This is a genomic window from Micromonospora sp. WMMD961 (assembly GCF_029626145.1).
Classification (GTDB): Bacteria; Actinomycetota; Actinomycetes; order Mycobacteriales; family Micromonosporaceae; genus Micromonospora.
On the sequence record NZ_JARUBJ010000002.1, the window covers coordinates 6,931,751 to 6,989,421 of the forward strand.

A 57,671-nucleotide genomic window follows, 5' to 3' on the forward strand; every position below is an offset into this window, starting at 1 on the left:
GTAGGGTCGGCACGGTGACGCACCTACGCGGAGTGAACTGATGCCGGTCCTGTGGCGGGACGCGATGAGTCACGCGCTCTACGGGCCGGGCGGCTTCTTCGTCGCCGGCACCGGGCCGGCCGACCACTTCCGAACCAGCGTGCACGCGTCCCCAGCGTTCGCCACCGCACTGCTGCGCCTTCTCACGCAGGTCGACGCAGTCCTCGGCCACCCTGCCCGCCTCGATGTCGTGGACGTGGGCGCGGGGCGGGGGGAGCTGCTGCGGGCTCTCGTCGGGCTTGCGGTGGGGGGCGCCGTCGGGGGCGCGGTGGGGGTTTCCGGGGAGCCCGCCCGCTCCGGGCGGTCAGGCTTGATCCCTGCGCGGGCGGGCTCCCCGGAAACCCTGACTCCCACGGCCTCCGCCCGCCGGTCGCCCGACGATCCGTCGCCCGTCGCCGCCCGTCCGTCGCTCGCGGAACGAATCCACTTCACAGCAGTCGAGTACGCGGACCGCCCCGAGAACCTGCCCGAAGAGATCACCTGGACCGCAGAGATCCCCAACGAGATCAACGGGCTGTTGCTGGCGACCGAGTGGCTGGACAACGTCCCGCTGGACGTGGCGGTGCACACCACCGAGGGCTGGCGATATGTGCTCGTCGACCCCGACAGCGGCGTGGAGACGATCGGCGAACCGGTCACCCCCGACGACCTCGACTGGCTGACGACCTGGTGGCCCAGTCCAGCGAGCCCGGCCAGCGTGGACAGCCCGGGGTTGGGGGTGACCTGGGCGGGCACGACAAGCGGAAGCGAGTCGGGTTTCCGGGCAGCCCGGCCGGCGCAGGGATCAAGCCTGACCGCCCGGAGCCGGCCGGGCTGCCCGGAAACCCCCCACGGTGACTACCTACGGGCCGAGATCGGGCGGACGAGAGACGAAGCCTGGGCACATGCGATAACAAAGATCAGCCGAGGTCTCGCGGTAGCCGTCGACTATGGGCACCTGAAGGAGGGCCGGCCCGTCGACGGGACGTTGACCGGGTACCGGGGTGGGCGGCAGGTGCCTCCGGTTCCGGACGGGTCGAGTGACGTGACCGCGCACGTGGCCATGGACTCGGTCGCCTCCGCCGGTGCGGCGGTCGCCCGGTGTGCGTACTCCCTGGTCTCGCAGCGGGAGGCGCTGCGGGCGCTCGGGGCCGACGGCGGCCGACCGCCGCTCAGCCTGGCCGGCACCGACCCGGCCGGCTACGTGCGGGCGTTGGCCGCCGCGTCGGCGGTGGCCGAGCTGACCGACCCGGCCGGGCTCGGCGGGCACTGGTGGTTGCGCCAACCGGTCGGCATCCCACTCGGGCCGGCCGTGGCACGATGACGGGCATGACCACCGACGCCGGGGACCTTCGTGAACTGACCGTCGGCACCGGGGCCGGCCTGGTCGCCGGGACCGGCGGTGAGCAGCTCGGCACCGACATGGTGCTGAACATCGGCCCGCAGCACCCCTCCACGCACGGTGTGCTGCGGCTGAAGCTGGTGCTGGACGGCGAGCGGGTGGTCGCCTGCGAACCGATCGTCGGCTACATGCACCGGGGCGCGGAGAAGCTGTTCGAGGTGCGCGACTACCGGCAGATCATCGTGCTGGCCAACCGGCACGACTGGCTCTCGGCGTTCTCCAACGAGCTGGGCGTGGTGCTCGCCGTGGAACGCCTGATGGGCATGGAGGTGCCGGAGCGGGCCACCTGGCTGCGGATGGCCCTCGCGGAGCTGAACCGGGTGCTCAACCACCTGATGTTCCTCGGCTCCTACCCGTTGGAGATCGGGGCGATCACGCCGATCTTCTACGCCTTCCGGGAACGGGAGACCATCCAGGCGGTGATGGAGGAGGTCTCCGGCGGCCGGATCCACTACATGTTCAACCGGGTGGGTGGCCTCAAGGAGGAGGTGCCGTACGGCTGGACCGGCCGGGCCCGCGCGGCGATCGGTGAGGTACGTCGGCGGCTACCCGACCTGGACCACCTGATCCGGCGCAACGAGATCTTCCTGGCCCGGACGGTGGGCGTGGGCGTGCTCACCGCCGCGGACGCCGCCGCGTTCGGGGCGTCCGGGCCGGTGGCCCGCGCCTCCGGGCTCGACCTGGACCTGCGCCGCGATGACCCCTACCTGGCCTACGACGAGCTGGACGTGCCGGTGGTCACCAAGACCGCCGGGGACTGCCATGCCCGATTCGAGGTGTTGCTGGACCAGGTGTACGCGTCGCTGGACCTCGCCGAGCAGTGCCTCGACCGGGTGGACCAGCTGACCGGGCCGATCAACACCCGACTGCCGAAGGTGCTGAAGGCGCCGGAGGGGCACACCTACGCTTGGACGGAGAACCCGCTCGGCATCAACGGCTACTACCTGGTGTCCCGGGGTGAGAAGACGCCGTGGCGGTTGAAGTTGCGCACCGCCTCGTACGCGAACGTGCAGGCGTTGGCCACCCTGCTCCCCGGCTGCCTGGTCCCGGATCTGATCGCGATTCTCGGCTCGATGTTCTTCGTCGTCGGCGACATCGACAAGTGACCCGAACCGCGTGACCGGTCAGCGCCAGCGATCACCGGGCGGGGTGCCGCCGGCACGCGGTACGTCGTCCTGCGGCGGGTAGCCGTAGCGCTCGTCGACCCGGCGACGACCGGGCCGCTCCGGGGCGGGTTCCGCCTGGTGGCCGCGCTGGCGCGGTGGGCGCCACTCGTCCGGCACCGGGACGCCACCCTCGGGCAGCGCGGGCCGGCCCGCCGACTCGCCCCGCCAGCCACCGTCGCGGTCGTGCCGGCGCGCCGGCTCGTCCCAGTGGTACGCCTCGGGCTCCTCGTGACGGCGGGGCTCCTCGTGACGGACGGCCGCCCAGCGGTCGGCCATCCGGTACTCGGTGCCGCTGGCGTCAGCGTGCACCTCGGCTCTGCGTTCGCCGACCCGCAGCTCACGGCCGTTCTCGTCGTCGCGGACGGCGGCCCACCGGTCACCGGCCCGCAACTGCGACCAGTACTCACCGGTGTCGTCGGCCCGCAGCGGTGGTCCGGGTTGCGGCGCGGCGGCGTTCGTCCGGTCACGCTGCTCCGACCAACCGCGATCGTCCGGGTCGTCCCAGGAGCGCGAGGCGGGCCTCTCCGGCGTGCGGTGCGAGCGGGCCGGGCCGGGCTCGTCGGCATGGGCGTACGCGTCGCGCGGATCGGTCCACTCCGGCTCGTCCGGGCGGCCTGTCCAGCCCGACTCGTCCGCCTCGAAGTCCGGCGTGTGCCGCTCGGCACCCCTGCTCCACTCCTGCGCCGGCGGGGTCCACTGGCTGCCGTACCCGCCGCCGAAGCGCCCGGCTGGCTCAGGGTGCCCGCCGTCCACCACCGTGTGCCGGGTGGTGACGTGCACGGTCTCGGTGTGCCGGACGACACCGGCCGGGCGGTGTGCGGGCTCGGGACGGTCGTGCTCTCGGGGACGGGCTGAGCCGTACGCGGTGCCGGCCGACCGTTCCGCGCCGTACATCCCGGCGGCGGCCGGCGGTTCGGCGGCCTCCCGGGGGTACGCCGACTCGTCGTCGACCATCCGCTCGGAACGACCCCGTCGGGGCGCGTCGCCCGGGCCCGCGACCCGGGCGCGGCCGGCCGGCGCGTCGCCCGGCGCCTGGACCCGGCTGCGGGCCACCGGAACGTCGTCCATGGGGGGCTCAGCGGCCGGCACCCGCGCTCGCCCGGCGCCTGCCGGCTCGCCGGCGGGGACGGCACCGGCGAGGGCGGCACCGCTGGCGTCGAGACGGCGGCGGACCGCGGCGATCCCCTCCTGAGCGCGTTGCGCCTGGTCGAGCGCCTGGTTACCACGTTGCGCGGCGGCCACGATCTCGGCGCGCAACTCCCGGCGGAGTTCCTCCATCTCGTCCAGCAGCTCGTCGGCCCGCGCCGAGGCGCCCTCCGCGTCAGGGCGCAGCGCGATGGAGAGGCCGATCAGCACCACCGCGACGATGGCGAGCACAGCGGCGAAGCGCAGCGGGCCGTTGCCGTCGGCGACCAGCAGGATCAGTGCCGCCACCGGTGCCAGGGCCACGCCCGCCCAGAAGAGCATGGTCAGCAGCGGTGGTTGACGCCGGGCGTCAGAGGTGACCGGGGCTGGCATGGATGTGCAGCCTACCGAGGAGAGCTGCCGGAGGGAACGGGGTCCCCGGACGCGCGGACGCCCCCGCCCGGTCGGGGCGGGGGCGTCCGCAACGCCTCGGGAGAGGGCTCAACTGGTGGCGAACGCACCGTCCGAGGAGAAGATCAGGCCCACGCTGATCGAGCCGTCGCGCAGACCGCTCTTGGTCAGCGGCCCGCCCTGGTCCAGCGAGGAGAACCTGCCCACCGAGAGCCCGTACGTCTTCTCGAGACCCGGCTTGCAGAACGGACGCTGCTCGCACTCCGGCGGACCACCCAGCACGGTGGCGCTGCCAGAGCACTTCGCGGCGAACTCCGACAGGGTGCGCACGCCGTACTTGTCGGCGAAGGCCTGGGTCACCGCGAAGGCGTTCTGGTCCTGCGCGGCAGCCGGGGCACCGAAGGTGATGCCCACCTTGTCGCCCTCGGCCTTGAGCGCGGTCACCGTCGTGTTGATGTCCGGCGAGGAGATCGGCTGGGCGTTGGGCCCGTTGGCCTTGGTGTTGAGGAACTCGGCCATGGTCGCCGCGTACTCCGGGACGACCTGGATCTCACCCTTCTCCAGCGCCGGCTCGTAGAGCTCCCGGTTGCCGATCTGCTGCACCTTGACCTGGTAGCCGGCGGCGGTGAGCGCGATCCGGTACAGCTCCCCCAACGTCTGGCTCTCGGCGAAGTTGCCGGCGCCCACAGTGATGTCGCCACCGGGGCCCTTGGCGATGCCCGCGGTGAGGTTGTTGGCGCTGGCGAACTCCTCGGCCGCCACCTTGGGGGTCTTGCGGTCGTCGTTGACGGCCTTGTTGAGCTGGATCAGCTTCGGGGTGTCGAGCGCCGCGGAGACCTTGTCCAGTGCGGCGATCAGCTGCGGGTTGGCGGCCTTGCTGTTGACCGCCGGGATGATGTTGTCGGAGTTCTGGAGCTTCTTGTCGTCCTGCAGAGCGATGAGCTGCTGGCCGGCGACCGGGGCGCATCCTGCGCCGGAGGCGCTGGTTGCGGGTGCGTCGGTGCCGGACGAGCCGGCGTCACCGCAGCCGGTGAGAAGTGCCGCCCCGGCGACGGCGCTGACCGCGCCGATAGCCAGACGTGTACGTGCGCGCATGTGCCCGCCTTCCGTGTCCCGGCGCGACCCCTTCCGGGCCGGCCGCGTGTCCGACGGGCGATCCTGACTGTCGGTCGCCCGCGAATATCCACCCAACATGGTCCGGAAGCGACCGACAACCTGAGGTGGACTTCGTCACCGCATCGTCACCGATGTGCCCACCGCCGGCGGCCAGCTCGACGCAGGGCTCACCCGGACGAGTCGGCGGGTCAGGCGCTCCCGGTGGCGTCGGCGGGCCGGTGCCGGGCCGTGGCCTGCCGCCCGCGCCGCAACGGCCGGGGAGTGACCAGCCGTTCGACGCCGCCGAGGATCACCTCGGCCAACAGCGCCAACCCGGCCACCAGGACACCGCCGGCCACGATCTGACCACCGCCGGCGGCGATACCGATGCCGAACCCGGTCCGGATGATCTGGCCGAGGCCACCACCGTTGACGAACGACGCCAGCGCTGCGGTCGCGATCACCTGGACCGCGGCGGTCCGGAACCCGGCCGCCAGGTAGGGCACCGCGAGCGGCAGCTCGACGCGACGCAGCAACTGCCCGCCGGACAGGCCCATCCCCCGGGCCGCGTCGCGGGCCTCCGGGTCCACCTGCCGCACCCCGGTGTACGCGTTGGCGAGCAGCGGCGGGACGGCGAACACGGCCAGAGCCACCACGACCGGCGTACGTCCGAAGCCGCTGGCGAAGACCACCGGCAGGATGGTCAGCAGCGCCAGGGTGGGGATCGCCAGGGTGGCGTTGGACACCAACACCACCAGGCCACCGCCTCGGCCGAGGTGGCCGAGCCAGAGCCCGAGCGGCCAGGCCACCAGGCAGCCGAGCGTCACCGCGAGCGCCGAGATGGTCAGGTGCTCACCGAGGCGGTCCAGCATCCCACCGGGGTTGGTCCAGTTCAGTGGATCGTTCATCCAGACGATCGCCTGGCCGATCGGGTTCGCCGCGACGGTCACCGTGCCCTCCGGGTGGACCAGGGGGTCACCAGCCGGGCGACCAGGACGAGCAGCAGGTCGAGCAGGACCGCGAGCGCCACGCAGAGCAGCGCGGCGGTCATGATCTCGGCCTTGTAGAGGTTGTTCTGGAACCCCGCGAAGATCAACTGCCCGAGACCGCCATGCCCCACCAGCACCCCGACCGTGACCAACGCCACCGTCGAGACGGTGGCCAGCCGGACGCCGGTCACGATGCCCGGCAGGGCCAGCGGTAGGTCGATCCGGAACAACCGCCCCCACCGGCCGTACCCCATGCCCTCGGCAGCCTCGCCGACCTCCGGAGGCACCTGGTTGAGCCCGGCCACCGCGTTGCGCACGATCAGCAGCAACGCGTAGAGGACCAGCCCGACCAACACCGTGGTCGCACCGGTGCCCAGGTAGGGGGCGATGAACGCGAAGAGCGCCAACGACGGGATGGTGTACACCACCCCGCTGACGGCGAGGATCGGACCGGCGAGCGGACGGAACCAGTACGCCAGAACGGACAACGGCAGGGCGATCAGCACCGCGATCAACACCGCGCGCCCGGTGAGGGAGGCGTGTTCGCGCACCGCGGCGAGGATCGTGTCAGAGTTGTCCCGCACGTACTGCCAGGAGAACCAGGGGTTACCCGGGTCGGCCCGGTAGCTCAGGCGGAAGGACATACGTGGACGTTACCCCGGAGGCCGCCGACGTGGCCGAATCCCCTCGTGCGGCGTCGATCTCCCTGCAGGGCATCCAGAAGAGCTATCCGAACGGCACCGACGCCGTCCGGGATCTCAGCCTGGACGTCCGCGCCGGCGAGTTGGTGGTGCTGATCGGCCCGTCCGGCTGCGGCAAGTCGACGGTGCTCCGCATGATCAATCGGTTGATCGAGCCGACCGCCGGCCGGATCATGCTCGGCGACGAGGACGTCACCGACGTCGACCCGGTGCGGCTCCGCCGCCGGATCGGGTACGTGATCCAGAACGTCGGCCTCTTTCCACACCAGACGGTCCGGGCCAACGTGGCCACCGTGCCGGGTCTGCTCCGCTGGCCCAAGGACCGGACCCGGGCCCGGGTCGACGAACTGCTCGACCTGGTCGGGCTGGACCCGGCCCAGTTCGGCGGTCGCTACCCGAACGAGCTGTCCGGCGGCCAGCGACAGCGAGTCGGGGTGGCGCGTGCGCTCGCCGCCGACCCGGTGGTGCTGCTGATGGACGAGCCGTTCTCGGCCGTCGACCCGATCGCGCGGGCCCGCCTGCAGGAGGAGTTCCTCCGCCTGCAGGCCGAGGTCCGCAAGACGATCGTGCTGGTCACCCACGACCTCGACGAGGCCGTCCGGCTCGGCGACCGGATCGCGGTGCTCTCCGGGGGCGGGCACCTGGAGCAGTACGACACGCCGGCCGCCTTGCTCGGCGCGCCCGCCACCCCGTTCGTACGCGAGTTCGTCGGCGCCGACCGGGGCATTCGCCGGTTGGCGGTCACCCCCCTGGACCGGGAGTCACTGGAGCCGGTGCCCGGCGACGCCGCCGCGGACCTGCCCACCGTCGCACTGGACGGCTCCGCGTACGACGCGCTGGCGGTGCTGCTCACCTCCGGGCGGGACCAGCTCGTGGTGACCGACGCGGGCCGACCGGTGGGCACGCTCACCCGTCAGCGCCTGCTCGACCTCGGCCGCCCGACGAGCTGACCCGTCCCGGGCTTCGGAACGGCCGGCGTCGGCTTCGGGCCAGGCGCGGCCCGCTTCGGGCTAGGCGCGGCCGCCGAGGCTGGCGGTGCCGATGATCCACCCGGTGAGGAAGCCGTAGCCGGCGCCGGTGCTGGCATCCTGCAGGGCACCCAGCAGCGACGGGCTCGGGCCGAGCAGCGCCGCGAGCACGGCGGCGAGCCCGGCGGCCAGCACGTACGCGGCCCAGCCGGAGAAGAACTGGCTGACCGAGCCGGGCACCCGGGCCACCTGGGCAGCGGGCAACAGGTAGAGCAGGCCCACCGCGAAGATCACCAGCAGCACGGCTCGCAGGTCGGCGGCGAACAAACCGCCGGCCTCCCCGTCCGCGTCGAGTCGCCAGGCCGGCCAGGCGAGCAGGCGCATGTAGAACGCGGCGGCCGACTCCGGATCGGTCTGGGTGGCGGCCCATCCGGTGAACGCCGGGCTGCCAGCGATGCCGACCAGCAGCAACACGGCGAGCGCGCCGGTGCCGGCCGCCGTGCCGTACCGGCCGACCGGGCCGGTACGGTGCAGGAGCGACGCGATACGCCCAGACCCCGAACCGGTCGCTCGGGCCGACCTGGGCTGCCCCGAGCGGCTCAGTGCTTCATCAGGTAGTCGATGAAGGCGGCCCGCAGCAGCGGCGCCGACTCCTCGTAACCGTGACCGGTCAGCTCCCGCCACAACGCGTTGGCCTCGTCGATGGTCGGGCCGATCGAGTTCGGCGCGCCGTCCAGGACCGTGGCCTCGTCCGCGTTCGGCAGATGGCGGATCACCGACCAGTAGAACTTCACGTCGCGACGCTCCCGGGCCAGGGCGAACGCCCGCTCCCGCAGCTCCTCGGTGGGCAACGCGTCAAGCTCCTCGAACGAGGTTCCGCCGGGGGTGGCGGCAGGTGTGTCGGTCATGCCGCCGAGCCTAACGGTCGAGATCAGCCCCGGCTCGGCGGACGCGACGCGACGCCTGTCACCGCTCGTCGGTGTCCCAGCGGCGCGGGCCGTCTTCCCAACGCGGATCCCGCCACGGGTCCACGGGTTGGGGCGCGGCGGGAGTCGGCAACGTCGGGGGCCAGTTGTCGACCGGCTGGGACTGCGGCATGGTCCAGCCGGTGCTGATCGTGCCGTCGCTCACCGGCTCGGGCTTGTCGATGCTGCCCGACCGTGGTCGCCCGAGCGTCTCGACCAGCCGGGTGACCAGCAGCCCGATGCCGAGCACGGCCCCACCGACCGCCCAGTTGCTCAGCGTCCAACCGCGCTCCGGCGCGTACGTCTGGAAGAGGGTCACCACACCGACCGCCAGCAGCGTGCCGAACACGCCGCCTCGACGGCCGTACGCGCTGGTGCCCGCGAGGAGGGTCACCCCCACCGCCAGTACCGTCCAGTCCAGCCCCGAGGTGGGCGCGACAAGTTCGGGGCCGTTGGCGGCGAGCAGCACGCCGGCGAGGGCCGCCAGCACGCTGGAACCAACCAACGCGACAGCGGTGACCACGGCGGCCACCGTGCCCCGCCGACGGGCCGGGTCGGCGATCGGGCGGTACCTGCCGACCAGCCGCCGGATGGCCCGGATGGCACCGAACAACCCGCCGAGGACGGCCACCGCGGCGAACCCGGCGAAGAGGTACCCGGCGCTGCGCCCAGGGTCGTAGTCGCCCTGCACCAGCACCGGTGCCGAACGCTGCTCGATGTACACCACCACCCCGGCCGCGCCGCCCAGACTGGCGGCCCAGCCCGGTACGTGCAGCACCACCACGACCAGCGCCAGCGCGAGCCCGCCCAGCGCGGCGACCGCCACGGCCGGGCCGACCGATGCCGGCAGACCCCGATCGCCCTGCTCGGCGTAGTGCAGGGCGGCGGCGACCGCGATCGGCCCCACGGCCAGGTTCGGCGCCGCCGTGCGCAGGCTCAGCCCGGCAGCCAGGGCGAGCAACCCCAACCCGACCGCGGCCACCAACAACGTGCGCAGGTTGCCGCCGCGCAGGGCGGCCGGATCGTCCTGCCAGAGCAGCCAGCCCAGGGTCGCCAGCCCGGCCAGCAGCAGGAACTCCCACCCCAGATGGACGCCGATCCGGTCCCGGCCGGGCTCACCATGGGTGGGGTCGTCGAAGACGTTCTCCAGCACGGCGACGGGCACCCCGGACGAGGGTTCCGCCGACCGTTCCCGGCCCACTTCTTCGTACCCCATGACGCGCCTCCCCAGTGGCCGGCCGTCCCGGTCCGGCGCGCGGACGAACCGTGGGTGGCCCTTGCTCCCCGATCGCAGGCACCGTACCCGCGCCCGCAGCCGGGCGTAACCCCCTGCTCAGCGCTGACCGGGGCGGCTGTCCCGTGGGTCCTGCTCGCGGTCGTCGTCCGGGCGCTCCGGCACCCGGCAGGCGCGCTCCAACCACAGCGCGGCACCGACCAGGGCCAGCGAGGCGAGCAGGCCACCGCCCGCAGCCGGGCGGTCGTCCAGCGCGGCGCGGGTGGTCTCCACGAAGAGCCATCCGGTGAGCCCCGCGTAGAAACCGGCGAAGATGGCCGCAGCCAGTGCCGACGCCTTGGCCAGCACCACGAAACGGGCGACCAGCAGCGGGTTCACCGGGTCCCGGCCGGGCTTGCGCTCGATCCGGCCCCGGGTGTTGATCGCGGCGTACGCCTCGAGCACGGCCAACCCGGCCAGCGTCACCACCGGCAGCCAGGGCAGCCGGGGAATGCCGCTGTAGTAGAGGGTGCTGATCAGCAGCCAGGCCACCGCCGCCGCGCCCAGGGCGGCCACGACGAGAGTCGAGATCCGGGTGGGGCCCATTCGGGACCGATCCGGGCCCGATCCGCCCGGTGGTGGGGACTTCGCCTGCGTCATGCCGGACGGCTCCGCTCGGTCATGCCGTCGACTCTAACGCCAACTCCGGCCGCGGACGCAGTTCCAGCGCCTCCTCCGCCGCCGGACCGGTGGTCAACAGGTCGGTCAGCCAGCCGTGGCCGGGCAGCCGACCGTACGGCTGGATGTCGATCCACGGTCGCAACACGAAGGCGCGCAGGTGCGCTCGCGGATGCGGCAGGGTCAGCTCCGGGTCGTCGCTGAGCACGGGCTCGTCGTCGTCACCCCAGACGGCGATCACGTCCACGTCGAGGGTGCGCGGCCCGAACCGCCGCTGCGGGTCACGCACGCGCCCGGCCGCGCGCTCCGCGTCGCGGGCCCGCTCCAGCCAGTCGCGGGGGGTCGCCGTCGTGTCCTGGACCAGCACCACCGCGTTGAGGTACGCGGGCTGGTCGGCATCGCCCCACGGTGGAGTCTCGTACACCCCGGAGAGCACGAGTACGGCGTCGCCGAGCGTGGCGACAGCCGTGCGCAGGTGCTCCAGACGGTCGCCCAGGTTGCTGCCCAGCGACAAGACTGCCCTGGTCACCGGGCACGCGTCCGGGTCATGGTGACGGCCACGTCGGTGAAGGTGTGCGGCACCGGGGCCTCCGGTTTGTGCACGGTGATCGTGGCGACGGCGACCCGCTCGTCGGCCAGGCAGACGGTGAGGAGCCGGTCCGCGAGAGTCTCGATCAGGTTGACCGGTTCACCGGTCACCACCGCGACCAGGCGTTCGGCCAACTCACCGTAGTGGACGGTGTCGCTGACGTCATCGCTGGCGGCGGCCGGTGCCAGGTCCAACTCCAGGACGGCGTCGACCACGAAGTCCTGCCCCTGCGCCCGCTCGAAGTCGTACACCCCGTGCCGGCCACGGGCCCGCAGGCCGGTCAGCTGGATCCGGTCCGTGGTCATCGCCGCACCTTCTGCCCCTGGGTCTCTTGCCCCTCGATCTCTCGCGCCTGGACCTCTCGCGCTCGGGCCGCGCGCTCCTGGCCGGCTTTGTCCTGGCCGGCTTTGTCCTGGCCCGCTTCGTCCTGGCCGGCTTCGTCCTGGCCGGCTTTGTCCTGGCCGTGACGCGTGGGGGTGAGGCGTGGGCTGCCGGTCGCGGCCCAGACGGCGAGCGCGTCGGTGGTGGCCCGCACGTCGTGCACGCGTACGCCCCAGGCGCCGGCGGCGACCGCCAGGACACTGGTGGCCACGGTGGCCGCCTCCCGCTGGGCGGTCGGCCGTGGCGTGCCGTCCGGGGCGGCGAGCAGTCCGCCGAGGTACGACTTGCGGCTGGCGCCGAAGAGCAGCGGGTAGCCGAGGTCCAGCAGCTCCGGCAGTCGGGCGCTGAGCTCCCAGTTGTGCGCGGCCGTCTTGGCGAAGCCGAGGCCGGGGTCGACGACGAGGCGTTCGGCGGCCACCCCGGCGGCCAGCGCCGCGTCGACGCGTTGGGCCAACTCGGCTCGCACGTCGGCCACCACGTCGGAGTAGGTGGCCAGCTCACGCATCTGACGGGAGTGGCCCCGCCAGTGCATCAACACCCAGGGACAGTCGGCGTCCCGGACCACGTGGGCCATGTCCGGGTCGGCGAGCCCGCCGGACACATCGTTGACCACAGTCGCCCCGGCGGCCAGAGCAGCCTCCGCCACCCGGGCTCGGCTGGTGTCGATGCTGACGACGACGCCGGCGGCGGTCAGCTCGCGGATGACCGGCAACACCCGCTCGACCTCGGTCGCGGCGTCGATCCGTTCGGCGCCCGGACGGGTCGACTCGCCGCCGACGTCCACCAGGTGCGCACCGGCGTCGCGCAGACGGACGCCGTGTCCGACGGCAGCGTCGAGGTCGGCGTACCGTCCGCCGTCGGAGAAGGAGTCCGGCGTGACGTTGAGGACGCCCATCACCACCGGGCCCGGAGCCCGCACCAGATCGGTCACGACTAGACGGTACCGGTCGCGGCAGCGGTGCCCGCCGACGCGGGTCGACCTCGCACCACCACCCCTGACGTGCTCATTGGAACAGGTGTACGATCGGTCATTCGGGCAGCATCGGGCAGGCCCTTCGCGGCTTGTCGCAATCCGGGGCGGCCCGTACGCTTTGGAATTGGCCAGCATCGAGATGGCGAAGCTTGGAGGGAGGGCCGAAGCGGGGGAAAACCGCCCAAACCTCGCCACGCTCTGTGGTGAGTAACGAACACAGGGTCAAGAACGCTGCGCCCTGTGGAGCACTTTTCCCGCCAGGCTCGCCTATTGCACCGCAGCGGCACCGCCGGCCGCGCTATGGGGAGGTTCCAGTGATCGCCTTCGAGCTCATGGAGACGGCGTCGTCCGGCGTCGCCCACGCGCTCTCCACCCTGGCGTCGGCTCCGCTCGCCGAGCCGGCACCGAAGGGGATCGACACCAACAGTGTCGTCACCTTCTTCGCCAGCAAGATCGCGCCGATCCTGCTCGCCGTCCTCGGCGTCATCTTCATCGGTCGTGCCAGCCGGGGCGAGATCTCCAAGGTGCTGACCAGCTCGGCGATCGCCATCGTCGGCCTCGCCTTCATCGCCGGCGCGGCAACGCTCTTCTTCGTCGGCGATTACCTGATCGACCTGATCTTCGAATAGGCGCGTTCACCAGATGCGGCTGCGCACCGACGACGACATCTACCGGGCCCGCCTGGTCTACCTCGGGCCGCCCGGTTACACCCTTCCGGTCCACCTGCCCTACGCCCAGTACGGGCTCTTCATGCTGCTGGTCCCCCTCTACATGTTCATCCACTGGCTGTTCACGTTGACGGTCGAGCTCTTCCCGGCCTGGGAGATCGCGCTCGCCATCGTGACCACGTCGTTCATCTTCCGGCACGTCGACCCCGATCGACCGGCGCGGGTGGTCATCCGCACCGCGCTGACCGACTGGCGACGCACCCGGGAGCCGGCGGTCGAGCAGCGCGATCCGCGCCTGGTCGGCAGCCGGATCAGGATTCGGGAGGAGCTGGCATGACCGGGCGTACGTCCAACGGTCCGTCGCAGGACGAGGGCAGGGGTCTGCCGACAGTCGCCGAGGCGGTCGCATGAGCCGCTCCTCCACGCCGGGCTCACCGGCTGGCCGCCCGGGCGCGCCGACCGGTCACCGTGCGCACTCATTCGACTACATCGAGGACGAGGATGAGGTTGCCCTCGACCCCGCGCTGGTGACGTCGCCCGGCCACGGCGCGGTCGGCGTGTTCCAGGCACCCCGCCCGGTCCCTCGTCGGCCGCCACCCGCCGAGCCGAGCGCGGTCTCAGCCGGCGAGAACGCAGACATCGACTCGCCCTTCCTGGACCTCTTCGGCGGGGCCCGGCCCGGCGCACGAGCCGTTCCGACCGGCCCGAGCACCCGGGAACAGCCGGCGATCCCGCAGCAGCAGGCCGCCGCTCCGACACCGGTTCGACCGATTCCCGAACTGGAACCACCGTGGACCCCCGACGACCAGCCCGCCAGCGAGGGCCGGCGCCTCGATCCACGACACGTCGGCGGCTACCCGGGCAACGAGTCGCTGGTGCCGCACCAGGCCGGCGATCGGTTGCCGATGCTCCGGCCGACCGACGAGCCCGACCCGCTCGCCGAGGGCGCATCCGTGTCGAAGGCCGCCGATCCGGCGGCCCGGCCACCCGGCACCGCACTCCCGGCACGACCGACGGCGACGCCGGGTCGATCAGCGGCGTCACGACCGCCGGCCCCCGCAGCCCCGCCGGTGGACCGGCCAACCGGCCCCGCCGACCGTCCGGCCAGCACCGCTCCGACGGACCGGCCAGCCCTGGAGCGACCGCAACGCCGCGCCACCGGCACGGATCGACCCAAGGCGGTCGGCAAAGAGGTCGCCCCGCCCCGGGGGCGTGCCGCCAGTCGCCAGGACCGACCGACGAAGCCGACCCGGATCCGCGCGCCGAAGATCAAGTTTGGCGATCGGGACCCGTCTGTCGAGCTGGCCATCACCGAGATCGCCGGTCACCTCACCTTCACCCCCAACACGGTCACCGCCTGGTATTGGCTGCCCGAGGTCCGCTGGGCGTTCCGGCCGGACGCCGAACGCGAAGCACTGCTGTCGGCCATCTCCGAGCAGTACGCCGGTCTGGCCGGCTTCCGGCTACACCTACGCCGCACCACCCGGCCGTTCCCCGCCGACGAGTGGGCGCGCACCATCGACGCCCACACCGCCGCGCCGCTCGCCGACGTTCCCGGCACCACCGGCTGGGCCGATCACCTGGTCGCCGCCCAACGACACCTGATGGCGGTCAACCACGCCGAGGGCCAGACCTACCTGGGCGTCACCTTCGCCCGCCGGTCCCTCGGCGACTCCCTCACCGAACGGATGCTGCGCACCTTCGGTCGGGGCACCGCCGAGGGCGAACGCCGCAAGCTGGGCCGCACCGTCGAACAGTTCGACGAGGTGCTCGGTGCGTTCGGCATGCGGGGCCGACGGGTCACCGCACAGGAGTTGGAATGGCTGCTCTACCGCTCGGTGGCGCTGTGCATGGCGCCCCCCGGCACGCTCTCGCCGGTGACCGACGGGCGCTGGGAACGCGGTGACCTGCTCGCCCTGACCGAGCAGGTGGAGCGCTACCGCACCCCGTACGGTTCGACGGTCAAGCTGGTCAACCGGATGACCGGCGAGGAACGGCACGTGGCCGTGCTCGCGGTCGGCCGGATGGAGCCGTTGGAGATCCCGGAACGCCACGAGCCCTGGCTGCACTTCCACGAGCGGCTGCCCTGGCCGATGGAGATCTCCACCCGCGTCGACATCCTCGGTTCCGGCGACTCCTTCCGTAACCTCGAACACCGGCTGCGGATGATCCGCTCGCAGCAGCTCGACTACGCCGAGCACGGCATCGACGCACCCCCGGAGCTGGAACGGCTCGCCAAGCGCGCGCTGGTGATCGGCGACGAGATGACCACCGGCCTGCCGGTCGACTCGGCCCGTGCGCACGGCTGGCACCGGATCGCGGTCGGCGGCCGGACCAGGGAGGAATGCCTGGAGCGGGCCCGCCGGCTCATCCAGCTCTACTCCCGGGAGCTGCGTATCTCGCTGCAACACCCGAAGAACCAGGACTGGTTGGCCCGCGAGTTCATCCCCGGCGAGCCGATCGCCAACACCGGGTACGTCCGGCGCATGCCGGTGCCGTTGCTCGCCGCCGCGCTCCCCCAGGCCGCGTCGAACGTGGGCGACCGGCGGGGCGACCTGATCGGCCGAACCGCCGGCACCTGCCGCCGTCCGGTCTTCCTCGACCTGCACTTCCCCATGGAGGTCCGGGAACGCTCCGGGCTCGCGGTCTTCGTCGCCGAACCGGGTGGTGGCAAGTCGACCCTGCTCGGTGCACTGGGCTACCTGGCCGCCCGCAGGGGTGTCCAGGTGACCCTGCTCGACCCGTCGGGGCCCCTGGCCCGCCTCTGCGCGATGCCCGAGCTGCGGCCGTACTCCCGGGTGTTGAACCTGACCGGCTCGGAGCACGGCACCCTGGCGCCCTACTCGCTCATCCCGACGCCACTGCGCAGCGAGTTCGGCACCGGGGCAGCCGGCGACCGCGAGTTCGAGATCGCGGTGTCCAACGCCCGCGCCGAGCGGCGGATGCTGGTCCAGGACATCTGCATGATGCTCGTCCCGCCGCAGGTGGCCAGGGAGGCGTCCACCGCCACCCTGTTCCGGCACGCGGTCCGTCAGGTCCCCGCCGAGGAGACGTCCACCCTGGACGACGTCGTGAGCTGCCTCGGGCGCCTCGACGACGACGCCGGCAAGGAGTTGGCCAACCTCCTGCTGGACACCGCCGAGATGCCCCTGGCCATGCTCTTCTTCGGCCGTCCGCCGGAAGGGCTACTCGGCGCCGACGCCGCGCTCACTGTGATCACCATGGCCGGGCTGCGGTTGCCGGACCTCAAGATCGAACGCGAGTACTGGTCGGCCGAGGAGGCCCTGGCCCTGCCCATGCTGCACACCGCGCACCGGCTCGCCGTCCGGCGCTGCTACGGCGGCTCGATGTCGTCCCGGAAGCTGGTCGGCCTGGACGAGGCGCACTTCATGGAGGGCTGGCGGTCCGGTCGTTCGTTCCTGGTCCGACTCGCCCGAGACTCCCGCAAGTGGAACCTCGCCGCGCTGGTCGCCTCGCAGAACCCCCGCGACATCCTCGGCCTCGACGTGCAGAACCTCGTCTCCACCGTCTTCGTCGGCCGCATCGCCGAGGACGCCGAGATCGCCTCCGAGGCGCTGCGGCTGCTGCGGGTGCCGGTCAACGACGGATACGAGGCCACTCTGGCCTCGCTCTCCGCCGCCGACACCAACTCGGCCTCCCGCCTGGGCTTCCGTGAATTCGTGATGCGCGACGTCGACGGCCGGGTGCAGAAGGTCCGCGTCGACGTCTCGTACGTCGAAGGGCTGCTGGACCACCTCGACACGACGCCGGCCGCGATCGCTGCGGCGGCCGGAGTCCTGCCGAGCATCCCCCTGCCGGATCTGGAGGCGTGACATGGCGAGGGCCCGAGCGAGGATCGCGTCGTTCCTGCTCGCCCTCGGCGTACTGGCCGGGGCCTCCCTCAGCTGGCCGCTGATCGGAGCGGAGGCGGCAGCCGCAACACCACCCGTCGCCCAGGCCCGCGCCGACCTCTGCACGACCGCCGAATGGCAGGCCGACTTCCGAGCCTGCGTACAGAAGCTCCAGACAGTCACCGAGGACGAGGTCAAGTGCCGTAACGCACCGACCCCGGGTACGCCGGATTCGGGCCTCGCCGGCTGGTTCGCCGCAGCACCTCCAGCAGAAGCAGCAAACGGAGTGGCTGGCCGATACAGCCTCTACGGCTACGGTGGCTACAGCTACAACACCTATGACATCGACGGTGGCTGCGCGTCGAGTGTGCTGCATCCGGACTACAAGTTCACCACCACGATCGCCAACGGTGAGTTCATGGCCGCCACCGCAATCATCGGTGCGTCCAACGCACTTCGAGAGCGCGCCTGGGACCCCGGTTCGATGTGGGGGTGGGCCGACCCGCTGGTCGAGCAGGCCACCAAGGCCGTGTACGAGAAGGTGTTCAGCGTCTTCGGCATCATCACCCTCTGCGTCGTGGGGCTCTATCTGCTCTGGCGGTCCCGTCAGTCGGACATGAGCAACGCGATGACGACGGCAGGCTGGGCACTGCTGGTGATGGTCGCGGTCACCGCACTCGCCGCCTGGCCGGTGAAGTCCGCCAATATCGCTGACGGCGCACTTGTCACAAGTCTCGGAGTCGTACACGACGCCGTCGGCCCGCAGGCAAAGGAGCCGGACCCCGGACGGTGCATCGACCCCGACCCGAACCGCTGTAAGGATTCCCGCACCCCCGCCGTGCGAGCCAGCGACACCGCTACCGAAACCATGCTCTACCGGAACTGGCTCCGCGGGGTGCTGGGTTCGGCGGACAGCGAGACCGCCCGCAAGTATGGGCCGGCCCTGTACGACGCACGGTCTCTGACGTGGGGCGAGGCTCAATCCATGCGCGCCAACCCGGCTACCCGGGAGGCGACGATCAAGGCCAAGCAGCAGCAGTGGGCACGGGTGGCCCAGCAGATTCAGACCGAGGACCCGGAGGCGTACGAATACCTCCAGGGTGTGCGGGACATGGACCGGGTGGGCGCCGGATTCATCGCGGTACTGGCCGCGTTGCTCTTCGCGATGTTCGACCTGACGGCGTCGCTGCTGGTCCTGCTGGGCTTCCTCATTTTCCGGTGGGCGGTGATCGCGGCACCGATCCTGGGGACGGTGGGTCTGCTCCGGCCGGCGAGCGCCGGACTACGGCGGCTGGCGAACGCCGTGGTCGCTGCGGTATTCAACATCGCCATCTTCGGCACCGGGGCCGCCATCTACCTGTTCGCCGTCGATCTGATCATGAGCACTCCCACCCTGCCGGGTTGGCTTCAGGTGGTGCTGGTCTGGCTCTGCGGGGTGGTCGGCTGGCTGTTGCTGCGGCCGTACCGGCGAATCACCCAACTCGGCGGCAAGGACAGCAGCGAGGCGGTCAGCTCGGCCGGCTCCTGGCACCGCCGGTTCTTCCGCGACATGCGGACCGCCGCGCGACTGGACGTGGCAGAGCCGGGCGGAACGGCCGAACCAGTGGGCGGGCGTCGGCGGTCACCCGATGCGGAGCAGACCCGGCTCCGCCCGGAGGCCCGCCGGGAGGACCCGGTCCCCACACCGTCGGCGGGCGGCGGGGGCCAGCGTGACGCCGGACGCCCCGACGGCCGTGAACGCAGTGATGAGGCACCGGCGGCCGAGACCAGAGGCCGGGGCCGCCCCGTCGCTCCCCAGCCACGTCGTCGGCAGCCGGCAACGTGGACCGAGCCGGACGTGCCGGCCGAGAACCCGTCGTTCGTCGTCTACCGACCGGGTTCGACGGAGCGCACGCCGGACCGTACCGGACCGCGGGTGCGCTCAGAGGCGCGGTGACGGTGATGCGGCGGGCGCTGGAGTTTCTCTTCACCCGGGCGTTGCGGTCCCGGCTGGGCGTGGCGCTGGTCATCGCGGTACTCGTCTTCGGTGTGCTTGGCGCAGCGCGGTTGGCCTCTGGTCCCCTCGATCCGACTGACGGGTTGAGCAGCCGGCCGAACCGGCCGATCACCACCGTGGATCCGACGGCCGGTGACGACGGCGTGCTCTCCAGCGAGGCTCCGCCGTCACCGGTTACGTCGCCGGGCGCAAGGACACCCGAACAGACCGCGGACCGTTTCGCCAAGGCGTGGCTGGGCCGCCCCGGGATGACCACCGACGAGTGGCAGACCGGCCTACGGCCGCTCTCCACGCCGGCGCTGAGCGAGAAGTTGGCCGGCGCCGAGCCCGAGACCGTGCCCGCTGAGACGGTCACCGGCCCGCCAACCATGCGGGAGCGCACCGAGACGTTCGTCGAGATGCTGATTCCTCTGGATGCCGGCCGGCTGAGGCTGGAACTGGTCACGTCGGACAAGGGTTGGATGGTCGACGTGGTGGATTGGGAGCGGCCATGACCGCTCGCAGGGGCGCCGCCCTCCGCAGGCCGGTGCGGGTCGGTGTGATCGCCACGGTGCTCACCGGCGTGCTGCTTCTCCTTTGCTGCACCGGGGGGACCGCGGCGTTCTTCCTGAGTGGGCTCGGCGGCGACGCGGAGGACGGGGACAACCTGGCCGGCTGGGGTTGCGGACCGGTCCGCCCGGTGGACATCGTGGGCGAGCTACCGCGGTTCGCCGAGTACGGCGACGCGCAGGTTCGCAACGCTGCGATCATCATCAAGGTCGGCCAGGATATGGGGGTGCCCTCGCGGGGTTGGGTGATCGCCCTGGCGACCGCGATGCAGGAGTCCGCGCTGCGCAACCTGGCGAACAGCGACGTACCCGAGTCCCTGGCCCTGCCACACGAGGGCGTCGGGGCGGACCACGACTCGCTGGGCCTGTTCCAGCAGCGGCCGGGGTGGGGTTCGGTCGCCGAACGGATGACCCCCGCGTACACCGCCCGGAAGTTCTACGAGAAGCTCGTCAAGGTCCGCAGTTGGCAGCGCCGACCGCTGACGGTGGTCGCCCAGCAGGTCCAGGTCAGCGCCTATCCGGACGCGTACGCCAAGCACGAGGAGTTGGCCAGCAAGATCGTGAACGCGCTGGCCGGCGGAGCGGCCCGCACCGTCGAGATCAACGGCAAGGCGGTGTGCGACGCGGCCGAGCGTGGCGAGATAGCTGCCTCAGGCTGGACCGCACCGATCCCAGGTGACGTCGGCTCCGGCTTCCGCACTGCCAGTCGACCCAGCCACCAGGGGGTGGACATCAGCGCGGCGAAGGGCACCGAGATCCGGGCCGCGGCGACCGGTCGGGTGCTGGTCGCCCGATGCGACCCGGACAACAGGAATCGCCGGGACTGCAACGTGGACGGGTACCCGGACAAGGGGGGCTGCGGCTGGTTCGTCGACCTGCTGCACGCTGGCGGCTATATCACCCGCTACTGCCACATGGTGTTCGAGCCACGCGTCAAGGTGCATCAGATCGTTTCGGCAGGTGATGTGATCGGGCAGGTCGGCAGCAGCGGCAACTCCTCCGGCCCGCACCTGCACTTCGAGGTCCACGTGCGCAACGACCGGAGGAGCTCCGGCGCCATTGATCCGGTTCCGTTCATGCGCGAGCGGGGCGCTCCGCTGCGCGCCGCCGAGTGAGGTCTCCACGGGCATGACTGGACCGTTGCCAGATCCGTTCGCCGACCAGCCAGACTGGGCACCCCGGCCGCCCCGCCCGCTGGCCGTCGTCCCCGCCACCGAGCGGGTGGAGCTACGTGGGCGGCGGGTGCTGGTAGGGCTGCCGGGTTTGGGTTGGCGGGGTGACCTGCGCGCCGACGACCGGGTGGTGCAGAACGCCCGGACCTACGTGCCCGTGATTCCCGAGCACGAGTGGTACCGGGCCGAAGCCGACCAGGTGGAGGTGTTCGCGCCGCTGGTGCCGGTGGAGCGGGTCTGGGTGGAGACGGTCGGCAGCCGGCCGCTGGCGGAGGGAGACCGGGAGACCGGCATCCGGTTGGTCTCGCTGGACGGACCAGCGCACCGGACGCCCACACCCGTCTTCGAGGCGGACGCGCTCACCGGTCGACGCGTGGTGCACGTCGAGGGCGGCCTTGAGCATCGCGACCTGCGGGCAGTTACCGAAACCTACTCGGGTGCCGAGGGAGACATCTGCGTCCGGATCACGCCGGAGGTGGAGTGGTACCGCTGGGCCTGGCGGGGCCAGTCACCCACCACGCTGGAGGTGCCGGTCCATCTGCTGTGGATCGAGTGAGCGTCAATCAACGCTGGTGCCGGCACAAACGCGCCAGCCCTCCTTGGCCTTCACTTCAAACCGCCAAGTGTCCGCCAAGCTTTGGTGAACTCCATCGATTGAAGCACTGCGACGGATGACAGCGATCACAGTTGCGTCCGATGCGGCAGTCTTGGAAACCACAACATTTTCGATGTTGACCGAAAAGGACACGCCCAGCTCGCGCTCTCGTCCGGCTATTTGAGCGGCGAACTCCTCGACCGCAGGGACTCCACCATCGCAGGCAAACAGCTTTGCCCGATTCAGATCGCGGGAGACGAGTGTTGCTTGGAGATAATTGACAACCGCCACGTCGGGTGCGCTGCGATCCGGGGCAGCCGCGCGGTTGTACAGCACGTAGCCCGCGACGGCCCCGCCCAGGCAGAGTAGGGCGACAACCCCGGCGACGACCGTGAGCACGGTCCGCATTCGGCGGCGCGGCGGCTGCGGCGCCGGTGGTGCCGCAGCCGGCGGCAGCTGTTCGGACGGAGCCCGTTGGGCCGGTACGCGGGAGACCTGGGAACCGGCGGGGGGCTGCACTGATTCCACCTCCTGACGTTATCGGCTGGACGCCCCGGAGCCAATGCCTCAGATCCAGCGGATCGTGACGGACCACTCCCCACCGGTGAGATCCACGACATCCCCGGCGCACCGCCGAGGCACCTCCCGGAGGAGCGGAGCCGGCTGGGATACCGTCTCTGCTCGGGAGGGGTTGCCAACCTCGGGCAGAGGGGGTGGACGCGGTGGCCGGTCCGAAGGCACGCACGAACCGCGCCGCAGCTCTGCACCGTCGGGCGGCGGCAGTCGCGACCGCTGCCGCCGGCATTCTGGACGAGACGCGACCGGCCCCGGCCGATCAGCGCCGCCAGTACGAGGTGGCCGACCGGCTACGGGAGGTTGCGGTACGACTGACTCCGGGCTGGTCGGGTGCGGCACTGGACTCGCTCACCGTGGACACTCCGGCGGGTGACGGTCCGCCCCCGTTCGTGCGGGTCGGCACGGCGGCACCGTTGGACGACGCACGCTTCCCCGCGTTGGTGCCGTTGCTGGGCACCGGTCATCTGAGCGTGGACGCGGACGCCCGGGAACCGCGGGTGGCGGGGTTGCTCAGGGCCGTACTCCTGCGGTTGTTGGGTGCGACACCGGCGGGCGCCTTGTTGGTTCGCGCGGTGGATGCCACGGGTGACGTGCTGACGTCGTTCGGAGCGCTCGCCGACGCTGGTCTGTTGCCGCCGCCAGCGGTGGACGTGACGGGTCTGCGGGCGGTGTTGACCGAGGCGGAGCAGTGGGTCGCACCGGGTGCGAGTGGGCGGCGCCGACACGAACGTACGTTGCTGTTGGTGGTCGCGGCACTGCCGGAGTCGACCGGCCCGAGCGACCTGGCGCGGCTTGAGGCGCTGGCCGAACAGGGGCCGACGGCAGGGCTGCACCTGGTGGTGGCCGGTTGGCCCCCTGCCGGCCCGTACGCGGTCCGGGCACCGCTGCCGCACACCACCGCCCTGACGTTGCGCAACGCGTACGCGTTGCTCGGTGACCCGCCGGGGGCGTCTTTCGCCGGGCCGGGCGCGGATCCGCCGGGTGGGTTGAACTCGCCGGTCTTCGTGGAGTCGGATCCGCCGGTTGAGTTGGTGGACACGGTCTGTCGACGGCTGGCCGAGCAGGTGGAGGCGGGTTCACGGCTGGCGTTGGCGGCTCTGCTGCCGCCGACGGGTGAGCGGTTGTGGGAGTCGGACTCGGTGGACGGTTTGACCACCACGGTCGGTGATGCCGGGGGCCGGTCGGTGCCACTGGGCTTCACCGAGCTGACACCGCACTGGCTGGTGAGTGGCCGTTCCGCAGGGGGTCGTTCGGCGTTCCTGACCACCGCGTTGCTGGGCTTGGCCGCCCGCTACGGCCCGGATGAGTTGGCGCTCTACCTGGCGGATCTCGGTGAGGGTGAGTCCTTCGTGGAGTTCCTGCAGACCGAGCGTGACCGGTCGTGGATTCCGCAGGTGCGCGCCGCCGCGATGGCCGCCGACCGGGAGTACGTGCGGGACCTGCTCGACGAGCTGACGGCGGAGGTGCAGCGGCGGGCGGAGGCTGCGGCGCGGGCTGGTGGGCAACGGTTCGCGGAGTTGCGCCAGCATCAGTCGCTGCCCCGCATCGTCTGTGTGTTGGAGAATGTGCCGTTGCTCTTCGCGGAGCGGGACCGGCTGGCCGCCGAGGTGGCGGCCCAGTTGGACGGGCTGGCCCGGGCCGGTCGGGCGTTCGGCGTGCACCTCGTGTTGGCCGGCGCGGGTGAGCTGGGGCTGAGTGTCCGCGCGGACGCCGGTCATCGGGATTCAATGCTCGGGCAGTTCCCGGTGCGGGTGGCGTTACCGGGCGGCAGCCCGGTGCTGGAGCCGACGAACGACTCGGCGGCCGGTCTGCCGGTGGGCAGCGCGGTGGTCAACACCGCCGGTGGGCTCGGCGGTCCGAGGGGTGCGATCCGAGGTCACGAACGGCTTATCCGTCATCCCGACCCGCAGGACCACCCGGAGGTGGTGGAGCGGCTACGGCACGAGCTGTGGGCGGCCCGGCCGGCCGGGTCGGTGCCGCCGGTGGTCTTCGCCGGTTACGCCCGACCGCTGCTCAGCAACGATCCGCGGCACCGGGCGGCGGTGGCGGGGCAGGCGCACGGGCCGGCCGCCCTACTGGGTCGGGCGGTGGACCTGGCCCGCTCGACGGTAGCCGTACCGTTGGGGCCGGCGGCCGGGCGCAACCTCGCGGTGCTGGGTTCGGGTGCCGCGGCGGGCGGGCTGCTGGCGACGGCGGCCCGGAGCACCGCCGACCATCATTCGCCGGGGACCGCTCGTTTCCTGGTGGCGGCACCGGATCCGGGCTCCCGAGCACTGGCGGAGGCGTTGACCACCGAGTTGGCCGCCCGGCATTCGGCCGAGGTGGTGGACCTGCCGACGCTGCTGGCGGACCCGGCCGACGAACTTCCGACGTACCTGGTGGTCTTCGGTCTGGACCGGCCGGGCCCCCGGGAGTTGCCGGTGGACCGGCTACGGGCGTTGCTGCGGGACGGCCCTCCGGCGGGGAGGCACCTGCTGGGCTGGTGGCGTGCGGTACCGCCGTTCGCCGCGTTGTTCGAGCCGGCTGGCGAGGTCGACAAGTTGGCTGCGGTGGTCGTGCTCGATGTGCCGGTTCCGCAGCTCACCGCCGTCTTCGGCCGGCCGGTGGAGTGGCGTGTTCGGCCTGATCGCGCGGTGCTGTGGGACGGTCCCGACGAGCGGGGCCGGGTCCTGGTGCCGTTCTCTGACGAAACCGGCTGATGCGGTGGCGCGAGCGGGAGGTGTCGAGGTGGGTTCGAACGCGACGGTGACCGGGCCGGGACGGCAGCGGTCCGCATCGGCGAGCGGGGACGTCACGCCGACGGCGGTCGAGCCCAGCACGGTCTGGGCGGAGTACCTGGCTGCGGCGCGTCAGCTGGACGGGGTACGCCGCGGCGCGGCTGCCGCCGCCGGTGAGCAGGCCCGCTCGGCGGAGGCCGCCCGGGAGGAGCTGACGGTGGTCCGGACCGGGCTGGCGAGTCAGCAGGAGCGGCTGCGGGAGCTGGGCGTACCGGCGATCTCCCTGGTGCCGTCGCCGCCGGAGCTGACCGAGGCGGCCCGGTCGATGGCGGGTGGGCCGGCCGCGGTGCTGGCGGCGCTGCGGGCCGCGCGGGGCCGGGCGGAGGCGGCGGACGCGGCGCTGGGCACGCGCCGCCGGTTGCGGCCGGGAGCCTGGCCGGCCCGAGCACGAAATCTCCTGGTGTACGCGCCGCTGGCGCTGGTGGTGCCGCTGATCCAGGTCGCGGTGTACGCCGCCACGGGTATCGGGCCGGCCACTGTGGCGGCGCTGATCTGTGGGCTGCCGATGCCGGCGGTCGCGTTCGTCGCCGGTTGGGTGGGCATCGGGCGGTTGTTCCGCGTCGGCCCGGCTGAGCGGTTGGACCGTACGGTGCGTTTCGGCGCGCTGGTGTGCCTGGTCCCGGCGGTGCTGGTCACGGCCGGTCTGCTGCTGGCCGTGCTCGCTGGCTGACCGGTCCCGGGGTTTCGCGGACCCCGGCCGGCGGCTCGGGTCCGCAGGGCGGCCGGGTCGGGGCGGGAACGCCGCCGCTGTCGGGTAGGTCGCCGGCGCGTGGGGCGACTGCGGAACGGCCGGCCGTCCCGGGAGGGTCAGCCGGCCGGGGTACGTCGAGGTGTCAGCGGGGGATGATCAGCGCCATCGCCTCGGCCCGCGACTTCGAGTCCGTCTGCAGGATGCCGCGCACCGCTGAGGTGATGGTCTTGGCACCGGACTTCTGGATGCCGCGCATCGCCATGCACATGTGCTCGCACTCCAGCACGACGACGACGCCGCGTGGTTCGAGTTTGCTCATCAGCAGGTCGGCGACCTGCGAGGTGAGCCGCTCCTGCACCTGGGGCCGGCGGGCGAAGACCTCGACCAGTCGAGCCAGCTTGGACAGGCCGGTGATCCGTCCGTCCGGGCCGGGGATGTAGCCGATGTGCGCGCTACCCCGGAACGGCAGCAGGTGATGCTCGCAGAGGCTCATCACGTCGATGTCTCGGACGATCACCAACTCTTCGTGGTTGGCCTCGAAGGTGGTGCTGAGCACCTGCGCCGGGTCGACCCGCAGCCCGGCGAAGAGTTCGGCGTACGCGCGGGCGACCCGGGCCGGTGTCTGTTGGAGGCCGTCGCGGTCCGGGTCCTCACCGACCGCGATCAGGATCTCACGGACGGCCTTCTCGATCCGGCCCAGGTCGACGGCGTCCTCGACCGGGCGGCCGGTCAGCTTGCCGCTGATCAGCCGCGCGGCCACGTAGTCCAGCTCGTCGTCGCCGTCGGGTTCGGTCGCAGAGACGGCCAGCTCCCGGTGGGGGGAGCTGGCCGTCGGGTCGTTGCTCAGTGCGTGCCGTCCGAGTTGTTGGACGGCGCCCCACCGCCGACCGACGCCTGCGCGCCGTCAGCCTGGGCCTGCGCCTTGAGCTTGTCCTTCTCCGCTGGGGTGAGTACGGGCGGCTCGGTGGAGGGCTGGCGCTTGCCGAAGCCGTTGTACGGGGCCAGCGGCGGGCGCTTGACCACCCGGGAGCAGATCCGCGCCATGTCGGCGGTGGAGAGAGTCTCCTTCTCCATCAGCTCGAGCACGATGTTGTCCAGGACGTCCCGGTATTCCACCAGGATCTCCCAGGCCTCGTCGTGCGCCAGCTCGACCAGTGCCCGCATCTCGCCGTCGATCTCGGCGGCCACCGAGTCCGAGTAGTCCCGCTCGTGGCCCATGTTGCGCCCGAGGAACGGCTCGTCTCCGCTGGTGCCGTACTTGATCGCGCCGAGCTTGGAGCTCATGCCGTACTGGGTGATCATCGCGCGGGCCAGTTGGGTGGCCTTCTCGATGTCGTTGCCGGCACCGGTGGTGGGCTCGTGGAAGACCAGTTCCTCGGCGGCCCGACCGCCCAGCGCGTACGCCAGGGTGTCGATCATTTCGGCGCGCGTCTGGGTGTACTTGTCCTCGGTGGGGAGCACCAGGGTGTGGCCCAGCGAGCGGCCTCGCGACAGGATCGTCACCTTGTGCACCGGAGCGGCGTGCGGCAGCGCCCAGGCGACCAGCGCGTGCCCACCCTCGTGGTACGCGGTGATCTTCTTTTCCTGGTCGCTCATCACGCGGGTCCGTCGCTGCGGACCCGCGATCACCCGGTCGATCGACTCTTCCAGCGAGTCGTTGGTGATCGCGCGCTGGTCCTTGCGGGCGGTGAGCAGGGCCGACTCGTTGATCACGTTGGCCAGGTCGGCGCCGCTGAAGCCCGGGGTACGCCGCGCCACCGAGTCGAGGTCGACGTCGGGAGTGAACGGCTTGCCCTTGGCGTGCACCCGCAGGATGGCCTTGCGGCCCTCCATGTCGGGGGCGTCCACCGGGATCTGCCGGTCGAACCGGCCCGGGCGCAGCAGCGCCGGGTCGAGGATGTCCGGCCGGTTGGTGGCGGCGATCAGGATGACCCCACCCTTGGTGTCGAAGCCGTCCATCTCGACGAGCAGCTGGTTGAGCGTCTGCTCGCGCTCGTCGTGACCGCCGCCCATGCCGGCGCCACGGTGCCGGCCGACGGCGTCGATCTCGTCGACGAAGACGATCGCCGGGGCGTTCGCCTTGGCCTGCTCGAAGAGGTCGCGGACCCGGCTGGCGCCGACACCGACGAACATCTCCACGAAGTCGGAGCCGGAGATGGAGTAGAAGGGCACTCCGGCCTCGCCGGCGACCGCGCGGGCCAGCAGGGTCTTACCGGTGCCGGGCGGGCCGAACAGCAGCACGCCCTTCGGGATCTTGGCGCCCAGTGCCTGGTACTTCGCGGGGTTCTGCAGGAAGTCCTTGATCTCGTGCAGTTCCTCGACGGCCTCCTCGGCACCCGCGACGTCCGCGAAGGTCGTCTTCGGAGTGTCCTTGGTGATCATCTTCGCCTTGGACTTGCCGAAGTTGAGCACCCGGGAGCCGCCGCCCTGCATCTGCGACATGAAGAACAGCAGCAGAAGAACGAGCAGCGCGATCGGCAGCAGGTTGACCAGCAGGCTCACCCAGATGCTGTCCGAGGAGACCTTGACGTCGGCCGGACCGGTGACCCGGTTGGCCGCCTTGGCGTCCAGCACCTCGTTCCAGATCTGGTCACCAGCCTGGTACGGGAACTGAGCCTCGATCTTGTCGGTCTCGGTCTTGCCGAACTTCGTCTTCTGAGCGAGGTCCAGCTGGACCGTCTGCTCCTTGTCCTGGAAGACGACCTTGTTGATCTTGGCGGTGTGCAGCTGATCGAGCGCAACGGAAGTGTCCACGCGGTGGTAGCTGGGACCAGCGGTGAACAGTTGACTGAGCACAACGGCGCCGAGGATGACCAGGATGATCCAGACCACCGGTCGGCGGAAGAAACGCGTACGTTCCATACTGTTGTCGAGCGCCGGGGCGCCCGCATCCTCCTGATCGACGTCCTGACCGTCTGATGGTGTCGCCGCGTCGTGCGGCGGCCGGAGCCGCCGTGCGGGCCGGCCTCGACCCCGAGGCGCGAAAACTGCCGCGCCGCGGTCATTCGACGGTACACCGTGTACGCGAGGAGTGAGCTTGCGAGCCCCGCAGTCGTGCACCATCAAACGCCCCGGGTCGGAACCGGCGTGGCGAGGAGTCCGGCCCGGCCACCCGAACGCCCGGTCACGCGGTCGAGGGGGTCGGGCGCGGAGTAACCTCCGGGCCACCGTGGTCCACGGTAACCGCAACACCTGAGAGCGCGCTGAACGTCGGCTTGATGGATGCCGATGCGAAGGGGCCTCACGCCGCCGCCGAGCCGTCGCTACGGCTCAGAACCCGGGTGTCAGGAGCGGGCGTAGACCTCGGGCTTGAGCACGCCGACGTACGGCAGCTCCCGGTAGCGCTCGGCGAAGTCCAGGCCGTACCCGACCACGAACTCGGTGGGGATGTCGAAGCCGACGTACTTCACCGGGACCGGCACCTTGACCGCGTCCGGCTTGCGGAACAGCGCGACCACCTCGACGCTCGCCGCCGAGCGCGACTCCAGGTAGCGCAGCAGCCAGGAGAGGGTGAGCCCGGAGTCGACGATGTCCTCGACGACCACCACGTGCCGACCGGCGATGTCCCGGTCCAGGTCCTTGAGGATGCGGACGACCCCGGACGAGGTGGTGCCCTGGCCGTAGGAGGAGATGGCCATGAAGTCCAGCTCGGCCGGCGGGCCGTTGCGGCCCAGGGCCCGCGCGAAGTCCGCCATGAACATCACCGCACCCTTGAGTACGCACACCAGCAGCAGCCCGTCGCCCACGTGGGCGTAGTCGGCGGAGACCTGCTTGGCCAGCTCCGCCGTCTTCTCGCGGATCTGCGCCTCGGAAATGATCACGTGGTCGATGTCGGCGTCGTACCAGGAGCCGTCAGCCATGACTCCTAGCCTGCCGTACGTCCGATGGCCTCCGTCGGCGGGGCCGCACCTTTTGGCGCGGTCCCGCCAGGGATTTTCTCGGCAAACTGCACTAATGGCATCAGTTGGTGCGTGACCGCCAACGGCGGCCGTCGTCAGTGGGCTTCCAGTCGGCCGAGTCGTGACTGTCGACGGTGAGGCCGGCCGCCGAGGCGGCGACGAGCAGGACGAGGAACAGGAGGAAGAGTAGGAACTCCATGGCGGCGCTCGCTTTCGCATGATTGCTGTCGGTTTCGCCGCCGGTGCGCACCGGACTGAGACCAGTCTGCGGCCACTCGCGCCGACCGGACAGTGGCAGCAATGCCATTGGTCATCGATTTACTGCCACCCGTCGGGTTACCCTCGTCACATGCTCCGGTCCGTTGCCGTTCTCGCCCTCGACCAGGTCGCCCCCTTCGAGCTCGGCGTGCTCGCCGAGGTTTTCGGCACCGACCGCACCGCCGACGGATTTCCCGCCTACCGCTTCCAGGTGTGCAGCCCCGACGGCGCTCCGGTGCGTACGTCGTCCGGCTTCCACCTCACCCCGCACGCCGACCTCGACCCGATCGACGAGGCCGACCTGGTGGCCGTTCCCGCGCACAGCCAGGGCACCACCGTCCCCGGCCCCGTGCTGGACGCACTACGCCGAGCCGACGCCCGCGGAGCGCACCTGTTCAGCGTCTGCTCCGGGGCCTTCCTGCTCGGCGAGGCCGGGCTGCTGGACGACCGGGAGTGCACGACCCACTGGCGGTACGTGGACGAGCTGCAACGCCGGCACCCCCGCGCCCGGGTGCGGTGCAACTCGCTCTACGTCCAGGACGGCCGGCTACTCACCAGCGCCGGCACCGCAGCAGGCATCGACGCCTGCCTGCACCTGGTCCGCCAGGAGCACGGCTCGGCCACCGCGACCCGGCTGGCCCGGCGGATGGTGGTCCCGCCGCACCGTGACGGCGGCCAGTCCCAGTACGTCGAGGCGCCCATCCCGAAGGCGCCCGAGGCCCCCACCCTGGAGCCGGTGCTGGAGTGGCTGATGGGTCACCTGGACCGGACGATCACCGTGGAGGAGTTGGCCGCTCGCGCCGGCATGGCACCCCGCACGTTCGCCCGCCGCTTCCGCGCCGAGACCGGCACCACGCCACACGACTGGCTCACCAACCAGCGGGTGCTACTGGCCCGGCGACTGCTGGAGGAGACCCCGTTGAGCGTGGAGGCGGTCGCCGACCAGGCCGGCTTCGGCGACGCGGCGGCGCTTCGCCACCACTTCAGCCGCCGGGTCGGCGCCACCCCACACAGCTACCGGACCACCTTCCGGGACCGGGCGCACAGCGGCTGACACCAACTCCGCCGACCGCACGGCCCGGCCAGGCGACCGACGCCAGCGCCCCGCTCTGCCTCAAGCCGCGCACCACCCGGCGGTCCGGAATCGTGGGTCGGTTGACGCACAGTGAAGGGCATTCAACTGGCCGCCACGGGTGCTAGCCGGTCGGCGCGACGGAGCACCCGGACCCCCCCGGGCAGGTCCGCCGGGCCCTGACCGTGCCACTCGGTGACCAGGGCGTCCAGCGCGTTGACATGCCGGTGCGACAACGCACCCGGCTGGGCGCCCAGCTCCCGCGCCCAAGCGTGCAGCACCCGGCCGCGTACCGCGGGGGCCAGGGCGAGTAGCGCGGGCGCGGAGAGCCCGCCGTCGGGGTGCCGAGCCGCCGCCAGCGCTGCCCCCGCCACCTCGTCGAGCGCGGCGTTGTCGGCCGCCACCAACCGGGCGGTCCGCGCGAGGTTGTCCACCACCCCGGGCCCGAGCGCCCGCACCAACGCCGGGAGCAGGTCGGCCCGCACCCGGGAGCGGGCGTACGACGGGTCGGTGTTGTGCGGGTCCTGCCATGGGCGCAGCCCGAGCACGGCGCACGCGGCGCGCGTCTGGTCCCGGCCGATCTCCAGCAGCGGGCGCAGCAGCGGCACACCGTCCAGCTCCCGCCGGACCGGCATCCCGGCCAGCCCGCGTGGGCCGGCGCCCCGGGCGAGCGCGAGCAGCACCGTCTCCGCCTGGTCGTCACGGGTGTGCCCGGTGAGCACCGCGACCGCGTCGTGCTGCCGGGCAGCCTCGGCCAGCGCCTCGTAACGGGCGTCCCGGGCTGCTGCCTCCGGCCCACCCGAGCGCCCGGCCACCTCCACCCGGACCACGGACGTGGCCGTGAAACCGGCCCCACTGGCCCAGGCAGCCACCGCCTCGGCGCGCTCCGCGGAGCCGTCCTGCAGACCGTGGTCGACGGTGACGAGCACCGTGCCGCGACCCAGCCGGGGTGCCACGAAGACGGTGGCCGCCGCGAGGGCGAGCGAGTCGGCGCCGCCCGAGCAGGCGACAAGCACCGGCCCGTCCGACGCCAGGCCGGTCAGCGCACGGCGGACCGCCACCCGGATCGCGGCCACCGGCGGGGCGAGCGCGGCCACCGGCGGGTGGTCAGCCAGCGGCCGGGAAGGTGCCGGCCGGGCCGTGCACGCGGGCCACCCAGGCGTCCGGGTCGCCCAACTCCGACAGCCGGGGCAGGGTGAGCGGGGAGTTGAAGATGGAGTTGAAGCCCTCCATGCCGACCCGCTCCACCACGCCGTGCACGAACTTGCGCCCCTCGGCGTACTGGCGCATCTTGACGTCCACGCCGAGCAGCCGGCGGATCGCCTTCTCCAGCGGGTTGCCGGCCTCCCGGCGGCGGTTGAACGACGCCCGGATCCGCTCCACGCTCGGGATCACCTGGGGGCCGACGCCGTCCATGACGAACTCGGCGTGCCCCTCCAGCAGGGTCATCAGCGCGGTGAGCCGGTCCAGCACGGCCCGCTGGGCCGGGGTCTGCACGATGTCCAGCACGCTGGTGCGGCTGTCCTGGTCGCGGACCGCCTCGGACAGGGTGGCCACGCCGCGCCGCAAGCGCTCGACCAGGTGCTCGCTCCCGCTGGAGGAGGCGTCGACGAACGCCTGCACCTCACTCAGGAAGTAGGCCCGCATCCACGGGACGGCCGTGAACTGGGTCCGGTGGGTCACCTCGTGCAGGCAGACCCAGAGGCGGAAGTCCCGTGGGTCCGCACCGAGCTTGCGCTCGACCTCGACGATGTTCGGTGCGACCAGCAGCAGTTGGCCCGGGTCGGCCGAGAAGACCTCGTACTGGCCGAGCACCCGGCCGGAGAGGTAGGCCAGCACCGTCCCGGCCTGCACCCCGGTCAACCGGGACCCGATCGCCTCGGTCAACGCGCCCGGCTGCTTGTCGCCGGAGAGCCGACTCACCAGCGGGGTGATCACCTCACGAAGGCCGGCGATGTTGGTCGCCGCCCAGTCGCGGCGGTCGACCACCCGCACCGGCGGGTGCGCCACCTGCGCCTTCAACCCCGTGTAGTCGGCCACGTGCCCGGCCGCCTCATCGGTCAGCCGACGCAGGTCGCCGACCACGTCGGTGGCCTCGGCGTACGACACCCGGGGGCCCGACTTGCTCAACGCCCCCGCGGTGGCGGCGGCCAGATCCCAGTCCACGAACTGCGCCATGAACCCACCGTACCCGCGCCGCGACACCCCGGCCCGGCCTCGCGTCCTCGATCGACGCCGATGGCGGCTCCGGCAGGGGCCGGACGATCCCGCCCGGCGACGGTCAGCCGCAGCCGCAGCCGGCCAACGCGGCGGTGATCCGGTCCAGCGCCGGTTGGGCGGTCTCCTTCCCGCCCGGCACCTGGTCGCTGAGCACGGCGAAGGTGAGCAGTCGACCGTCGGCGGTGGTGACCAGGCCCGCGATGGAGTGCACGGCGGTCAGCGTGCCGGTCTTGGCGCGGACGCTGCCCGCACCGGCGGCGGTGCCGGGGGTGTTCCGGTAGCGCTCGTCCAAGGTGCCGGACCAGCCGCCCACCGGCAGACCACCGAACACGCCGGCCAACTCAGGGTGGTCCGGGCTGGCCGCCAGGCGGATCAGGTCGGTCAGCAGCGACGGGCTGATCCGGTTGCGGCGGGACAACCCGCTGCCGTCGGAAAGGGTGATCTCGTCGGCCGGCAGGCCCAACTCGGCCACCTGCGCGTCCATCGCGGCGGCACCGCCGTCGAACGAGGCCGGCTGGTTGCGGGCCAACGCGACCTGGCGGGCCAACGCCTCGGCCACCAGGTTGTCACTCTCGCTGATCATGATGTCGACCATCCGGATCAGCGGCGGGGACTGCACCACCCCCAGCTCGACGCCCGGCGCAGGGGTGCCACCGGCCGCAGCCTGGGTCGGGGCCGGCGCCGTGCCGCGTTTCACGGCGTCGGCCGGCACGCCGAGCAGCCGGGCGAAGGCTTTGCCGGCGGCCAGGTCCGGCTCGGCGAACCGCGCGGCAGCCCCGTGGGCGACCCCCGGGTCCCTGCGCGCGCCGTCGGTCATCAGCGCGGTCACCGCCCCACCGGACCCGCCGGTGGGGATGTCGTCGTCCCAGCCCGGGCCGTAGACCGGGCCGGAATAGACCGAGCCGTCGACCGTCACACTGGTCGGGGTGGCCCCACCGAGCGCGGTGCGCACCTGGGCGGCCAGGTCGTCCAGGCGCGCCGCTCCCGGGTAGTAGCCCTTCTTGTCGATGGCCAGGGTCGGATCGCCACCACCGATGATCACCACTTCGCCGGCCTTCGCGCCGGCCACCGCACGGGTGGGTATCCGGTAGCCGGGTCCACGGGCGGCCAGCACCGTCACCCCGGTCGCCAGCTTGGTCACCGAGGCGGGCACCGTGCCGTCGTCCGCCCCCTTGGCGAACAGTGTCTGGCCGGAGATCACATCGGCCACCGAGACGTTCACCCGGCTGCCGAGGGCAGCGGCCCCGACCAGCGGGTCGAGCACGGCACGAACCCCGTCCGCGGTGGGCAGCGGGGCATTCGGATCCGGGCCGGCCAGCACATCCGACGGAGCGGGATCCGGGGTCACCCCGGCAGCCGTCGGGCCGGATCCGGCGTCGTCGCCGAGCCATCCGGCGACCGGGCCGGGCCGGGTGACGCCGACGCCGACGCCGGCGAGCACCAGCAGCACCACGACGGCCAGCAGCACCGCCGAGCGTCGCCGGCGCCCCGGCGGGACGGGTACGGGTGCCGGCGCGGCATCGGCGGGCGCGGGCAGCGCGGAGATCGGCGGACCCAGCGGCGGGACTCCGCCGGGGGCGTTCGGGGTGTGGCCGGAAGCCGGGCTGACCGGCGCGGGACTGACCGGGACCGACGCACTGCCACGCGGCGAACCACCCGACGCGGGACTGACCGGGACCGACGCACTGCCACGTGGCGAACCACCCGACGCCGGACTGACCGGCACCGACGCACTCCCACGCGGCGAACCACCCGCCGGTCGGTCACCGCCGAGCACCGGGAAGCGGCCGTTGTTCGGGCCGGGCGGAGGTGATCCGCCCGGCGGGCGCCAGGGCAGCGGCGGGGGCCTCTCGGGCGACGTCTCCGGTGCCTGGTTCGCCGGCTCGGGAGTCCGCGGAAGGTGGGCCTCAGGCACCGGGACGCGACCCGTCGCACCGCCGGAACCGGATCGTCCGGTACCGTGCGCGGAGCCCCCGTCCGGGCGGTAGTGTGAATCTTCCCTCCCCACGACCCCCTCCTCCCCCAGCGAAAATCGGCTTGGGTGACACTACTTCGGTCCGAAGACTATGCGGCGGCCGGAGTCGGCGGGTGGGCATTCACCTGTCCGGAGGGCGCCAGTGGTTCCGTTAGCCAGCGTGGGCAGACGAGGGAGCGTGCAGATGGATTTCGACGTGACGGTTGAGATCCCCAAGGGTCACCGGAACAAGTACGAGGTGGACCACAAGACCGGCCGCATCCGGCTGGATCGCACCCTCTTCACCTCTACTCAATACCCGGCCGACTACGGGTTCATCGAGGGCACGCTGGGCGAGGACGGCGATCCGCTGGACGCCCTGGTGCTGGTCCCCGAGCCGACCTTCCCGGGTTGTCTGATCCGCTGCCGCACCATCGGCATGTTCCGGATGACCGACGAGAAGGGCGGGGACGACAAGGTCCTCTGCGTGCCCTACGAGGACCCTCGCCAGGAGCACCTGCGCGACATCCACCACCTCGGCGAGTTCGACCGGCTGGAGATCCAGCACTTCTTCGAGGTTTACAAGGACCTGGAGCCCGGCAAGTCGGTGGAGGGCGCGACCTGGGTCGGCCGCACCGAGGCCGAGGCCGAGATCCACGCCTCCTACCAGCGGGCCCGGGACGCCGAGGCGCGTGGCGAATCCATTCACTGACGACCGTTGACGCACCGGGCCCGGGGGCCGCTCAGCCGAGCAGCCCCCGGGCCCGGTCGTACAGGTCGAGCACCGCGCAGGCGATCGGCACCACGGCGACCACCAGGGCCGTGTCGGTGAGGTCTGCGGCCCTTGCGAGGTACGGGGAGACTGGCCGGCGGGCGTACCCGGTGCCGGCGGCGATGGCCACCAGGGCCAGCACCGCACCGCCCAGGACCAGCGCGAGCCGCCCCGGCTCGTCGACCCGGCCGACCAGTACGCAGCCGAGCACCGCGTAGCCGGCCAGCCCGGCGAGCACCGTCGCGACCCGGTGCCGCAGCGCCACGAACAGCCGCGAGCGCAGCAGCAGCACGGCCGAGGTGACCGCCACGAGAACCCGGCCGGTCGTTCCACCGACGACCCCGAGTACGACCGCTGCGGCCACCGCCAGCACGGCGTGCCCGATCAACATTCCGGTGAGCATCTCCTCGGTACGGATCACCGCGGCGTGCACCCGGCCCCGGTCCGGCAGATCGCGGGCCCGCTCCGGCTCGTCCGCAGGGGTCGAGGTCGGCAGGGTGATGGGCGGCAGGGGCAGCTTGCCCAGCCGGATGGCCAGCAGCGGGATCACGCCGACGGCGAAGACCAGCGTGCTGAGCAGTACCGCTGCCGTGCCGGCCGGGGTCAGCAGCAGCGCTGCGAGCGCGGCCCCGGCACCGGTCAGGCCGACCGTGACACCGGCCACGAAGACCCGTAGCCGGCTGGCAACCCCGAGTAGGCCGATCAGCGCCATCAGCAGCAGCGTCACCGAGCCAGCCAGCAGTTCGGGGGCGCCCACCCAGCGGGCCGGTCCGAACGGCACGACCGGGTCGCCGGAGCCGACCGCGAGGGCGCCGGCCGTGAACGCGTACGGCAACGCGTAGCCGCCCAGCGTCGCCCCGGTCGTCCCGTCACCGTAGGCGCGGGAGGCCACCGCGCCGGCCACGGTGAGCACCAGCGCCACCGCTGCGGCCGCCAGCCAGCCGACCCGGTGCGTCGGGCCGCTGGCGAACAGGGCGAGCATCCCGACGGCGAGCGGGACGGCGGCACCGGCCAGGCCGGCGACGCGGGTGGCGGTGGGTGACCAGGCACCGCCTCGGCGGCGGGCGCCGTCGGCGATCGCCTCGATCACGTCGTCGTATTCGAGCTCGGGCCAGTGCGCACGGGCCGGCACGAGGTGCAACACCTCGCCGTCGCGGACCCCCTGCGGCAACAGCGCCTGAGCGGTCGCCAGCACCCCGCCGTCGGTGCGGCGCAGGACCCACCCGCCGTGCTGCTCACCGTCGTCGGCCAACCCGACACCAGCGTGTCGGAGCACGTCGGGCAGCAGCTCGGCCAGGGGTACCTGCTCCGGCAGGGCGACGTCCAGCCGCCGTTGCGGCGCGCTGATGGTGACGCGTGCCAGGCCGATAGTCATCGACTGGTCTCCATATCGAGGGGGATCGGAGGCTGCGCGGACGACAGGACTTTACCTACCATGAGTCCGGCTCGGGTTACCCAGCGCTGTCAGGAGGCCGAGTGTCCACCGTCGTCATCAAGCGCCCGCCGCGCCGGCCGGCACCGGAGATCCCCGCCGGCGAACTGCCGGTCGAGGCACCACCGGAGATCCCGGTCGTGGCCGGCGGGCGCTGGCAACAGATGCTCATGCTGTTGCCGATGCTCGGCGGCACTGTCGCGATGGCGATGATGTTCGGCCGGGGCGGCGGCGCCTACTCGTACGTGGTGGGCGGGATGTTCGGGCTCTCCTCGTTGGCGATGCTGGTGACGTCCTGGGGCAGCGCCTCCGGCACCCCGAAGAAGTCCGAGATGATGGCCGCCCGCAGGGAGTACCTGCGACACCTGGCCACGTTGCGGCGGCGGGTGCGGCGGACCGCCGGCCAGCAGCGGGCCGGGCTCTTCTACCGGCACCCGGACCCGGGTCGGCTCTGGTCGACGGTGGACAGCCACCGGGTCTGGGAGCGACGACCCGGCGACCCGGATTTCGCGGTGGTACGGGTCGCCGTCGGGCCGCAGACCCTGGCCACCCCGCTCGTCGCACCGGTCACCCGGCCCCTGGAGGAGCTGGAACCGATGACCGCCGGCGCGCTGCGCCGCTTCCTGGACGCGTACTCGGTGGTGCCGGACCTGCCGGTGGCCCTGTCGCTGCGCAGCTTCGCCCGGGTGCACGTCCGACCCGCCGGCAGCGCGAAGGGGGGCACCCCCGCCACGGGCGGGCCACCGACCGGCGACCCGGCGGCTCAGGCGTTGGTCCGGGCCGTGCTGACCCAGCTGGCGGTCTTCCACGCTCCCGACGAGCTGCTCGTCGCGGTCTGCGCGGGGCCGGAACGCCGCGCCTGCTGGGAATGGGTGAAGTGGCTGCCGCACGCCCACCACCCCAGCCGCACCGACGCGCTCGGCCCACTGCGGCTGGTGACCAGCTCCGCCGCCGACTTGGAAGGGCTGCTGGCGGACGTGCTGACCAGCCGCTCCCGGTTCAGCCCGGCCGGCCCGGCCACCGACGGGCCGCACGTGGTGGTCGTCCTCGACGGCGGCGAACTGTCCGGCGCCAGTGACCTGACCGGTGACGGCGGCATCGACGCGGTAACCGTGCTGGACCTGGACACTCCGCCGCCTCGGCTGCTCGACCGGTACGCGCTGCTGCTGGAGTTGCACGGCCGACGACTGCACTCGTGGTCGTCCGACGGGCATGCCGAGGTCGGCACCGCCGACCAGCTCGACCTCGCCGACGCCGAGGCGGTCGCCCGCCGGTTGGCCCCACTCCGGCTCGCCGGCGCGTCCCGCGGGCCCGACTCCCCGCTCCAGGCCGACCTGGGTCTTCCCGAACTGCTGGGTCTCGGCGACCCGGAAAGCTTCACCCCTGAGCAGGGCTGGCTGCCGCGCTCGGCACGGGAGCGGCTGCGGGTGCCGATCGGGGTCGGCACCGACGGCGGTGCCATCGAGCTGGACCTCAAGGAGTCCGCCCAGGACGGGATGGGCCCGCACGGCCTCCTGATCGGGGCCACCGGCTCCGGAAAGTCCGAGCTGCTCCGCACGCTGGTGCTGGGGTTGGCCGCCACGCACAGCTCCGAGCAGCTCAACTTCGTGCTCGTCGACTTCAAGGGCGGCGCCACCTTCGCCTCGTTCGACAGGTTGCCGCACACCGCGGCCGTGATCACCAATCTGGCCGACGCGTTGCCCCTGGTCGACCGGATGGTCGACGCGATCAACGGGGAGTTGGTCCGCCGTCAGGAGCTACTTCGGCGCGCCGGCAACTTCGCCAGCGTGCGCGACTACGAGCGGGCCCGGGCGGCCGGCACCCCGCTGGCCCCAATGCCGTCGTTGCTGCTGATCTGCGACGAGTTCTCCGAACTGCTCTCCGCCAAGCCCGACTTCATCGACCTGTTCGTGCAGATCGGCCGGCTGGGCCGCTCGCTCGGGGTGCACCTGCTGCTCGCCAGCCAGCGACTGGAGGAGGGACGGCTTCGCGGGCTGGACACGCATCTGTCGTACCGGATCGGTCTGCGGACCTTCTCCGCGCTGGAGTCCCGCACCGTGCTGGGGGTGCCGGACGCGCACGAATTGCCCCGCTCGCCGGGCCACGGTTATCTGCGCGCCGGCACCGACCCGTTGGCCCGGTTCAAGGCCGCGTACGTCTCCGGCGCCGTCCGCCGGCGGACCGCGACAACCGGTGCCACCGTCGAGGGCGGCGCCCGGTTGCTCACCTTCTCCACGCACGCCGTCCCGGTGCCGGAGCCGGCGACCCCGGTCGCGCCCGTCGTGGCGGAGGAGGAGGGCAGGGAGACACTGCTCGACCTCCTGGTGGACCGCCTCGTCGGGCAGGGCCCGCCGGCGCACCAGGTCTGGCTCCCCCCGCTCGGTGCGCCCCCGGCCCTGGACGAGCTGCTCGGCCCGGTGGAGGTGGACCCGGTACGCGGTCTGACCGTCGGCAACCCGGAGCTGCACGGCGCGCTCGGCGTGCCGCTGGCCGTGGTGGACAAGCCGTTGGAGCAGCGCCGGGACCTGCTCTGGTTGGCACTGGACGGTGCGGCCGGGCACGTGGCGGTGGTCGGCGCCCCGCAGAGCGGCAAGTCCACTGCGTTGCGCACGTTGATCTGCGCGCTGGCGCTCACCCACACACCGGCCGAGGTGCAGGTCTACTGCCTGGACTTCGGTGGCGGTGGTCTGGCCGCGCTGCGCGATCTCCCGCACGTTGGCGGGGTCGCCGGCCGGGCCGACCCGACGGCCGTACGGCGCACCGTCGGCGAGATGACCACCCTGCTGGCCGACCGGGAACGCCGCTTCGCGGAGTTGGGCATGGAGTCGATGGCCGCGTACCGGCAGCGTCGCGCCGCAGCGGGGACGACCAGTCAACCGGGCATCGATCCGTTCGGCGACGTGTTCCTGGTGGTCGACGGTTGGAGCACCGTCCGCGGCGAGTACGACGACCTGGAGCCTCTGGTCACCGATCTGGCCACCCGGGGCCTGTCCTACGGGGTGCATGTGGTCGCCACGGCGCTGCGCTGGCTGGATTTCCGCCCGGCGATCCGGGACCTGTTCGGCTCACGGCTGGAGTTGCGCCTCGGCGACCCGTCCGACTCGCTGGTGGCGAGGCGTGCGGCGGCGAACGTGCCGGAGCGCGCCGGCCGAGGGGTGACCGCGGAGGGCCTGCACTTCCTCACCGCGTTACCGCAGCTCGATGCTGCCGCCGGGGACACCGCCGATCTGGTGAAGCGCGCCAGCGACGGGTGGTCGGGACCTCCGGCGCCCCGGGTGCGGCTGCTCCCGCCCGTGCTGCCGTACGCCGATCTGGACCTCGCCGCGACGACCGGCCTGCGGTTGCCGATCGGGATCGCGGAGGCGGACCTGCGCCCGGTGCTGCTCGACTTCAGCACCGAGCCGCACTTCGTGGTCTTCGGGGACTCGGAGTGCGGCAAGTCGTCGTTCCTGCGGGCGCTGGCCACGTCGATCATCACGCGGTTCACTCCCGAGCAGGCCCGGGTGATCCTGGTCGACTACCGGCGCAGCCTGCTCGGCGCGATCGAGACTCCGCACCTGATCGGGTACGGCACCGCCGCGGCGCACACCGCCGACCTGATCGAGTCGGCCGCCGGTTACCTGGAGCGGCGGGCCCCCGGACCGGAGGTCACCCCGCAACAACTGCGGGACCGCTCCTGGTGGTCCGGGCCGGAGCTGTTCGTGCTGGTGGACGACTACGACCTGGTGGCGGCCGGGCCGGCGAACCCCCTGCGGGCGCTGGAGGAGCATCTGCCGCACGCCCGCGACGTCGGGCTGCACCTGGTGCTGGCCCGCCGGTCGGGTGGCGCCGGCCGCGCCCAGTACGAGCCGATCGTGCAACGGCTGCGCGAGTTGTCCACCTCTGGTCTGGTGATGGCGGGCAGCCCGGACGAGGGCGCACTCGTCGGGCCGGTACGACCCGGTCCGTTGCCGCCGGGGCGTGGTCGACTGGTCACCCGGCGAGAGGGCGTACGCCTCGTCCAGCTGGCACAACTTCCGCCACCATGACCTGACTCGCCGGTTCTTCCCGTGACAGGTGGGGAAACCGGTAATCTCCGATCGTCATGGTTCCGTCGGGATGAATGGCTGGGGATGTGACTGGGGTTCGGCACAGCGGTCCGTCAGCGGCCCGCCGAGCGGCCGGCCGGGCGCTGCTCGGTGTCGCTGCGGCGTTCGCTGTCGTGGCCCCGACCGCGGCGGCGGTGCCCGTCGCCACGCCCACCAACGGAGGACAGCTCGCCGGCGCGCCGATGGCGCTCGCCCCTGGCGACGCCGTTGCCCGCACCGACCAGGTTCGCGACGAGCAGTGGCAGCTCGACGAGTTGCGGGCCGAGACGGCCTGGCGCAGCTCGACCGGTCGGGGCGTGACCGTCGCGGTGGTCGACTCCGGAGTGGACGGCAACCATCCCGACCTGGTCGGCCAGGTGCTGCCCGGCAAGGATCTGGTTGGCCCCGGGGGCGGGGCGGGCCCGGATCCGGTGGGGCACGGCACGACGGTCGCCGGTTTGATCGCCGGACGCAACGACGACAAGCGGGGCGTCGTCGGCCTGGCACCGGACGCCCGGATCCTGCCGGTCCGGGTGCTCGACGAGCAGAACCGCTACGACGACGCGTTGATCGTCGCCCAGGGGGTCCGCTGGGCCGTCGACAACGGCGCCCGCGTGATCAACCTTTCCCTGGGCGGCAGCGGCGACAGCCCGGCCCTGGCCGCGGCGCTGGACTACGCGTTCGTCCGGGACGTGGTCGTGATCGCCTGCACCGGCAACCTGGCGACCTCCAGCAGCACCAAGGTCTGGTACCCGGCCCGCGAGCCGGGGGTGGTCGCTGTCGCCGGCCTCGAACGCGGCAGCGACAACCTGTGGTCCGGGTCGATCACCGGGCGGGCGACGGTGCTCACCGCTCCCGCCAGCGGGCTGGTCGGCGCGAAGTCCCCCGACGGGTACTGGCGGGTGCAGGGCACGAGCTTCGCCGCACCACTGGTGACGGCCACCGCCGCTCTGGTCCGGTCCCGCTATCCGCAGATGCCCGCAGGTGAGGTGGTCAACCGGTTGCTGGCCACCGCGCGGGACATCGGCCCGACCGGGCGGGACGACCGCTTCGGGTACGGGGTGGTCGACCCGGTGGCCGCGCTGACCGCCGAGGTGCCTGCGGTGACCGTCAACCCGTTGGACGACCAGACGTCGCCCGGTGTGACTGGTTTCGGCCCGGCTCCCGGCTCGGCTGACGACGGCCCGGTGGCCGGTGCCGGCAGCGACCCGCTCGGCCTCACCGCGCCCCACCAGCAGACCCGCTGGACGGCCCGGGCTGCCGGCGGCCAGGACCCGTCCGCGCCGGAGCAACTGTGGATCGGGGTCGTGCTCGTCGTCGCCCTCCTCGGCAGTGCCGCCCTGGTGATCCGCCGGTTCCGTCAGCGGGCCCGCTGACCGCGCGCCGCCAGGAGGCCTGACCGGCCGCCCGGTCGGGTAGAACCGTGAAATGAGTACGCAGCGACCGCCCACCCTCACCTCAGCCGACCGGTCGTCCTGGCGGTACCGGCGGCTCGACCCGGACCACTCGCTGGGGCTGCGACTGACCCTGGCCTCGGTGGCGGCGTTCCTGGTGCTGGTGCCCTTCGCGCTGCTCACACTGCTGGTGCTCGGTGCATGGGCGCCGCTGCACCGGCTGGACACGACGGTCACCGACGCCCTGCACGGCTACGCGCAGGACCACCGGGGCTGGGTCGTGCTGATGCGGATCTGGACCGAGGTGTTCGCGCCGATGCCGCTGCGCGCGGTCGCCCTGCTCCTGGTGGTCTGGCTGGTGCGCCGGGGAGCCCGCCGGCTGGCCCTCTGGGCGGCCACCACCATGGTGGTCGGTGGTCTGGTCGGTCCGCTGCTCAAACTGCTCGTCGGCCGCGACCGGCCGGAGTTACTGGAACCGGTGGCCCGGGCTGCCGGCTACTCCTTCCCCTCGGGGCACGCGCTGAACGCCACGCTGGCGGCCGGGGTGCTGCTGCTGGTGTTCCTGCCGTACGCGGGACAGGGCGTGGCGCGTGTCGTGCTCTGGGTCGCCGGCGTACTGCTCACCGTGCTCACCGGGCTGAGCAGGGTGGCGCTCGGCGTGCACTTCACCAGCGACGTCCTGGGTGGTTGGCTGCTCGGGGTGGCGGTGGTCGCGGCGACCACCGCCGCGTTCACCAGTTGGCGGGCGCACATCGGTCTCCGGCCGGTCCGGCCCACCCGCGACGGCGTCGCCCCCGAGGTCGATCGGCAACCCGGAGCGGCCTGAGGCGTGCCCAGGACCTCCGCCGGGTACTGGCCGACCCATGTCCGACACCCTGGTCCAGATCGTCCGGCGGGTTCTGCTGCCGGTCGCCCTCCTGTTCGGTCTCATGGTGCTGCTCGGGATGCTGGTCACCCGGGTGCTCGCCCGGACCTGGCCGTTCACCGTGGAGGACGCGGTGAACCGGGAGTTGGCCGCCGACCGCACCGGCGGCTGGAACGACGTCTCGCTGGTGTTCAGCACGCTGGCCAGCACCCAGATGATCGTCGTGGTCACCGTGCTGGTGGCGTTGGCGCTACGGCTATGGCTGAAGCGCTGGCGGGAGCCGCTGTTCCTGTGCGCGGCGGTGACCGCCCAGGCCCTGGTGTTCCTGCTGACCACGCTGGTGATCGACCGTCGGCGGCCGGCGGTGGAGCACATGGACGTCTCGCCGCCGACGTCGAGCTTCCCGTCCGGGCACACCTCGGCGGCGGTGGCGCTCTACGTCGGTATCGCCGTGTTGATGGCGCTGCGGGCGCGTGGCACCGGGGCGAAGGTCGCCTGGTGGTCGCTGCTGCTGGTGGTGCCGCTGGGGGTGGCGCTGACCCGGATGTACCGGGGGATGCACCATCCGAGCGACGTGGTGGCGTCCTTCCTCAACGGCGGCGCGTGCGTGGCGATCATGGCTCGTGCGGTGCTGGACCGAGGGCTGCGGTGGGGGCGGGCGAAGCTACCGACCGCGCTTCGGCCGGCGGTGCCGGCCGGGAACTGACCCGCGCAGCTCAGGTGCACTCGCCGGTGGCGACCTGCCGGTTGCGTTCGGCGCCGGCCAACGCCACCGGGCGAGCCTCGGCCGCGGTCACCGCGAAGCCGGTGTTCGGGTCGTCGGCCGCCGCCGCGAAGATCACGCCGAGCACCAGGCCGTTGGCGGACAGCAGTGGGCCGCCGGAGTTGCCGCTGCGCACCAGCGCCCGGATGGTGTAGATCTCCCGGGTGACGTCACCGGAGGAGTAGATGTCCGGCCCCTTGATCTTGTCGACGTCACGGATCCGCGCCGACTGCGCGTTGTAGGGGCCGTCCAGCGGGAAGCCCAGCACGATGGCGTCCGAGCCGCTGCCGGCGTTGCCGGCGGCGAACCGTAGGGACGGGCCGGGTAGCCCGGGCACCAGCAGGACGGCCAGGTCCCGGTCCGGGTCGTAGACCACCACCTTGCCGTCGTACCGCTCACCGCCCAACTCCACGGCGACCGAGCGGGTGCCGGCTACGACGTGCGCGTTCGTCATCACCCGGTCGTCGGCGTACACGAAGCCGGAGCCCTCGATGCGACGCGAGCAGCCGGGCGCGGAGCCGAGCACCTTGACGACCGACCGCTGACCGTTGACCACCACCTGCGAACCGGCCAGCGCCGGGTCGGGCGGGTCGACCTGCCGGGCCCGGGTGGGCGCGAGGTCACCGAAGACGTCCGGGAACCCGTCGGTGTCGACGGTGTCCTCCAACGCGGTGGACAACCGGTGGGCCTGTTCCGGCACGACCCGGTTGACCACCGAGATCAACGCGCTGTTCCGCACCGACGCGGCGAGCCAGGGCACCGAGGACGAGCCGAGCGGCACCGCGACCAGCCAGGCGAGCAGCAGCACCGCGAACAGCGACACCAGCGCCCCACCCACGTCGTCGACCCGTTTGCCCACGTCGCTGGTGATCGTCTTACGCAGGTGCGAGCCGAGCCAGCCGGCGAGCGCCTGCCCGACCACGGCCAGCCCGAAGATCGCCACGAGCGAGATCAGCACACGGGTGCCGGCATCCACGAACTGTCGGGCGAACAGCGGCCCGAGCTGGAGACCCAGCAGCAGGCCGAGGAAGAAGCCGGACAGCGACGTGATGCCGATGACGAAACCCTGGCGGTATCCGCTGATCGCGAACACGAGCATGAGCAGCAGCAGGACGAGATCCACGACGGACACGGGTCAAGCGTACGGGCAGCGCGCCCACCAGATGACCATCGCTTGCTGAAGGTGACCGTGCGGTCAGCGTAGGGCTGTCTCGTCAGCCTCGTCGGTGCCCGCCGACGGCGCCGGGGTCGCCCCGCTCGGCGGCAGCTCGACCACCCGGTCGCGCGGCCACGGACGCGCCCAGCCACCCATCTCCAACAGGGTGGCCAGCACCCCGGCGGTGAAGCCCCAGACGAGCATCCCGCGTGCCGAGAACGCCGGCCCGATCCAGCCGCTCGGGTGGCGGACCCGCAGCCGGTTGGCCGGGTCGACCAACTCGCTGACCGGCAGCCGGGCGACGTGTGCCACCTCGGCGGGCTCCCGGGGATGCACCGGGTGCGGGTCGTGCCACCAGGCCAGCACCGGGGTGACCACGAAGTCACTGACCGGGATCCACAGTTTCGGCAGCTCGGCGAGGACGGTCACGCTCGTCGGGTCGAGGCCGACCTCCTCGTTCGCCTCACGCAGCGCGGTGGCGCGCACGTCGGCGTCCTCCGGGTCGGCCGCGCCGCCGGGAAAGGCTGGCTGGCCGGCGTGGGTACGCAGGGTGGCGGCGCGTTGCAGGACCAGCACGTCGGGGCCGGCACCGGGCTGCTCGCCGAGCAGCACCAGCACGGCGCTCTCCCGGCCGCCCTCGGCCGGGGTGGCCAACCGGGTGAAATCCTCGGCGCGGGCGGTGCCCAGCCGGGTCAGCAGCGGCTCGATCCATTCGGGTGGTCGACGGGTCACGCCGGCACCGTCAGGCCGAGGTGCTGGCGAACCAGCTTGGCGAGTTGGGCGTCGTCGAGCGCGCCGGTGGCGTCGATGTGCCGGATCCGGCCGTCGGTGTCGACGAAGAGGGTCAGGGGCATGGCGTTGCGCTTCAGCTCGCGTTGCAGCGCCTCGCCCTGGTCCACCAGGATCGGGAACCGGACGCCGAAGTCCTCACCGATGGACTGGGCGCCGCTGCGGCTGTCCCGGCTGTTGACCCCGACGACCTGGAACTGACCGGCGGCCCGCTCGCTGAGCCGCTGGAAGGCGGGCAACTCCTTGCGGCACGGCGGGCACCACGACGCCCACACGTTGATCACCGCCGGCCCGGCGACGGACCGCAGGGCGACCGGGGCGCCACCGGTGAAGCAGGACAGCGTCAGATCGGGCAGCGCCGGGCCACCGGCGGCAGGGGCCGTCGGGTCGGAACCAGGCGTGCTGGGGGTCGGCGTGCCGGAACCGGGTGACGTGGGCGTGGGCGCCGTCGCCAGCGTGGCGCAGTCGCGGAACGGCGAGGGTCGTTCGGCGGCGGCCGGGCGGGGAGCCGGGTCGTCGTCGGCAGTGCCTGCGGTGCAGCCGGCCACGACCAGCAGCAGCGGCAGGACGAGCAGGGCGAGACGGCGGTTCACGGCACCTCCGCGGCGACCGCCTGGGCGGGCACCAGATCCGGGTCGACCCCGGCGGCTACCGCGAGGTCGCGGGCCCGGGGACCCTTGAGCAGCTTGGCGGCGGCGGCCGGCTCGGTCGGCCCGGCGCCGTACGAGGGGCAGAGCTTCGCGAGTGTGCACGCCCCGCAGGCCGGCTTGCGGGCGTGGCAGACCCGTCGCCCGTGGAAGATGATCCGGTGCGACAGCATGGTCCATTCGCGCTTGGGATAGAGCGCGCCGACCGCATGCTCGATCTTCACCGGGTCGGTCTCGCTGGTCAGCCGCCACCTGTGGACCAGCCGCTGGAAGTGGGTGTCGACGGTGATGCCCGGGACGTCGAAGGCGTTGCCGAGGATCACGTTGGCAGTCTTGCGACCGATGCCGGGCAGCGTCACCAGGTCGACGAGCCGGCCGGGGACCTGCCCGTCGTACCGGTCGACGAGGGCCTGCCCGAGCTTGAGCAGCGAGTCGGTCTTGTTGCGGTAGAAGCCGGTGGGCCGGATCAGCTCCTCCATCTCGCCCCGGTCGGCGGCGGCGTAAGCCGCGGCGCTCGGGTAGCGGGCGAAGAGCTTGGGCGTGACCTCGTTGACCTTCTTGTCCGTGCACTGCGCGGAGAGGATGGTGGCGACGGCCAACTCCAGGGCATTGGAGTGGTCCAGTTCACAATGCGCGTCGGGGTGCGTCTCGGTCAGCACCCGGCCGATCTTGCGGGCACGGCGGGTGCGCCCGAGGTCGGTCTCGCTGGCGACGGGAGGACTACTGGTCACGACGGTCAGCCTACGTCGCACCCCGGACGCTCCCCGACGGGTCAACCGGCGGCGGGCGGCGAGATCTTGCCCTGCCCGTCGAGCCGGGCGCCACCCTTCGGGAAGTCGGCACTGCTCAACTCGGTGACCAGACCGAGGCCCCGCTTGTTCGGGTCCATCGTCGGCTTGCCGGCGTCGTTCATGTACGTCGAGGTGAACGAGCCGCCAGCCCAACCGCCGTCCGGTTTCAGCGACACCTTCAACACCCCGCCCCAGCCGAGGCGACCGTCGTTGCTCAGTGAGTTGCCGCCGCCGGCGAAGTTGCCCAGGCTGTACGCGATCAGGCGCCCCTGGTAGAACTCCATCCCGCGCAGCACGTGCGGCCCGTGCCCGACGATCAGGTCGGCACCCGCGTCGATCATGGCGTGGGAGAACTTGACCGGGTCGCCCCGGTTCTCGCCCAGGAACATCTCGGTGCCTGGCTTTACCCGGGTCTTCTCCGCTCCCTCACCACCCATGTGCACCTGCACCACGACCAGGTCGGCCATGGTGGCGGCCTTGGCGACCACCGTCTTCGCCTTGGCGATGTCGACCAGGCTGTTCGACCAGACGTACGACGAGAAGCCGGCGATCGCGACCTTCACGCCCTTGACGTCGACCACGGTGATCTGGTCCGGAGCGCCGGTGTGCTTCAGGTCGTACTTCTCCAGCGCCTTCTGGGTGTTCTCGTAGCCCTTCGGCCCGTAGTCGTACCCGTGGTTGTTTGCCTGGTTGAGCACGTCGAAGCCGGCGTCGCGCAGGTGTGCGGCGTACTCCGGCGGCGCACGGAACTGGAAACAGCGGGTGGAGTTGGCCCCGCACTTGCCGGTGCCGGTGTCCACCGTCAACGGCTCTTCCAGATTGCCCATCACCAGGTCGGCCTTGAGCGCCTCGGTGACCGAGGTGAAGAAGCCCTTCCCACCGGCGGCCGGCAACCGGCTCGGCGCGTTGCCCATGATGATGTCGCCGGTGGCGGAGAGCGAGATGGCGCCGCCCGCACCGGAGGCCGCAGGCCCGGTCGCGCCCGGTTCGGCCGTGGCCACCGGAGCGCCGGTGCCACCCCCGCCGGCACCGGGCTGCCAGACGGGAGCCTCTCCGCCCGCGTCGGAACAGCCGGCGACGAGCAGGGCGGCCAGCAGTGCGGCGAGGCATGGGGCGACGCGGCGACGCGGGCGGGACGCGAGGGGGGCGGGAGCGTACATCGTCCGCGACCCTACCGGGCCCTAAACGCGCCGACGACAGCCGATCGGTCGAATCTTCAGCCGGTGTGCTGCTCCGACCAGGGCACAACCACCCGGGAACCCCCGGCGAGCACCGCCGCGTGCACCGCACGAGCAAGCGGGGCACCCCAAGTGGAGCGCGGCCCCCCGTAGGCGGCCTCCGGCCCGTCCAACGGGCAGAGCACGGTGACCGCGTCGGTCGGGGTGCCGGTTGCGGGCAGTCCCAGCTCGCTGATCGACTGGGTCTTCGCCTCGGTCGCCGTGGCCACCGCGTTGACCAGTGCCGAGTCGGCGAGCCGGGCCGGCACGTACACCACGATGTTGACCGTGCCGACCCGCTGGACGAGCCCGGCCGGCGTCGGCGCGGCCGCGAGCACCGGCGTGCCGAGCCCCACCGTCGCCCAGGCCCGGACCCCGGTGTCGGTCCGCGCCACCACCTCGCCGACGTGCACCCCGGTCAGCAGGCCGACCCCGGGCCCGTCGAGGGCGAGGTCGGCGGCGAGGGCCGCCAGGTGCGCGGCGGGGTCACCACGGTCGTACGACATGGGTACGGTCGCGTTCAGCACCCAGCGCCGGACCCCGATACCACCGCCCAGCGGGCCGCTGCTGACGGCCCGCAGAGGCACGTCCGCGCGCCAGACGAGCAGCGGAATGTCTCGCCCGTCCTCGGCACGGCTGGTCAGAGTCGGGTCGCTCAGCACGTCGGGCAGGTTACGCCCACCGATCACGATTCCAGGGGCGACCTCTGATTCATGCTCATGTGCGCCTAGACTTGGCGGCGCGCGAGGGGATCAGCGGACGGCGACCCCGGCCGACGGACGGCCCGCGCAACCGGAGGTGCGCGATGGACGAGGTACTGGCCCGCAGCGGGATCTTCCAGGGTGTCGACCCGGAAGCTGCCGAGGCGCTCGCCAAGGAGATGGAGACGATCGAGGTCCGCAAGGGCGAGATCGTCTTCAATGAGGGCGAGCCCGGTGACAGCCTCTATATCCTGTTGTCCGGGAAGATCAAGGTTGGTCGCCGCGCAGCGGACGGCCGGCAGAACCTGATCGCGGTGATGGGGCCGTCGGACATGGTGGGTGAGCTGTCGCTCTTCGACCCTGGTCCGCGTACGGCGACCGCCACCGCGGTGACCGACACCCGGTTGGTGCGACTGCGCAAGCAGGCGCTGCGACCGTGGTTGAACAACCGCCCGGAGATCGCCGAGCAGTTGCTCCGGGTGCTCGCCCGTAGGCTGCGTCGGACCAACGACTCGCTCGCCGACCTGATCTTCACCGACGTGCCGGGTCGGGTCGCCAAGAACCTGCTCCAGATGGCTGGACGGTTCGGCACCCGCGACGGTGGCGTCCTGCGGGTGACCCACGACCTCACCCAGGAGGAGATCGCCCAGCTCGTCGGCGCCTCCCGGGAGACGGTCAACAAGGCCCTGGCCGACTTCGCCTCGCGCGGATGGCTTCGGCTGGACGGCAAGAGCATCATCATCCTGGACCCGGAGCGCCTGGCCCGCCGCGCCCGCGTCTGAGCCGTACGTCAGGTCCCCGTCTCCCGTCACCGACGGTGGGCGGGGACGTTTCGTCTGCCCGGCGCAGAATCACTGGTTCGGGCTGGCCGGAGCGGTGAGGGTGGGGCCATGGTGAACAGGGTTGCTGTGCTCTCCGACATCCATGGCGTACTCCCCGCGTTGGAGGCCGTGCTGGCCGAGCCGGACGTCGCCGCCGCCGACCTGATCGTGCTGACCGGCGACATCGCGGCCGGCCCACAGCCGGTCGAAGTGCTGGACGTGCTCGCCGGGCTGGGTGACCGGGTCTGCTGGGTGGGCGGCAACGCCGACCGTGAGCTGGTCGAGGCGCGAGCCGGCAAGCCCGCGTCGATCGAGGTGTCCAACTGGGCTGCCGGGCAGCTCCGCGACGACCAGGTGGCCCGTCTCGCGACCCTGCCGGCGACGGCGACGTTCGCGATCGACGGTCTCGGGCCGACCTTGTTCTGTCACGCCACCCCTCGGGACGACGAGGAGGTCGTGCTCGTCGACTCCCGGATGTCGCGCTGGGCCGAGGTGTTCGCCGGCCTCCCGGCCGAGGTCACGACGGTGGTCTGCGGCCACACGCACATGCCCTTCACCCGACTGGTGGACCGCCGCCTGGTGGTCAACCCCGGCAGCGTCGGCATGCCGTACGGGGGTGCGGGCGCATGGTGGGCATTCCTTGGGCCAGGCGTCGAGCTGCGCCGCACCGCCTTCGACGTGGACGCGGCGTGCGCTCAGGTGGCAGCGGAGTCGACCTTCCCCGACGCCGCGGCCTGGGCCGACGAGTACCTGCGCTCCCAGCACAGCGACGCCGACGCCCTGGCCGTCTTCGGCCCCCGCGACGGCCGCTGACGCGCCGGCTGCCCTCGCAGCGGCTGTCCTCGCAGCGGCGTCCTCGGTTACGGCCGCTGATGCGCCGGCCGTCCTCGCGCCGGCGTCCTCGGTTCCCGCGAGGCTGACCCAGCAGGTGGCGGCAACCTGGGGGAGCGAGCCTTTGGAGCTGAATCGTTTGCGACATCGGCGCGAGCGACCAGAGGAGGAGGGCAAGGAGGCAGTCGGCAGCAGTGATCGGCGCGAGCAACCTGCGGATGCGACCGGCGGATGCGACATCGGCGCAAGCAACCGCCAGGCACGACCGCCAGGCACGACCGCCAGGCACGACCGCCGGATGGGCCGATCGGTCCGGCCCACCGGCTCGCCCGCGGTCCGGCCGTCGGATGACTCGTCTGTGTTATCAGCTCCAAAGCGAGCCAACACACCATGGCCCGCCAACCGCCAACCGCCGGCCACCGGCCACCGACCGCCGCACCCCTCCCCGCCAGCTCGGCCGACCGCCAGCAAGGCTGGAAAAAGTCAGGCTTGACTGTTTGTTTCTCGGAACGCAGGCTGTTCGCGTGCCTCCCACATCGACGCGAGTGCCTCAACAGGAACGCAGCCGCGCCACCCAGGCCCGGCTGCTGGAGGCGACCGTCGACTGCCTGATCGAGCACGGCTGGTCCGGCACCACGACCACCGTCGTCGCCGCCCGGGCCGGTGTCTCGCGCGGGGCCCAGCTGCACCACTACCCGACGAAGGCCGCCCTGGTGACGGCCGCCGTGGCCCACCTCGCCGAGCGGCGGGCCGCCGAGTTGCGCACCGAGGCCGAGGCGATGCCGGCCGGTCCGCAGCGCCTCGACCGGGTGATCGACCTGCTCGGCGTGGCTTTCACCGGGCCGCTGTTCGTGGCCGCTCTCGAACTCTGGGTCGCCGCCCGCACCGACCGGGAGCTTCGGGACGCCCTGGTGCCGCTCGAAGCGACGGTCGGCCGGGAGATGCACCGACTCACGGTTGCCCTGCTCGGCGTCGACGAGCGTCGACCCGGCGTCCGCGAAGCGGTGCAGGCCACCCTCGACCTGCTGCGCGGGCTCGGGGTGGCCAACCTGCTCAACGACGACTCCGCCCGCCGTACCGCCCTGTTGGCCACCTGGAAACGCCAACTCGCCACCCTGCTCACGCCCTGATCGACGGCCGCACCGGCCCACGACCGACCGGAGGCACCATGGTCGACCTCACCGACCTGCTCGCGGATCTGGCCGCCGAGTCCGCCCAACTGGACGCCCTGGTGGCTCCGCTACCGGCGGCCGACTGGGCCCGGCCCACTCCGGCGCCCGGCTGGAGCATCGGGCACCAGATCGCCCACCTCGCCTGGACCGACCACGTGGCGCTGCTGGCCGCCACCGATCCCGAGGCGTTCTACGCGACGGTGACCACCGCACCGGACGCGACCCGGCTCGTCGACGCGGGCGCCGAGGAGTTCCTCGCCCCGCCGGTGGAACTGCTGCACCGCTGGCGGACCGGTCGGTCGGCGTTGGCCGACGCACTGGGCGCCGTCCCGGCCGGTGAGAAGCTGCCCTGGTACGGCACCCGGATGTCGGCCACCTCGATGGCTACCGCCCGGCTCATGGAGACCTGGGCACACGGTGAGGACGTGGCAAACACCCTCGGCGTCGGGCGCCCCGACAGCGAGCGGCTGCGGCACGTCGCGCACCTCGGTGTGCGTACCCTCGGGCACGGCTTCGCCGCCCACGGCCGGGCGGCGCCGACGACGCCGGTCCGGGTCGAGCTGGTCGGGCCCGGCGCCGACACCTGGAGTTGGGGCCCGGCGGACGCCACCGACCGGGTGACCGGCCCGGCTCGGGACTTCTGCCTGCTGGTCACCCAGCGCCGGCACCGCGCGGACCTCGCCCTGGTCGCCACCGGCCCGGTTGCCGACGAGTGGCTAGACGTGGCGCAGGCCTTCGCCGGGCCGCCGGGTGTCGGCCGTGAACCGGCCGGCGGAGAGGGAGTACGAGCGTGATCCGCATCGGCAACGCCTCCGGCTTCTACGGCGACCGGTTCACCGCCTGGCGGGAGATGCTCGACGGCGGTGAACTGGACGTGCTGACCGGTGACTACCTGGCCGAGTTGACCATGCTGATCCTCGCCCGGGACCGGCTGCGCGACCCCGACCTGGGCTACGCGAAGACGTTCCTGCGTCAACTGGAGACCTGTCTCGGCACCGCCCTGGAGCGTGGGGTGCGGATCGTGACCAACGCCGGTGGGTTGAATCCGGCCGGCCTGGCCGCCGCCATCGAGTCCCTCACGACGCGGCTGGGCCTGGCCGCGAAGGTGGGGTACGTCGAGGGCGACACGATCCAACGGCCGGACGCGTTGAGCGCCAACGCCTACCTGGGCGCGTTCGGCATCGCCGCCTGCCTCGACGGCGGCGCGGACGTCGTGGTCACCGGCCGGGTCACCGACGCGTCACTGGTGGTCGGCCCGGCAATCGCCCGGTACGGGTGGAGCCGCGATGATCTCGACCAGCTGGCCGGGGCGACCGTCGCGGGGCACCTCGTCGAGTGCGGCGCACAGGTCACCGGCGGAAACTTCAGCTTCTTCACCGAACTCGCCGACGGCGGGCACCGGCCCGGTTTCCCGATCGCCGAGGTGCACGCCGACGGTTCGACAGTGCTCACCAAGCATCCCGGCACCGGTGGCGCGGTCACCGCGGAGACGGTCACGGCACAACTGCTCTACGAGGTCGCCGGGCCGGCGTACCTGGGGCCGGACGTGGTCACCCGACTCGACACGGTGACGCTGAGCCCGGACGGACCGGACCGGGTCCGGGTCTCCGGCGTCCGGGGCACCCCGCCACCGGCCACGCTGAAGGTGGGCGTCAACAACCTCGGTGGCTTCCGCAACTCGATGACGTTCGTCCTCTGCGGACTGGATATCGAGGCGAAGGCGGCTCTGGTACGCGGGCAGATCGAGGAGGCGGTCGGCACGGACGGGCTGGAGTTCACGCTGGCCCGGACGGACCACCCGGATGCCGCCGACACCGAGGCGGCCAGTGCGCTGCTGCACGTACACCTGCGCCACGGTGACAAGGCGCGGACCGGCCGCGCCTTCTCGGCCGCTGCGGTGGAGCTGGCCCTGGCCTCGTACCCGGGCTGCACGCTGACCACCCTGCCCGGCGACGCGACACCGTACGGCGTCTTCACCGCCGACGAGGTGCCGCAGGACGCCGTCGCCCATGTCGCGGTGCTGCCCGGTGGTGAGCGGGTGCCGATTGCCCCGCCGACCCGCACCGCGAGTGTGCAGGGGGCCCCTGCACAACAGAATCCGATAACAGGGGGCCCTTCCTTACCCCCGACCCGGCGAGGCGCGCTCGGCGAGCTGGTCGGCGCGCGCTCCGGGGACAAGGGCGGTGATGCCAACCTCGGCGTCTGGGCGCGCAACGACGCCGCGTACGCCTGGCTGCGGGACTGGTTGACCATCGCGTGCCTGGCCGAGCTGCTGCCGGAGACCGCGCCGTTGTCGGTGCGGCGCTACGAGTTGCCGAACCTACGCGCGGTCAACTTCGTGATCGAGGGCCTACTCGGTGCGGGGGTGGCCGCGTCCACCCGGTTCGATCCGCAGGCCAAGGCGCTCGGTGAGCTGCTGCGCGGCCGGGTCGTCGACCTTCCGGCCGACGTGCCGACCGGGCCGACCGTAGCTACCGGGGTGACGCCGTGAGCATCGTGGACACCCCGGAGCGGCGGCAGCTGCGGGAGCTGACCCGAGCTTTCGTGACCCGTGAGGTGTTGCCGCACCTGGACGACTGGGAGCGGGCCGGTGAGGTGCCCCGGGCACTGCACGCCACCGCCGCGAAGCTCGGCCTGCTCGGCATCGGCTTCCCCGAGTCGGTCGGTGGCAGCGGCGGCGACCTGCTCGACTCGATCATCGTGACCGAGGAGCTGATCCGCTCCGGTGGCTCGTCCGGGCTGGTCGCCGCCCTGTTCACGCACGGCATCGCGGTGCCGCACATGGTGGCGGCGGCCGGCGCTCGTACCGGTGGCTCGCTGGGCGGAAGACTCGGCGGCGTCTCGTCCCGGGGCGACGACAGCCTGATCGAACGGTACGTCCGGCCCACCCTCGCCGGCACGATGATCGGCGCGCTGGCGATCACCGAACCGGACGGCGGCTCCGACGTGGCCGGCATCCGCACCACCGCCCGCCGCGACGGCGACCACTACGTGGTGAACGGGTCGAAGACGTACATCACCAGCGGGCACCGGGCCGACTTCGTGACCACTGCCGTCTGCACCGACTTCCCCGGCAGCGGCGCGCTCACCCTGCTGGTCATCGACAAAGGGCTGCCCGGGTTCACCGTGGGGCGCCGGTTGGAGAAGCTGGGCTGGCACTGTTCGGACACCGCCGAGCTGTCGTTCGTCGACGTACGGGTGCCGGTGGCCAACCGGATCGGCGCGGAGGACACCGGCTTCCTGGCGATCATGCAGAACTTCGCCACGGAACGGCTCTCGCTGGCCACCCAGGCGTACGCGACCGCGCAGCGCTGCGTCGAGCTGGCCGTGCGGTGGTGCCGGGGCCGGGAGACCTTCGGGCGTCCGCTGGCCAGCCGACAGTTGATCCGGCACCGGCTGGCGGAGATGCACACGCGGGCCGAGGCGGCCCGGTCGTACGTGCACGAGGTGGCCAACCGGGTCGTCGCCGGCGAGCCCGTGGTGACCGAGGTGGCGATGGCCAAGAACGTGGCGGTGGCCGCCTGCGACCACGTCGTCGACCAGGCGTTGCAACTGCACGGCGGGTTCGGCTACCTGCGCGACGCGGAGGTGGAGCGGCACTACCGCGACGCCCGGATCCTCGGCATCGGCGGCGGCACCACCGAGATCATGAACGAGATCATCGCGAAGGGCATAGGGCTGTGAGCGCGAGGAGTGAGCCGGGTTTGCGAGCCCCGCAGTCGCGACCGAAGGAGGCACCGTGAGCACTCTGGACAGCGCGATCGACCGGACGACGCCCGGGTACGTGGCGAACCGGGCGGCCCTGCTGGAGCGGCTGGCCGAGGTGGACGCCGCGCTGGACCAGGCGCGGGCCGGCGGCGGCGAGAAGTACGTGTCCCGGCACCACTCCCGCGGCAAGCTGTTGCCTCGGGAACGGATCGAGCTGTTGGTGGACGCGGACAGTCCGTTCCTGGAGTTGTCGCCGGTCGCCGCGTACGGCACGGACTTCCCGGTCGGGGCCAGCGTGGTGACCGGCATCGGGGTGGTCGAGGGCGTGGAGTGCCTGATCGTCGCGAACGACCCGACGGTACGCGGCGGCGCGGTCAACCCGTGGTCGCTCGCCAAGACCCGGCGGGCCGGTGAGATCGCGCTGGCCAACCGGCTGCCGATGGTCAACCTGGTCGAGTCGGCCGGTGCGGACCTGCCCACCCAGGCGGAGATCTTCATCCCGGGTGGCCGGGTGTTCCGGGACCTGACGCGGCTCTCGGCGGCGGGCATCCCCACGGTCAGCGTGGTGTTCGGTAACGCCACGGCGGGTGGCGCGTACGTGCCGGGGATGTCCGATCACGTGATCATGATTCGGGACCGGTCGCAGGTCTACCTGGCCGGGCCGCCGCTGGTGAGAATGGCGACCGGCGAGGTCACCGACGACGAGTCGTTGGGTGGCGCGGAGATGCATGCCGGCACGTCCGGGCTGGCCGACTACCTGGCGGAGGACGAGCGGGACGGCATCCGGCTGGCCCGGCAGTGCGTGCGCCGGTTGAACTGGCGCAAGCAGGGCCCGCTGCCGCGCTCGGCGGTGCCGCAGCCACCGAAGTACGACCCGGAGGATCTGCTCGGGATCGTCAGCTCCGATCTGAAGGTGCCGTTCGACCCGCGTGAGGTGCTGGCCCGGGTCCTCGACGGCAGCGACTTCGACGAGTTCAAGCCGGCGTACGGTGCCGCGTTGGTCACCGGCTGGGGCGAGCTGCACGGCTACCCGGTGGGCGTGCTGGCCAACGCCCGTGGGGTGCTGTTCAGCGAGGAGGCGCAGAAGGCGGCCCAGTTCATCCAGCTCGCCAATGCCGCCGACACCCCGCTGGTCTTCCTGCAGAACACCACCGGCTACATGGTCGGCACCGAGTACGAGCAGCGCGGCATCATCAAGCACGGCGCCCTGATGATCAATGCGGTGTCCAACTCGACGGTGCCCCACCTGACGGTGAACCTGGGCGCCTCGTACGGGGCCGGCAACTACGGCATGTGTGGCCGTGCGTACGAGCCGAGGTTCCTGTTCACCTGGCCGAACGCGAAGTCGGCGGTGATGGGCCCGGCGCAGCTCGCCGGAGTGCTGTCGATCGTGGCCCGGCAGGCGGCGGCTGCGCGGGGGCGCGACTACGACGAGGAGTCCGACGCGGCGATGCGGATGATGGTCGAGCAGCAGATCGAGTCGCAGTCCGGCGCGTTGTTCCTGTCCGGCCGGCTCTACGACGACGGGGTGATCGACCCCCGGGACACGCGGACCGTCCTCGGGCTCTGCCTCTCGGCGATCCACAGCGGACCC

General features: G+C 72.2%; 50 protein-coding genes and 1 pseudogene (1 of these 51 cut by a window edge). 25 read left to right on the forward strand and 26 right to left on the reverse strand.

The window, feature by feature from the left end; all coding sequences use genetic code 11:
• Positions 1-40: 40 nt before the first annotated feature.
• Positions 41-1,342, forward strand: coding sequence for an SAM-dependent methyltransferase (locus O7614_RS31800; RefSeq protein ID WP_278142036.1), 1,302 nt, complete (start codon positions 41-43; stop codon positions 1,340-1,342).
• Entirely contained in the window at positions 1,339-2,526 is a 1,188-nt protein-coding gene (locus O7614_RS31805) for an NADH-quinone oxidoreductase subunit D (protein WP_278142037.1), read from the forward strand. Before O7614_RS31800 ends, O7614_RS31805 begins: the two co-directional genes overlap by 4 nt.
• Positions 2,527-2,544: 18 nt before the next feature.
• On the opposite strand, the gene O7614_RS31810 is transcribed toward O7614_RS31805, so the two are convergent.
• The 4 genes from O7614_RS31810 to O7614_RS31825 form a co-directional block, all read right to left on the reverse strand.
• Positions 2,545-4,104: a hypothetical protein gene (locus tag O7614_RS31810; protein ID WP_278142038.1), complete on the reverse strand. Its 1,560-nt coding sequence runs from the start codon at positions 4,102-4,104 to the stop codon at positions 2,545-2,547.
• Between the two features lie 108 nt (positions 4,105-4,212).
• Complete coding sequence (locus O7614_RS31815) at positions 4,213-5,217, reverse strand: glycine betaine ABC transporter substrate-binding protein (protein ID WP_278142039.1); 1,005 nt, start codon at positions 5,215-5,217, stop codon at positions 4,213-4,215.
• Positions 5,218-5,426: 209 nt separating this feature from the next.
• A complete protein-coding gene (locus tag O7614_RS31820) occupies positions 5,427-6,125 on the reverse strand; it encodes an ABC transporter permease (protein ID WP_278142449.1) in 699 nt (232 codons plus the stop codon).
• Positions 6,126-6,163: 38 nt separating this feature from the next.
• Positions 6,164-6,850 (reverse strand): ABC transporter permease, encoded by a 687-nt coding sequence (locus tag O7614_RS31825; RefSeq protein ID WP_278142040.1) that lies wholly within the window; start codon positions 6,848-6,850, stop codon positions 6,164-6,166.
• 2 nt (positions 6,851-6,852) lie between these two features.
• Between O7614_RS31825 and O7614_RS31830 the strand changes: the two genes are divergently transcribed.
• Complete coding sequence (locus O7614_RS31830; RefSeq protein WP_278142041.1) at positions 6,853-7,857, forward strand: ABC transporter ATP-binding protein; 1,005 nt, start codon at positions 6,853-6,855, stop codon at positions 7,855-7,857.
• 60 nt (positions 7,858-7,917) lie between these two features.
• On the opposite strand, the gene O7614_RS31835 is transcribed toward O7614_RS31830, so the two are convergent.
• From O7614_RS31835 to folP, 7 genes and pseudogenes are all read right to left on the reverse strand, one after another.
• Positions 7,918-8,349 (reverse strand): hypothetical protein, encoded by a 432-nt coding sequence (locus tag O7614_RS31835; protein ID WP_278142042.1) that lies wholly within the window; start codon positions 8,347-8,349, stop codon positions 7,918-7,920.
• A 125-nt stretch (positions 8,350-8,474) separates the two neighbouring features.
• Positions 8,475-8,783: a hypothetical protein gene (locus O7614_RS31840; RefSeq protein ID WP_030327972.1), complete on the reverse strand. Its 309-nt coding sequence runs from the start codon at positions 8,781-8,783 to the stop codon at positions 8,475-8,477.
• Between the two features lie 58 nt (positions 8,784-8,841).
• Positions 8,842-10,056, reverse strand: a complete 1,215-nt coding sequence (locus tag O7614_RS31845) for an ABC transporter permease (RefSeq protein ID WP_278142043.1) — start codon at positions 10,054-10,056, stop codon at positions 8,842-8,844.
• Between the two features lie 117 nt (positions 10,057-10,173).
• Entirely contained in the window at positions 10,174-10,713 is a 540-nt protein-coding gene (locus O7614_RS31850; protein ID WP_278142044.1) for a DUF3180 domain-containing protein, read from the reverse strand.
• A 19-nt stretch (positions 10,714-10,732) separates the two neighbouring features.
• Positions 10,733-11,260, reverse strand: coding sequence for a 2-amino-4-hydroxy-6-hydroxymethyldihydropteridine diphosphokinase (gene folK / locus O7614_RS31855; protein ID WP_278142045.1), 528 nt, complete (start codon positions 11,258-11,260; stop codon positions 10,733-10,735).
• Positions 11,257-11,625 carry a dihydroneopterin aldolase gene (gene folB, locus O7614_RS31860; protein ID WP_278142046.1) on the reverse strand — a complete coding sequence of 123 codons (369 nt, stop codon included), beginning with the start codon at positions 11,623-11,625 and terminating at the stop codon, positions 11,257-11,259. The genes folK and folB overlap by 4 nt, the downstream gene beginning before the upstream one ends.
• Positions 11,626-11,798: 173 nt before the next feature.
• Positions 11,799-12,632: pseudogene (gene folP, locus O7614_RS31865) on the reverse strand (dihydropteroate synthase); the annotation flags it as partial.
• A 356-nt stretch (positions 12,633-12,988) separates the two neighbouring features.
• On the opposite strand from folP, the gene O7614_RS31870 reads away from it, so the two are divergent.
• The 7 genes from O7614_RS31870 (at position 12,989) to O7614_RS31900 (ending at position 21,465) form a co-directional block, all read left to right on the forward strand.
• Positions 12,989-13,303, forward strand: coding sequence for a hypothetical protein (locus tag O7614_RS31870; RefSeq protein ID WP_030327982.1), 315 nt, complete (start codon positions 12,989-12,991; stop codon positions 13,301-13,303).
• Positions 13,304-13,316: 13 nt separating this feature from the next.
• Positions 13,317-13,679, forward strand: coding sequence for a hypothetical protein (locus tag O7614_RS31875; protein ID WP_053654782.1), 363 nt, complete (start codon positions 13,317-13,319; stop codon positions 13,677-13,679).
• A gap of 70 nt (positions 13,680-13,749) precedes the next feature.
• Complete coding sequence (locus tag O7614_RS31880; protein ID WP_278142047.1) at positions 13,750-17,175, forward strand: ATP-binding protein; 3,426 nt, start codon at positions 13,750-13,752, stop codon at positions 17,173-17,175.
• 1 nt (position 17,176) lies between these two features.
• The gene (locus O7614_RS31885) at positions 17,177-19,129 is read left to right on the forward strand and encodes an MFS transporter (protein ID WP_278142048.1); all 1,953 of its coding nucleotides are present in this window, start codon (positions 17,177-17,179) and stop codon (positions 19,127-19,129) included.
• Positions 19,126-19,683: a hypothetical protein gene (locus O7614_RS31890; protein WP_278142049.1), complete on the forward strand. Its 558-nt coding sequence runs from the start codon at positions 19,126-19,128 to the stop codon at positions 19,681-19,683. Before O7614_RS31885 ends, O7614_RS31890 begins: the two co-directional genes overlap by 4 nt.
• Positions 19,680-20,852: a M23 family metallopeptidase gene (locus tag O7614_RS31895; protein ID WP_278142050.1), complete on the forward strand. Its 1,173-nt coding sequence runs from the start codon at positions 19,680-19,682 to the stop codon at positions 20,850-20,852. The genes O7614_RS31890 and O7614_RS31895 overlap by 4 nt, the downstream gene beginning before the upstream one ends.
• Before the next feature lie 13 nt (positions 20,853-20,865).
• Complete coding sequence (locus tag O7614_RS31900; protein ID WP_278142051.1) at positions 20,866-21,465, forward strand: hypothetical protein; 600 nt, start codon at positions 20,866-20,868, stop codon at positions 21,463-21,465.
• Positions 21,466-21,468: 3 nt separating this feature from the next.
• Here O7614_RS31900 and O7614_RS31905 read toward each other — a convergent pair whose 3' ends face one another.
• On the reverse strand, positions 21,469-21,903 hold the full coding sequence (locus O7614_RS31905; protein ID WP_347404389.1) for a hypothetical protein: 435 nt from the start codon (positions 21,901-21,903) through the stop codon (positions 21,469-21,471).
• 314 nt (positions 21,904-22,217) lie between these two features.
• Here O7614_RS31905 and O7614_RS31910 point away from each other — a divergent pair, with 314 nt between their 5' ends.
• Entirely contained in the window at positions 22,218-24,779 is a 2,562-nt protein-coding gene (locus O7614_RS31910) for an FtsK/SpoIIIE domain-containing protein (RefSeq protein ID WP_278142052.1), read from the forward strand.
• A 46-nt stretch (positions 24,780-24,825) separates the two neighbouring features.
• Positions 24,826-25,527 (forward strand): hypothetical protein, encoded by a 702-nt coding sequence (locus tag O7614_RS31915; RefSeq protein ID WP_278142451.1) that lies wholly within the window; start codon positions 24,826-24,828, stop codon positions 25,525-25,527.
• A gap of 163 nt (positions 25,528-25,690) precedes the next feature.
• Here O7614_RS31915 and folE read toward each other — a convergent pair whose 3' ends face one another.
• From folE to O7614_RS31935, 4 genes are all read right to left on the reverse strand, one after another.
• Positions 25,691-26,356, reverse strand: coding sequence for a GTP cyclohydrolase I FolE (gene folE / locus O7614_RS31920; RefSeq protein ID WP_145778588.1), 666 nt, complete (start codon positions 26,354-26,356; stop codon positions 25,691-25,693).
• A 35-nt stretch (positions 26,357-26,391) separates the two neighbouring features.
• Positions 26,392-28,410 (reverse strand): ATP-dependent zinc metalloprotease FtsH, encoded by a 2,019-nt coding sequence (gene ftsH / locus O7614_RS31925; RefSeq protein WP_278142053.1) that lies wholly within the window; start codon positions 28,408-28,410, stop codon positions 26,392-26,394.
• 422 nt (positions 28,411-28,832) lie between these two features.
• Positions 28,833-29,408, reverse strand: coding sequence for a hypoxanthine phosphoribosyltransferase (gene hpt, locus O7614_RS31930; RefSeq protein ID WP_112582849.1), 576 nt, complete (start codon positions 29,406-29,408; stop codon positions 28,833-28,835).
• A 100-nt stretch (positions 29,409-29,508) separates the two neighbouring features.
• Entirely contained in the window at positions 29,509-29,646 is a 138-nt protein-coding gene (locus O7614_RS31935) for a hypothetical protein (RefSeq protein ID WP_179781303.1), read from the reverse strand.
• Between the two features lie 150 nt (positions 29,647-29,796).
• Here O7614_RS31935 and O7614_RS31940 point away from each other — a divergent pair, with 150 nt between their 5' ends.
• Positions 29,797-30,759 carry a helix-turn-helix domain-containing protein gene (locus tag O7614_RS31940; protein WP_278142054.1) on the forward strand — a complete coding sequence of 321 codons (963 nt, stop codon included), beginning with the start codon at positions 29,797-29,799 and terminating at the stop codon, positions 30,757-30,759.
• Positions 30,760-30,881: 122 nt separating this feature from the next.
• Here O7614_RS31940 and tilS read toward each other — a convergent pair whose 3' ends face one another.
• The 3 genes from tilS to dacB form a co-directional block, all read right to left on the reverse strand.
• Positions 30,882-31,874 carry a tRNA lysidine(34) synthetase TilS gene (gene tilS / locus O7614_RS31945; protein ID WP_278142055.1) on the reverse strand — a complete coding sequence of 331 codons (993 nt, stop codon included), beginning with the start codon at positions 31,872-31,874 and terminating at the stop codon, positions 30,882-30,884.
• Between the two features lie 10 nt (positions 31,875-31,884).
• The gene (locus O7614_RS31950; RefSeq protein ID WP_278142056.1) at positions 31,885-32,955 is read right to left on the reverse strand and encodes a zinc-dependent metalloprotease; all 1,071 of its coding nucleotides are present in this window, start codon (positions 32,953-32,955) and stop codon (positions 31,885-31,887) included.
• A gap of 103 nt (positions 32,956-33,058) precedes the next feature.
• On the reverse strand, positions 33,059-34,465 hold the full coding sequence (dacB, locus tag O7614_RS31955; protein WP_278142452.1) for a D-alanyl-D-alanine carboxypeptidase/D-alanyl-D-alanine-endopeptidase: 1,407 nt from the start codon (positions 34,463-34,465) through the stop codon (positions 33,059-33,061).
• A gap of 691 nt (positions 34,466-35,156) precedes the next feature.
• On the opposite strand from dacB, the gene O7614_RS31960 reads away from it, so the two are divergent.
• On the forward strand, positions 35,157-35,663 hold the full coding sequence (locus O7614_RS31960) for an inorganic diphosphatase (protein ID WP_278142057.1): 507 nt from the start codon (positions 35,157-35,159) through the stop codon (positions 35,661-35,663).
• A 31-nt stretch (positions 35,664-35,694) separates the two neighbouring features.
• Here O7614_RS31960 and eccD read toward each other — a convergent pair whose 3' ends face one another.
• A complete protein-coding gene (eccD, locus tag O7614_RS31965) occupies positions 35,695-37,098 on the reverse strand; it encodes a type VII secretion integral membrane protein EccD (protein ID WP_278142058.1) in 1,404 nt (467 codons plus the stop codon).
• A gap of 101 nt (positions 37,099-37,199) precedes the next feature.
• On the opposite strand from eccD, the gene eccCa reads away from it, so the two are divergent.
• From eccCa to O7614_RS31985, 4 genes are all read left to right on the forward strand, one after another.
• On the forward strand, positions 37,200-41,183 hold the full coding sequence (gene eccCa / locus O7614_RS31970) for a type VII secretion protein EccCa (protein WP_278142059.1): 3,984 nt from the start codon (positions 37,200-37,202) through the stop codon (positions 41,181-41,183).
• A 74-nt stretch (positions 41,184-41,257) separates the two neighbouring features.
• Entirely contained in the window at positions 41,258-42,598 is a 1,341-nt protein-coding gene (gene mycP, locus O7614_RS31975; RefSeq protein ID WP_278142060.1) for a type VII secretion-associated serine protease mycosin, read from the forward strand.
• Positions 42,599-42,650: 52 nt separating this feature from the next.
• On the forward strand, positions 42,651-43,442 hold the full coding sequence (locus tag O7614_RS31980) for a phosphatase PAP2 family protein (protein WP_278142061.1): 792 nt from the start codon (positions 42,651-42,653) through the stop codon (positions 43,440-43,442).
• A 37-nt stretch (positions 43,443-43,479) separates the two neighbouring features.
• Complete coding sequence (locus O7614_RS31985) at positions 43,480-44,187, forward strand: phosphatase PAP2 family protein (protein ID WP_278142062.1); 708 nt, start codon at positions 43,480-43,482, stop codon at positions 44,185-44,187.
• A gap of 10 nt (positions 44,188-44,197) precedes the next feature.
• Here the strand turns inward: O7614_RS31985 and O7614_RS31990 are convergent, their stop codons facing one another.
• From O7614_RS31990 to O7614_RS32015, 6 genes are all read right to left on the reverse strand, one after another.
• Positions 44,198-45,376, reverse strand: coding sequence for a MarP family serine protease (locus O7614_RS31990; protein WP_278142063.1), 1,179 nt, complete (start codon positions 45,374-45,376; stop codon positions 44,198-44,200).
• Positions 45,377-45,439: 63 nt separating this feature from the next.
• Positions 45,440-46,132 (reverse strand): CoA pyrophosphatase, encoded by a 693-nt coding sequence (locus O7614_RS31995; protein ID WP_278142064.1) that lies wholly within the window; start codon positions 46,130-46,132, stop codon positions 45,440-45,442.
• A complete protein-coding gene (locus O7614_RS32000; protein ID WP_278142065.1) occupies positions 46,129-46,782 on the reverse strand; it encodes a redoxin family protein in 654 nt (217 codons plus the stop codon). Before O7614_RS32000 ends, O7614_RS31995 begins: the two co-directional genes overlap by 4 nt.
• Positions 46,779-47,567, reverse strand: a complete 789-nt coding sequence (gene nth, locus O7614_RS32005; RefSeq protein WP_347404390.1) for an endonuclease III — start codon at positions 47,565-47,567, stop codon at positions 46,779-46,781. Before nth ends, O7614_RS32000 begins: the two co-directional genes overlap by 4 nt.
• A 41-nt stretch (positions 47,568-47,608) precedes the next feature.
• The gene (locus tag O7614_RS32010) at positions 47,609-48,787 is read right to left on the reverse strand and encodes a CapA family protein (protein ID WP_278142067.1); all 1,179 of its coding nucleotides are present in this window, start codon (positions 48,785-48,787) and stop codon (positions 47,609-47,611) included.
• A gap of 56 nt (positions 48,788-48,843) precedes the next feature.
• A complete protein-coding gene (locus O7614_RS32015; RefSeq protein WP_278142068.1) occupies positions 48,844-49,506 on the reverse strand; it encodes an adenosylcobinamide amidohydrolase in 663 nt (220 codons plus the stop codon).
• Positions 49,507-49,649: 143 nt separating this feature from the next.
• Between O7614_RS32015 and O7614_RS32020 the strand changes: the two genes are divergently transcribed.
• From O7614_RS32020 to O7614_RS32050, 7 genes are all read left to right on the forward strand, one after another.
• Entirely contained in the window at positions 49,650-50,327 is a 678-nt protein-coding gene (locus tag O7614_RS32020; RefSeq protein ID WP_007466162.1) for a Crp/Fnr family transcriptional regulator, read from the forward strand.
• Between the two features lie 108 nt (positions 50,328-50,435).
• A complete protein-coding gene (locus O7614_RS32025; RefSeq protein ID WP_278142069.1) occupies positions 50,436-51,179 on the forward strand; it encodes a metallophosphoesterase family protein in 744 nt (247 codons plus the stop codon).
• 542 nt (positions 51,180-51,721) lie between these two features.
• Positions 51,722-52,327, forward strand: coding sequence for a TetR/AcrR family transcriptional regulator (locus tag O7614_RS32030; protein WP_278142071.1), 606 nt, complete (start codon positions 51,722-51,724; stop codon positions 52,325-52,327).
• A gap of 38 nt (positions 52,328-52,365) precedes the next feature.
• Positions 52,366-53,163 carry a TIGR03084 family metal-binding protein gene (locus O7614_RS32035; RefSeq protein WP_278142072.1) on the forward strand — a complete coding sequence of 266 codons (798 nt, stop codon included), beginning with the start codon at positions 52,366-52,368 and terminating at the stop codon, positions 53,161-53,163.
• The gene (locus O7614_RS32040; RefSeq protein ID WP_278142073.1) at positions 53,160-54,860 is read left to right on the forward strand and encodes an acyclic terpene utilization AtuA family protein; all 1,701 of its coding nucleotides are present in this window, start codon (positions 53,160-53,162) and stop codon (positions 54,858-54,860) included. Before O7614_RS32035 ends, O7614_RS32040 begins: the two co-directional genes overlap by 4 nt.
• Positions 54,857-56,053: an acyl-CoA dehydrogenase family protein gene (locus tag O7614_RS32045; RefSeq protein ID WP_278142074.1), complete on the forward strand. Its 1,197-nt coding sequence runs from the start codon at positions 54,857-54,859 to the stop codon at positions 56,051-56,053. The genes O7614_RS32040 and O7614_RS32045 overlap by 4 nt, the downstream gene beginning before the upstream one ends.
• Before the next feature lie 55 nt (positions 56,054-56,108).
• Positions 56,109-57,671: the 5' portion of a carboxyl transferase domain-containing protein gene (locus O7614_RS32050; RefSeq protein ID WP_278142075.1), read on the forward strand. 39 nt of this gene lie beyond the right edge of the window; only the first 1,563 of its 1,602 coding nucleotides appear in the window; it begins with the start codon at positions 56,109-56,111; its stop codon lies beyond the right edge, outside the window.

What these genes read in the sequence shown, in the direction of transcription:
- ftsH (WP_278142053.1), bottom strand. Translation starts at nt 28,410, where the DNA reads ATGGAACGTACGCGTTTCTTCCGCCGACCGGTGGTCTGGATCATCCTG.
- O7614_RS31960 (WP_278142057.1), top strand. Translation starts at nt 35,157, where the DNA reads ATGGATTTCGACGTGACGGTTGAGATCCCCAAGGGTCACCGGAACAAG.
- eccD (WP_278142058.1), bottom strand. Translation starts at nt 37,098, where the DNA reads ATGACTATCGGCCTGGCACGCGTCACCATCAGCGCGCCGCAACGGCGG.
- O7614_RS31895 (WP_278142050.1), top strand. Translation starts at nt 19,680, where the DNA reads ATGACCGCTCGCAGGGGCGCCGCCCTCCGCAGGCCGGTGCGGGTCGGT.
- O7614_RS31815 (WP_278142039.1), bottom strand. Translation starts at nt 5,217, where the DNA reads ATGCGCGCACGTACACGTCTGGCTATCGGCGCGGTCAGCGCCGTCGCC.
- O7614_RS31900 (WP_278142051.1), top strand. Translation starts at nt 20,866, where the DNA reads ATGACTGGACCGTTGCCAGATCCGTTCGCCGACCAGCCAGACTGGGCA.
- O7614_RS31880 (WP_278142047.1), top strand. Translation starts at nt 13,750, where the DNA reads ATGAGCCGCTCCTCCACGCCGGGCTCACCGGCTGGCCGCCCGGGCGCG.
- folB (WP_278142046.1), bottom strand. Translation starts at nt 11,625, where the DNA reads ATGACCACGGACCGGATCCAGCTGACCGGCCTGCGGGCCCGTGGCCGG.
- O7614_RS32010 (WP_278142067.1), bottom strand. Translation starts at nt 48,787, where the DNA reads ATGTACGCTCCCGCCCCCCTCGCGTCCCGCCCGCGTCGCCGCGTCGCC.
- O7614_RS31935 (WP_179781303.1), bottom strand. Translation starts at nt 29,646, where the DNA reads ATGGAGTTCCTACTCTTCCTCCTGTTCCTCGTCCTGCTCGTCGCCGCC.
- O7614_RS31810 (WP_278142038.1), bottom strand. Translation starts at nt 4,104, where the DNA reads ATGCCAGCCCCGGTCACCTCTGACGCCCGGCGTCAACCACCGCTGCTG.
- O7614_RS32025 (WP_278142069.1), top strand. Translation starts at nt 50,436, where the DNA reads ATGGTGAACAGGGTTGCTGTGCTCTCCGACATCCATGGCGTACTCCCC.
- O7614_RS31985 (WP_278142062.1), top strand. Translation starts at nt 43,480, where the DNA reads ATGTCCGACACCCTGGTCCAGATCGTCCGGCGGGTTCTGCTGCCGGTC.
- mycP (WP_278142060.1), top strand. Translation starts at nt 41,258, where the DNA reads ATGGCTGGGGATGTGACTGGGGTTCGGCACAGCGGTCCGTCAGCGGCC.
- O7614_RS31840 (WP_030327972.1), bottom strand. Translation starts at nt 8,783, where the DNA reads ATGACCGACACACCTGCCGCCACCCCCGGCGGAACCTCGTTCGAGGAG.
- O7614_RS31950 (WP_278142056.1), bottom strand. Translation starts at nt 32,955, where the DNA reads ATGGCGCAGTTCGTGGACTGGGATCTGGCCGCCGCCACCGCGGGGGCG.
- O7614_RS31800 (WP_278142036.1), top strand. Translation starts at nt 41, where the DNA reads ATGCCGGTCCTGTGGCGGGACGCGATGAGTCACGCGCTCTACGGGCCG.
- O7614_RS31850 (WP_278142044.1), bottom strand. Translation starts at nt 10,713, where the DNA reads ATGACGCAGGCGAAGTCCCCACCACCGGGCGGATCGGGCCCGGATCGG.
- O7614_RS31805 (WP_278142037.1), top strand. Translation starts at nt 1,339, where the DNA reads ATGACGGGCATGACCACCGACGCCGGGGACCTTCGTGAACTGACCGTC.
- O7614_RS32035 (WP_278142072.1), top strand. Translation starts at nt 52,366, where the DNA reads ATGGTCGACCTCACCGACCTGCTCGCGGATCTGGCCGCCGAGTCCGCC.
- O7614_RS31820 (WP_278142449.1), bottom strand. Translation starts at nt 6,125, where the DNA reads ATGAACGATCCACTGAACTGGACCAACCCCGGTGGGATGCTGGACCGC.
- O7614_RS31980 (WP_278142061.1), top strand. Translation starts at nt 42,651, where the DNA reads ATGAGTACGCAGCGACCGCCCACCCTCACCTCAGCCGACCGGTCGTCC.
- O7614_RS31885 (WP_278142048.1), top strand. Translation starts at nt 17,177, where the DNA reads ATGGCGAGGGCCCGAGCGAGGATCGCGTCGTTCCTGCTCGCCCTCGGC.
- O7614_RS31845 (WP_278142043.1), bottom strand. Translation starts at nt 10,056, where the DNA reads ATGGGGTACGAAGAAGTGGGCCGGGAACGGTCGGCGGAACCCTCGTCC.
- O7614_RS31825 (WP_278142040.1), bottom strand. Translation starts at nt 6,850, where the DNA reads ATGTCCTTCCGCCTGAGCTACCGGGCCGACCCGGGTAACCCCTGGTTC.
- O7614_RS31940 (WP_278142054.1), top strand. Translation starts at nt 29,797, where the DNA reads ATGCTCCGGTCCGTTGCCGTTCTCGCCCTCGACCAGGTCGCCCCCTTC.
- O7614_RS32020 (WP_007466162.1), top strand. Translation starts at nt 49,650, where the DNA reads ATGGACGAGGTACTGGCCCGCAGCGGGATCTTCCAGGGTGTCGACCCG.
- O7614_RS31875 (WP_053654782.1), top strand. Translation starts at nt 13,317, where the DNA reads ATGCGGCTGCGCACCGACGACGACATCTACCGGGCCCGCCTGGTCTAC.
- hpt (WP_112582849.1), bottom strand. Translation starts at nt 29,408, where the DNA reads ATGGCTGACGGCTCCTGGTACGACGCCGACATCGACCACGTGATCATT.